This is a genomic window from Bacillus sp. EB106-04-04-XG123 (assembly GCF_058791855.1).
Map to the genome: position 1 here is coordinate 1 of NZ_JBYTDZ010000007.1, position 56,292 is coordinate 56,292.

The following is a 56,292-nucleotide window of genomic DNA, read 5'->3' on the forward strand; positions in this document are numbered from 1 at the left end:
GAACACGGAAGTTAAGCTCTTCAGCGCCGATGGTAGTTGGGGGTTTCCCCCTGTGAGAGTAGGACGCCGCCAAGCTTCTATCAGGATCAGTTCCATTTGGAACTGGTCTTTTTTGTGTTTTTTGGAGGTTTGGCACCATATAAATGTGGAAATAATATTGTTAGTTGAGCGATTATCTTGAAAAATCGACCGAAAAAATTTATAGTAAGATTAAAGTCAAATATAGTCAAAGTCAATGGAGGAGGAGGCGGAGTGGCACAAAATATTTCTGATATCATCGAGCAGTATTTGAAGGAAGTCTTGGATCAGAACGGTCGAGAAATATTAGAAATTAAACGCAATGAAATTGCAGATAAATTTCAATGCGTACCTTCACAAATTAACTATGTTATCAATACACGCTTTACGAGCGAGAGAGGCTATATCGTTGAAAGTAAGCGTGGCGGCGGTGGCTATATCCGCATCATTAAAGTCAAAATGAATGATGAAGTGGACTTATTGAACAACATTATTTCCCAAATATATCATCGTTTATCACAGGCTGCATCTGATCACATCATCATGCGTCTTGTTGAAAATAACATTTTATCTGAAAGAGAAGCTAAGATGATGATTAGTGTCATGGACCGTTCTGTATTGCATATTGATTTACCTGAACGTGATGAACTGCGAGCTCGGATGATGAAAGCGATGTTAAATGCTCTGAAATTAAAGTAAAGCGGGTGAAAAGATTGATTTGTCAAGAATGTAATGAGAGACCAGCCACTTTTCACTTTACGAAAGTTATAAATGGAGAAAAACAAGAAATGCACATATGTGAACAATGTGCAAAAGAAAACAGTGACTCATATGCTATGAGTGGAAACCAAGGTTTCTCGATTCACAACTTATTATCAGGCTTATTAAATATTGATCCTAGCTTCACCACAAGTGCTAACAAGGGCTCATCTATTTTTCAAGAAGCGAAAGAAGTGGATCAATGTCCTAAGTGTGGCTTAACCTTTCAGCAGTTCAGAAAAACAGGCCGATTTGGCTGTGCAGAATGCTATCGCACATTTGATCAGTATCTGAACCCTGTTTTACGGAAAGTCCATAGTGGAAATACAGTCCATAATGGGAAAGTCCCAAAACGAATTGCCGGCAGCCTGCATGTCCGCCGGAAACTTGAGTTAATGCAGCAAGAGCTGAAGCAGCTGATTGAACAGGAAGAGTTCGAAAAAGCAGCGGAAGTTCGAGATCAAATTCGTGCATTAGAGCATGAGCAATCTCAGCAGAGGGAGGGAGATTAACGACATGTCGCTCCAGCATTTTATTCAAGACGCTCTAAGTCAGTGGATGAAACAAAAAGGACCAGAAAGTGACATTGTTCTAAGCAGTCGAATCCGGCTAGCGCGCAATCTAGAGCATGTTCGTTTCCCAACTCAGTTTTCTCAAGAAGAAGCTGAAGCTGTTCTCCAGCAATTCGAGCAAAAGTTTGCTAGCCAGGAAGTGAAGGACATTGGAAACTTTGTTCTGATTCGAATGAATGAAACGCAGCCTTTAGCAAAGAGGGTACTTGTTGAAAAGCACTTGATCAGCCCAAATTTAGCTGAATCAAGATTTGGCGGCTGTTTGCTTTCTGAGAATGAAGAAATTAGTGTGATGTTGAATGAAGAAGACCATATTCGAATCCAATGCTTATTCCCAGGTTTTCAGCTAGCCAATGCACTAAAAGCGGCTAATCAGGTAGATGACTGGATTGAAGATCAAGTGGATTATGCATTTTCTGAAAAGCGAGGATACTTAACAAGCTGTCCGACTAATGTAGGTACAGGTATTAGGGCTTCGGTCATGATGCATTTACCGGCATTAGCGCTCACGAGACAAATGAATCGTATTATTCCCGCCATTAATCAATTAGGACTTGTGGTCAGAGGAATTTATGGTGAGGGCAGCGAAGCAATAGGGAACATCTTTCAAATTTCAAATCAAATGACACTTGGTCAATCAGAAGAAGACATTGTAGATGACTTGAATAGTGTGACCGCTCAGCTCATTGAACAAGAGCGATCTGCACGAAAAGCTTTATATCAAACATCTAAAATTGAACTTGAGGACAGAGTGTACCGGTCCTTGGGAATTTTGGCCAATTGTCGTATGATTGAATCAAAAGAAACAGCAAAGTGTTTGTCAGATGTGCGGCTTGGAATTGATTTAGGTATCATTAAGGGGCTTTCAAGTAATATACTGAATGAACTCATGATTTTGACCCAGCCTGGCTTCCTTCAACAATATTCAGGAGGAGCCTTGGAGCCAAATGAACGAGATATAAAACGAGCAGCGATTATTAGAGAAAGGCTGCGCTTAGAAATGCATAGGAATGGACAGGAGGATGAAACGATATGATGTTTGGAAGATTCACTGAAAGAGCTCAAAAGGTATTAGCACTTGCACAAGAAGAAGCCATTCGCCTAGGCCATAAGAATATTGGTACTGAGCACATTTTACTTGGCCTTGTACGTGAAGGGGAGGGCATCGCTGCCAAAGCGTTAGAAGCACTGGGCCTTGTTTCAGATAAAATCCAAAAAGAAGTCGAAAGCTTGATTGGAAGAGGGCAAGAGGTGTCTCAAGCTATTCCTCATTATACGCCTAGAGCGAAGAAGGTCACTGAGCTTTCAATGGATGAAGCAAGAAAGCTAGGTCATTCCTATGTAGGGACAGAACATATTCTATTAGGTCTTATTCGTGAGGGAGAGGGTGTCGCTGCCCGTGTCTTAAATAACCTCGGAGTGAGCTTAAATAAAGCACGTCAGCAAGTCCTGCAGCTGCTTGGAAGCAATGAAACAGGTGCATCTGCGGCAGGCTCTAATAGCAATGCAAATACACCAACACTTGATAGCTTGGCAAGAGATTTGACTGCTATCGCAAAAGAGGACAGCTTGGACCCAGTCATTGGCCGAAGCAAAGAAATTCAACGTGTCATTGAGGTCCTAAGTAGAAGAACAAAAAATAACCCTGTGCTGATTGGTGAGCCTGGTGTTGGTAAAACAGCCATCGCAGAAGGTCTTGCACAGCAAATTATTCATAACGAAGTGCCTGAAATCCTACGTGATAAACGAGTAATGACACTGGATATGGGAACTGTTGTAGCTGGAACGAAATATCGTGGTGAATTCGAGGATCGTTTGAAAAAAGTCATGGACGAAATTCGTCAGGCAGGAAATATCATTCTCTTTATCGATGAGCTTCATACACTCATTGGTGCTGGTGGAGCAGAGGGTGCGATTGATGCGTCTAATATTCTAAAACCATCTTTAGCACGTGGTGAGCTTCAATGTATTGGGGCGACAACGTTAGATGAGTACCGTAAATACATTGAAAAGGATGCTGCGCTTGAACGACGTTTCCAGCCAATTCAAGTAGATCAGCCTTCTGTTGATGAGAGTATTCAAATCTTAAGAGGACTTAGAGACCGGTATGAAGCACATCACCGTGTGTCTATTACAGATGAAGCGATTGAGGCGGCAGTGAAGCTGTCCGACCGTTATATTTCTGACCGATTCCTTCCAGATAAGGCGATTGATTTAATTGATGAGGCAGGTTCGAAAGTCCGTTTACGTTCGTTCACAACACCGCCTAACCTAAAAGAACTAGAGCAAAATCTGGATGAAGTACGCAAGGAAAAGGATGCGGCAGTTCAAAGTCAAGAATTTGAAAAAGCAGCTTCTCTTCGCGATACAGAGCAGCGTTTGCGTGAAAAAGTAGAAGTCACAAAGAAATCATGGAAAGAAAAGCAGGGACAAGAGAATTCAGAGGTATCTGTAGATGATATCGCAATGGTCGTTTCCAGCTGGACGGGAGTGCCTGTTTCGAAAATTGCTCAAACGGAGACAGATAAGCTTCTGAATATGGAACAATTGCTCCACTCTCGTGTGATCGGGCAGGATGAAGCCGTTGTTGCTGTAGCGAAAGCTGTGAGACGTGCGCGTGCAGGCCTAAAAGATCCAAAACGTCCAATCGGTTCCTTTATCTTCTTAGGACCAACAGGGGTTGGTAAAACAGAGCTTGCAAGAGCACTCGCCGAGTCTATTTTCGGTGATGAAGAAGCAATGATCCGTATTGATATGTCTGAATACATGGAGAAACACTCTACATCCAGACTTGTAGGGTCACCTCCAGGATATGTCGGTTATGATGAAGGTGGACAGCTGACTGAAAAAGTGAGAAGAAAACCTTATTCTGTCGTTCTATTAGACGAGATTGAAAAGGCGCATCCAGATGTATTTAATATCTTACTGCAAGTATTAGAAGATGGTCGTCTGACGGATTCTAAAGGGCGTACCGTTGACTTTAGAAATACGATTTTGATCATGACATCAAACGTTGGAGCTAGTGAGTTGAAGCGCAATAAATACGTTGGCTTTAACGTGCAGGATGAAAGTCAAAATTACAAGGATATGAAAGGCAAAGTGATGGGCGAGTTGAAACGTGCGTTTAGACCTGAGTTTATCAACCGTATTGATGAAATCATTGTCTTCCACTCGCTAGAGAAGAAACATCTCAAAGAGATCGTGTCTCTCATGTCTGATCAACTGACAAAACGATTAAAAGAACAAGACCTATCAATTGAATTGACGGAAGCAGCAAAAGCGAAGATTGCCGACGAAGGAGTAGATCTTGAGTACGGTGCGCGTCCGTTAAGAAGAGCGATTCAAAAGCATGTAGAAGATCGACTTTCTGAGGAGCTTCTGAAGGGCAATATTGAAAAAGGTCAACATATCGTATTAGATGTGGAAGATGGAGAAATTGTCGTAAAAGCGACGGCTGCTACGAACTAATATAGTAAGAAAAAAGTGTGAGGCATACCAGCAAGGTGTATGCCTCCCTTTACTTATTTTCTGACCAGTATAAGGAGTTGTATTCTTCAATCTATGGCTAAGACAAAATCAAAATTTATATGCCAATCGTGCGGTTATGAGTCAGCCAAATGGATGGGGAAATGTCCAGGCTGCGGCACGTGGAACAGTATGACAGAAGAGGTCGTTCGCAAAGAGCCGGCAAACCGTCGTAGTGCTTTTAATCATTCTGTTCAAACCATTCAAAAACCTTCACCTATATCTGCAATTGAAACATCCGAAGAACCCCGAATTAAAACGAATTTAGAAGAATTTAACCGAGTATTAGGAAGTGGAATTGTCAAAGGCTCTCTTGTTCTCATTGGCGGAGACCCTGGGATTGGGAAGTCCACATTATTATTACAAGTATCAGCACAGCTTTCAGATAAAAATCAGAATGTGTTGTACATATCTGGTGAGGAGTCCATTAAACAAACGAAGCTAAGAGCGGACCGCCTTGGCATTGAAAGCGCCTCTTTACATGTTTTGGCTGAAACCGATATGGAGTATATAACGTCTGCTATACAGGAGATGAAACCGGCTTTTGTTGTGGTGGATTCGATTCAAACCGTTTATCAAAGCGATATCACGTCAGCTCCCGGCTCTGTATCTCAAGTAAGAGAATGTACAGCACAGCTGATGAAAATTGCCAAGACAAATGGGATTCCTATTTTTATCGTTGGTCACGTGACCAAAGAAGGCTCGATCGCAGGTCCGCGACTTTTAGAGCATATGGTGGACACGGTTCTTTATTTTGAAGGCGAGCGTCATCATACATTTCGTATCTTACGGGCGGTCAAAAACCGATTTGGTTCAACGAATGAATTGGGGATTTTTGAAATGAGAGAGGAAGGACTCACGGAAGTATTGAACCCATCAGAAATCTTTTTAGAAGAGCGGTCGGCAGGTGTATCTGGTTCGTGTGTTGTTGCCTCAATGGAAGGAACAAGACCCGTACTTGTCGAGATACAGGCATTAATTTCCCCGACAAGCTTTGGGAATCCGCGAAGAATGGCCACTGGCCTTGATCATAATCGAGTATCGCTGCTCATGGCAGTTTTAGAAAAACGCGTGGGGCTGCTCTTGCAAAACCAAGATGCGTATTTAAAGGTCGCAGGCGGTGTGAAGCTTGACGAACCGGCGATTGACTTAGCTATTGCCGTCAGTATTGCATCAAGCTTTAAAGACGCAGCGCCGCATCAAGCGGATTGCTTTATAGGAGAGGTCGGTCTGACGGGAGAAGTCAGAAGAGTATCAAGAATTGAACAGCGAGTGCAGGAAGCTGCGAAACTAGGATTTAAGCGAATGTTTATTCCTCAGGCGAATATAGACGGATGGAAAAAGCCGAGAGGGATTGAGTTAGTTGGTGTAGAAAATGTAGCGGAGGCACTTCGAATTTCACTAGGGGGATCATAGAAATGGAAAAAGAGAAAAAAGGAGCGAGAGAACTCGATCTCTTAGATATTGTACAGTTTGTGGCACCAGGAACACCTCTGCGGGCAGGGATTGAAAACGTCTTGCGAGCCAATACTGGCGGGCTCATTGTTGTTGGTTATAATGACAAAGTAAAGAGTGTGGTAGATGGAGGATTTCACATTAATTCTGCCTTCTCCCCAGCACATTTATATGAATTGGCGAAGATGGACGGGGCTATTATTCTTAGCGATTCTGGTCAAAAAATCTTGTATGCGAATACACAGCTGATGCCAGATGCCACCATCCATTCATCGGAAACAGGCATGAGGCACCGGACGGCTGAGCGTGTAGCGAAGCAGACAGGCTGCTTAATCATCGCCATTTCTGAACGGAGGAACGTCATTACCTTATACCAAGGGAATCGTCGTTATACGCTGAAAGATATTGGTTTTATTTTAACAAAGGCGAATCAAGCCATTCAAACACTTGAGAAATATAAAACCATTTTAGATCACGCCATTTCTGCGTTAAGCGCCCTAGAATTTGAAGAGCTTGTGACCTTTGGTGATGTATTATCCGTGCTGCACCGCTACGAAATGGTACTCAGAATCAAAAATGAAATCAATATGTATATCAAAGAGCTCGGAACAGAAGGACACTTGATCCGTCTGCAGGTCAATGAGCTGATTACAGATATGGAGCAGGAAGCGGCTTTATTTATTAAAGATTACGTGAAAGAAAAGATCAAAGATCCGTATGTGCTGCTTAAACAACTTCAAGATATGTCGAGCTTTGAGCTTTTAGATGATTCCATTCTGTACAAGTTACTTGGATATCCAGCTTCTACAAATATTGACGAATATGTGTACACAAGAGGATACAGGTTGCTCCATAAAATCCCTAGACTGCCAATGCCGATCGTTGAAAATGTGGTTGAAGCATTCGGTGTGCTAGATCGAATTATGGAAGCGGATGTACAAGAATTGGATGAAGTAGAAGGAATTGGAGAAGTAAGAGCGAAAAAGATAAAAAAAGGATTAAAAAGGTTACAAGAAAAACATTATATCGACCGTCAGCTTTAAGAAGAGAAATTTTTCTCTATTACGGTTAAAAATGGATGAATATGGGTATATTAATGATGGTTTTGTTTTCTGTTGCTCATGATAGGAAACTTAAACATATATCAATGTCAGATGAAGGTGGATTGACAGATGAAAAATAAAGGAGGTGAAGGTATGTTAAAAAGAATCGTTCAGGCGTTTTTTATCATTTTTGGTGCAGTTGTGGGGATTTTTATCATTCCAGAGTTATTTCTGCTTTTAAATGTAAAGGACATACCTTTCATAACAAATGCTTACTCTTCAGCACTAATAGGAGCCGCTGTATTCTTGATCATCGGCAAATGGTGCACAGGTTATGTGGTAAATTGGGTGAAATGGATCGAGGATTCTCTATTGAAGGCGCCTCTTCCTGATCTTATATCTGGAAGTTTCGGATTAGTATTTGGACTTATTCTAGCATATCTTATTGTAAACGTGATCCCGCTAAACAATATCCCATATCATATTTTTGGTACCATTATTCCGATTTTCCTGGCTTTCTTTTTAGGATACCTTGGGTTTCAGGTAGGCTTTAAGAAGAAGGATGAAATGATGGGGCTGTTCTCCCGGTCTGCAAAGGTCAGCAAGAAAAAAGGAGCAGCTGATGATGAACCTGAAATAGAAGATAAAAAGCTGAAAATTTTAGACACAAGTGTTATCATTGATGGAAGAATCGCAGATATTTGCCAAACTGGATTCTTAGAAGGCGTCATGGTCATTCCTCAATTTGTACTCGAGGAATTACAGCATATTGCAGACTCCTCAGATGTGTTAAAGAGAAATAGAGGCCGAAGAGGTCTTGATATTTTAAATCGTATTCAAAAAGAGTTGGATATTAAAGTTGAAATTTACGAAGGTGACTTCGAAGACATTCAAGAGGTTGATAGCAAGCTTGTGAAGCTCGCGAAATTAACTTCAGGTGTTGTTGTGACCAATGATTTTAATTTAAATAAAGTATGCGAACTTCAAAAAGTAGCAGTGTTAAACATCAATGATCTAGCCAATGCGGTTAAACCGGTTGTACTGCCTGGGGAAGAAATGAAGGTACAGGTCATCAAAGATGGGAAAGAGCATAACCAAGGTGTTGCTTACTTAGATGACGGTACGATGATTGTGGTCGAAGAAGGACGCAATTACATTGGAAAAGACATCGATGTACTCGTCACAAGTGTGCTGCAGACTGCTGCTGGAAGAATGATTTTTGCGAAGCCAAAACTTCTGGAGAAGGCGCTCTAAAGGGAGAACGAACATGTATTATGAAGTAGTTATTCCGGCTGCGGGGCAGGGGAAACGAATGAAGGCCGGCCGCAATAAGCTTTTTATCGAGCTGAAAAGAATGCCGGTCATCATTCATACATTAAAGGTGTTTGACGCTCATTCACAATGCAAACGCATGATCCTAGCGATCAATGAGGAGGAGCGTCAAGACTTTGAAAGGCTACTCAAGGTACACGCTTTTCAAACGCCTGTTTCACTTGTCACTGGCGGTGAAGAACGTCAGCAAAGTGTATACGAAGGATTAAAGGCTGTGAAAGATGCGGACATCGTGCTTGTTCATGATGGGGCAAGGCCTTTTATTAAGCATACACAGATTGACTTGCTCGTTAAAGCAGCGATTGAAAAAGGCTCCGCAGTTGTAGCGGTACCAGTGAAAGACACAATCAAACGCGTTCAAGAAGGCAAAGTGGAACAAACCATTGAACGTCAGAGCTTGTGGGCGGTCCAGACCCCACAAGCTTTTCGTCATTCTATTTTAAAAGAGGCGCATGAACATGCGGAGCGGACAGGCTTCCTTGGAACAGATGACGCCAGTCTTGTTGAACAATTACATGGCGAGAATGTGTATATTGTCCAAGGAGACTATACCAATATTAAGCTGACAACACCGGATGATTTATTAGTTGCCAAGGCAATTATGGATGCGGAAAGAGGGTAATAGATCATGTTGAGAATAGGACAAGGCTTTGATGTACATCAATTAACAGAGGGGAGACCTCTGATTATCGGCGGGGTCACCATCCCTTATGAACAGGGACTGCTAGGGCATTCAGACGCTGACGTACTGCTTCACACAGTGGCAGATGCCTGCCTGGGTGCGATTGCTGAAGGAGATATCGGCAGACATTTCCCAGACACAGATCCTGAGTTTAAGGATGCAGATTCTTTTAAATTATTGCAGCATGTGTGGGCACTTGTGAAAGAAAAAGGTTACACACTTGTGAATATTGACTGCACCATCATGGCGCAAAAACCAAAAATGGCACCTTACATTCAACCAATGTGTGAGAAAATCGCAGAAGCACTTGAGGCAGATGTCACACAGGTGAACGTCAAAGCAACAACGACAGAGAAACTCGGATTTACAGGAAGAGGCGAAGGAATTGCCTCTCAGGCAACAGTGCTTCTTCAGAAAAAGTAAAATCCATTTTGATGAGAATGGGTTTTGATGATAAAATACGTTTATAAAAAATTGGTGTCAGACAACATGATGCAGATGAAAGGAAGTTAAACTCATGGGAAATGAAGTGCGTGTTCGTTATGCACCGAGTCCAACTGGTCATTTACATATTGGGAATGCTAGAACGGCTCTTTTCAACTATTTGTTCGCACGCAGCCAAGGCGGCAAATTTATTATTCGAATCGAGGATACGGATCAAAAGCGTAATGTAGAAGGCGGGGAGGAAAGCCAGCTTCGCCACCTGCAATGGCTAGGTATTGATTGGGATGAGAGCATTGATAAAGATGGCGGTTACGGTCCTTACAGACAATCAGAGCGAAATGATATTTACAAAAAATATTATGACGAGCTCTTAGAGAAGGACTTGGCGTATAAGTGCTATTGTACGGCTGAAGAGCTAGAGGCAGAGCGTGAAGCACAAATCGCCCGCAGTGAAATGCCTCGATATTCTGGTAAATGCAGTCATTTATCAAAAGAAGAAGAGGACAAGCTGGTTGCTGAAGGAAGAGAGCCAAGCATCCGCTTCCGAGTGCCAAAAGGAGAAATCATCAAATTTGACGACATGGTTAAAGGCGATATTTCGTTTGAAACAGACGGCATCGGTGATTTTGTTATTGTGAAGAAAGATGGCACGCCAACTTATAACTTTGCCGTAGCCGTGGATGATCATTTGATGAAAATGACTCACGTTCTTCGCGGAGAGGATCATATTTCAAATACGCCTAAACAAATTATGGTTTTTAATGCATTTGGCTGGGATGTTCCGCTATTTGGACATATGACGTTGATTGTGAACGAAAACCGCAAGAAATTAAGTAAACGTGATGAATCAATTATTCAATTCATCGAGCAATATAAGAATTTAGGATATTTACCTGAAGCTCTGTTTAACTTCATTGCATTACTTGGATGGTCTCCAGTGGGCGAAGAAGAACTGTTTACAAAAGAGCAATTCATCGACATTTTCGATGTGAATCGACTTTCTAAGTCACCAGCTCTATTTGATATGCATAAACTAAAATGGGTGAACAACCAATACGTGAAAGCACTTGATCTTGATCAGGTTGTGGCACTAACACTTCCGCATCTTCAAAAAGCAGGCAAGGTAAGTGAGCAGCTGACAGAAGAAGAAAACACATGGGTACGCAAGCTTATTTCTCTGTATCACGAACAATTAAGCTACGGAGCAGAAATTGTTGAGTTAACAGAGTTGTTCTTTAAGGAGCAAATTGAGTATAATCAAGAGGCAAAGGAAGTTCTAGCAGAGGAGCAAGTACCAGAAGTGATGGCATCTTTTGCAGGTCAGCTTGAACAGCTTGAGTCTTTCACACCTGATGAAATCAAGGCTGCCATTAAAGCGGTACAAAAAGAAACAGGGCATAAAGGCAAGAAACTATTCATGCCGATTCGTGTGGCTGTCACAGGACAAACGCATGGCCCAGAACTTCCGCAAAGTATTGAATTACTAGGTAAAGAAACGGTATTAAACCGCATTAAACAAATATAAGGAAATCGTTGCGAGGGAGAAGTACAATGTACTCGTCCATCACAGAAAGAGTCTCCACCGGCTGAAAGAGACTTATGGGCAGACGTTGGAAATGCACCCTCAAGACCCTTGAGGAACACGTACGTTAGTATGCAAGGGCGGTATCCTCCGTTATGGGATTAAGTTGAGAAGGCTGAAAAGTGGCTTTCTAAACAGAGTGGAACCGCGTTTTCAAAACGTCTCTGTCATTTGGCAGAGGCGTTTTTTATTTGTCCAAAAAAAGAGAGCAAGTCCTAAGAGAGATTGATGGGGAAGAACGGGGGGAGCATGTGTTTTTCAAAATGCTGAAAGAAGATATTGATACTGTGTTTGATCAAGATCCTGCTGCTAGAAGCTATATTGAAGTAGTGCTAACCTATTCAGGGCTTCATGCGATTTGGGCTCACCGTATTGCGCACGCATTTTATAAGCGGAAGCTGTATTTTATTGCGCGGATCATTTCTCAGGTCAGCCGTTTTTTCACAGGGGTGGAAATTCACCCAGCGGCAACCATTGGCAGGCGGTTCTTCATTGATCACGGCATGGGCGTTGTGATCGGGGAAACATGTGAAATTGGAGACAACGTCACTGTTTTCCAAGGCGTGACATTAGGGGGAACAGGGAAAGAAAAGGGAAAGCGGCATCCGACCATTTTAGACGATGCCCTTATTGCGACAGGTGCCAAGGTGCTTGGTTCCATTACAGTTGGAAAAGGAGCCAAGATTGGAGCGGGGTCGGTTGTGTTAAAGGACGTACCCGACCATTCCACCGTTGTCGGTATACCTGGGCGAGTCGTCGTTCAAAATGGAAAGAAAATCAATCGTGATCTCAATCATCAAGATTTGCCAGATCCAATTTCCGATCGTTTTAAAGAATTGGAACGAGAAATGGAAAAGCTAAAAGGTGAGCTGGCTTCATTGAGCAGAAAGGAAGAACAATCATGACAATCAATATTTATAATACATTGACACGTAAGAAAGAAGAATTTGTCCCGCTTGAGCCAGGAAAGGTCAAGATGTATGTGTGCGGACCAACCGTTTATAACTACATTCATATCGGGAATGCTAGACCTGCTATTGTTTATGACACTGTACGTAAGTATTTAGAATACAGCGGTTACGATGTGAACTTTGTATCAAACTTTACAGATGTGGATGATAAACTCATCAAAGCAGCCAATGAACTCGGAGAAGATGTGCCGACAATTGCTGACCGGTTTATCCAAGCTTACTTTGAAGACGTCAGTGCACTAGGCTGCAAAAAAGCAGACCTTCACCCGCGAGTAACGGAAAACATGGATGATATCATTGCGTTTATTGCGACATTGATTGAAAAAGGCTACGCCTATGAAGCAGATGGCGACGTGTATTACAGCACACGTTCATTTGAAGGGTATGGAAAGCTTTCTCACCAATCAATTGATGAGCTGAAGACAGGCGCCCGTATTCGTGTAGGTGAAAAGAAACGAGATGCACTGGACTTTGCTCTTTGGAAGGCTGCAAAGGATCAGGAAATCTCATGGGATAGCCCATGGGGCGAAGGACGCCCAGGCTGGCACATTGAATGCTCGGCAATGGTCAAAAAATATTTAGGTGATACGATCGACATTCATGCTGGAGGACAGGATCTAACATTCCCGCACCATGAGAATGAAATTGCCCAATCTGAGGCTTTGACAGGGAAGCCTTTTGCGAAGTATTGGATGCATAACGGGTATATTAATATTGATAATGAAAAAATGTCAAAATCACTTGGCAACTTTGTGCTGGTGCATGACATTGTGAAAGAACAAGATCCTGATGTCCTGCGCTTCTTTATGTTGTCGGTTCACTATCGTCACCCAATTAACTACTCAATGGATTTATTAGAAAGTACAAAGAGTGCGTTTAACCGACTCAAAACATCGTATGCGAATTTACATCACCGTCTCGAGAGCAGCACGAATATCACGGAAGACAATGCTGAATGGCTGGCAAAAATTGAAGAACAGCGTGCGACATTTATTTCTGAAATGAATGATGACTTCAATACAGCAAATGCGATCTCTGTTTTATTCGAATTAGCGAAACAGGCGAATTATTATATGGAAAATGATCATACTTCGGAGGAAGTGATCAAGGCATTTATCGGTTTGTTCCAAGAAATTACGTCTGTTCTTGGCTTCTCATTAGAAGAAAAGCACACGCTTGACGAAGAGGTAGAAGCGTTAATTGAAAAACGTAATGAAGCTAGAAGAAATCGTGATTTTGCCCTATCTGATCAAATTCGTGACCAATTAAAGAACATGAATATTGTGTTGGAGGACACTCCTCAAGGTACTCGCTGGAAAAGAGGAGAATAGGCAATGTTGAATTTTGAAAAGCTGAAAGACGGTAAACAGCTGAACGGACTTGCGCTAGCTTATATGGGTGATGCCATTTTTGAAGTATATGTGAGGCATCACCTCCTCCAAACGGGGGCGACAAAACCAAATGAGCTGCACAAACGAGCAAGCAAAATTGTTTCAGCTAAATCACAGGCTTCTATTTTATTTACGCTTCAGCAGCAAGGCTTTTTCACTGAAGCAGAAGAAGCGGTGCTGAAAAGAGGAAGAAACGCAAAATCAGGCACAGTGCCTAAAAACACGGACGTTCAAACGTATCGTTATAGTACAGCGTTTGAAGCGCTCATGGGTTATTTATTTATCGAAAAGCAGGACGAACGCTTAGAAGAGCTGATTGGTCAGGCGATTGAAATTGGAACGTCAGGGAGGAAGACAAATGAGTCAGCAACATGATTATGTCATTGGGAAAAATGCAGTGATTGAGACACTGAAGTCAGATCGGGAGTTATACAAGCTCTGGATGGCAGAAAACACTGTAAAAGGACAAGCCCAGCAGGTCATTGAACTCGCTAAAAAGCAAAATATCACCATTCAGTATGTTCCGAGGAAAAAGCTTGATCAAATGGTGACAGGTCAGCACCAGGGAATCGTTGCACAAGTAGCAGCATATGAATATGCAGAATTGGACGATCTGTATCAAATTGCTGAAAAGCGGAATGAGCAGCCATTCTTTCTGATTTTAGATGAAATTGAAGATCCGCATAATTTAGGATCGATTATGCGTACGGCAGATGCTGTAGGGGCACACGGGATTGTCATTCCAAAAAGGAGAGCGGTCGGTCTAACAACAACAGTTGCTAAGGCATCCACTGGAGCAATTGAGCATATTCCTGTTGCAAAAGTGACCAATCTTTCAAGAGCCCTTGATGAAATGAAAGAAAGAGGAATCTGGGTTGCGGGAACAGATGCGTCTGCTAAACAGGATTACAGACAATTTGATGGTACAATGCCGCTGGCTCTTGTGATTGGCAGTGAAGGAAAAGGTATTGGGCGATTGATTAAGGAAAAGTGTGATTTTCTGATTAAACTGCCTATGGCCGGGAAGGTTACTTCTTTAAATGCATCAGTTGCCGCTGGTCTATTGATGTATGAAGTGTATCGAAAACGTTATCCGTTAGGAGAATAGAGATGGATATCCTCTTAGTCGATGGATACAACATGATAGGTGCATGGCCTCAGCTGCAGCACTTAAAGGAAAACAGCTTTGAAGAAGCCAGAGACGTGCTGATTCAACATTTAGCAGAATATCAAGCATACACAGGGTATCGAGTCATTGTCGTATTCGATGCCCATATGGTCAAAGGAATTGAAAAGAAGCGGACCAATCACCGAGTAGAGGTCATCTTTACGAGAGAGAATGAAACGGCGGATGAGCGGATTGAAAAGCTGGCGCAGGATTTGAATAATATTCGGACGCAAATTCATGTGGCAACCTCTGATTTTACGGAACAATGGGCTATTTTTGGACAAGGAGCTCTTCGGAAGTCGGCTCGTGAGCTTTTAAGAGAGATTGAAGTGATAGAACGAAAGATTGAAACGAGAGTCAAAAAGATTACTTCTGATAAACCAGCATCTAAGATTGAATTGTCAGAAGATGTATTGAAAACGTTTGAAAAATGGCGGCGCGGGAATCTGGAATAGCTTGACGATATTTCAACCATTAATGTATAATATTTCTATCTAGGTGCGGTCGGGGGGATCGAAGTGAATCTAAACAACAGCAAGGGTAAGTCCATCAGAGAGCAATTTTGCCAGTTGGAAGATGAACAAGTCATTGAAAGGGTTCATGTCGGAGATAGTGATGCGCTAGATTATTTAATAACGAAATACCGCAATTTTGTACGTGCGAAAGCAAGATCTTATTTCTTGATAGGAGCGGATCGAGAGGACATTGTCCAAGAGGGAATGATCGGACTTTATAAGTCTATCCGCGATTTCAGAGAGGACAAGCTTACTTCATTTAAGGCTTTTGCAGAGTTATGTATTACCCGCCAAATTATCACCGCAATTAAAACAGCTACTCGCCAAAAACATATCCCGTTAAATTCCTATGTATCATTAGACAAGCCGATCTACGATGAAGAATCGGACAGAACATTATTGGATGTCATTTCCGGTGCTAAAGCGCTTAACCCAGAAGACTTAATCATTAGCAAAGAAGAATTTGATGATATCGAAATGAAGATGGGTGAACTGCTTAGCGAGCTGGAAAGAAAGGTACTTGTGCTTTATCTTGATGGCAGATCCTATCAAGAGATTTCTGAAGATTTAAACCGTCATGTGAAATCAATTGATAACGCACTCCAAAGAGTAAAGAGAAAATTAGAGAAATATTTAGAGCTTCGCGAGATTAGTCTCTAATCAAACCTATATTGACAGCTTTTTCGACACTGTGATAAGGTACTAATGAAATGATGTCGAGAAAATAGGTGTAAATATGAGGAAAAAGATTACTCTAGCCTGTAAAGACTGCGGAAGCCGCAATTATACGACAATGAAAAGTGTTGCTTCAGCAGCTGAAAGATTAGAAGTTAAGAAATATTGCAAGACTTGTAATTCACATAAAACACATTTAGAAACGAAGTAAGATTTGCGTTCTTTATTCTGTGGAGGTCTTTTACATGCGTATTATCAGTTTCTTAAAAAGTGTCGGAAAAGAAATGAAAAAGGTCAGCTGGCCAAAGAAGAACGAAATGGTCCGCTATACAATTACTGTTATTTTAACAGTCGTATTCTTTGCCATCTTTTTCTCTTTTCTTGATATAGGAATCTCACAATTAATCGAATTAATTCATTAATACTTGAATAATGGTCTGCTGAACGTGCTATAATAGATCATAATATGACTTGCCAAAAAACCCGTTTTACGGGTTTTTTCAATTGCTTGAAAATATTTACCGGTACTCGAGATTCGTCAAATAGACATTATGAAATGTGGGGAGGGAAGGACTAAATAGTCCTGAACGAAAATGGAAAAGAATTGGTATGTTGTGCATACGTACTCTGGCTATGAAAACAAAGTAAAAGCGAACTTGGAAAAGCGTGTTGAATCAATGGGCATGCAGGATAAAATCTTCCGCGTCGTCGTACCAGAAGAAGAAGAAACAGATATTAAAAATGGTAAGAAAAAAGTCGTCAAAAAGAAAGTATTCCCTGGCTATGTCCTAGTGGAAATCGTGATGACTGACGACTCTTGGTATGTTGTTCGTAATACACCGGGTGTCACTGGATTCGTTGGATCAGCTGGATCAGGCTCAAAGCCAACTGCGCTGCTGCCAGGCGAAGCTGAAACCATTCTGAAGAGAATGGGTCTTGAAGAACGCAAAACAGAAATCGACTTTGAGCTCAAAGAAACAGTTAAGGTTATCGATGGACCGTTTGCTAACTTCACTGGCTCTATTGAAGAAATTGATTACGATAAAAGCAAAGTCAAAGTATTCGTTAATATGTTTGGTAGAGAAACACCTGTTGAACTTGAGTTCACGCAGATCGATAAATTGTAATTCAAAAGAGCTTGAAATGAGTGTATAGAAGTGGTAATATAGCAAAGGTACGTCTTGAGTTCACTCAAGATCGCTAGCTAGTTATTTCGTCATTCATATAAAGAATGAAGTTGTTGAGTGGGAGGGGGATTCCCCTATTACCACATCACGGACTTTAAGGAGGTGTGTCTCGTGGCTAAAAAAGTAGTTAAAGTTGTTAAATTGCAAATTCCTGCTGGAAAAGCTAACCCAGCTCCACCAGTTGGACCTGCACTAGGTCAAGCCGGTGTTAATATCATGGGATTCTGTAAGGAGTTTAACGCTCGTACAGCTGACCAAGCTGGTCTTATCATTCCTGTTGAAATTTCGGTTTTTGAAGACCGTTCATTTACATTTATTACTAAAACTCCACCTGCTGCAGTTTTACTTAAAAAAGCAGCTGGTATTGAGTCTGGTTCTGGTGAACCTAACCGTAATAAAGTGGCAACTGTTAAGCGTGATAAAGTACGCGAAATCGCGGAAACAAAAATGCCTGACTTAAACGCTGCTAGCGTTGAATCAGCTATGCGCATGGTTGAAGGTACTGCACGCAGTATGGGTATTGTCATCGAAGATTAATTTTTTGTCTTGTTGGGTTGCGAGTTTGGTTTTGACAAGTTCGCAACCCTTATTCGTGGGAGGTTATTCCGCTAAAACCACATAAGGAGGATTTTTATAATGGCTAAAAAAGGTAAAAAGTATGTAGAAGCTGCTAAGCTGATCGAACGTACTAAAGCGTATGATGTAGCTGAAGCTGTTTCTCTTACAAAAAAAGCAAATACAGCGAAATTTGATGCGACTGTAGAAGTTGCTTTTCGTTTGGGCGTAGACCCTCGTAAAAACGATCAACAAATCCGCGGTGCAGTTGTACTTCCTAACGGAACTGGTAAAACTCAACGCGTTCTTGTGTTCGCTAAAGGCGAAAAAGCAAAAGAAGCAGAAGCTGCTGGAGCAGACTACGTTGGAGATTCTGATTACATCACTAAAATCCAACAAGGTTGGTTCGAATTCGATGTAATCGTTGCGACACCTGACATGATGGGTGAAGTTGGTAAGATCGGTCGTGTACTTGGACCAAAAGGTCTTATGCCAAACCCTAAAACAGGAACTGTAACGTTCGAAGTTGAAAAAGCAATCAATGAAATCAAAGCTGGTAAAGTAGAATACCGCGTTGATAAAGCTGGTAACATCCACGCGCCAATCGGAAAGGTTTCTTTCGAGGACGAAAAGCTTGTTGAGAACTTTGCAACAATCTATGACACAATCCTTAAAGCAAAACCTGCAGCGGCTAAAGGTGTATACGTGAAAAACGTTTCTGTTACATCTACTATGGGCCCTGGCGTGAAAGTGGATCCATCTTCTTTCTCTACAAAATAATTCTTGACTTATGACAAACATTTTGATAATATCAAAATGTTGTAAAATAGAATAATGTCCATTTATACCGTAGACAGCAGGGGCCTTATGGCTTAATTAACCCGCCGAGGTGTATATGTCACAGTCTTACGTTAACGTATGCTTGTATATACAGCCTCCATGTCTTAATGGAGGCTTTTTATATGGAGAACCGTTCGTTAGGAACGTGATGGCCTGATCGGTATAAGTGTTACACAAAGAATGTACAGGAGGTGTAACCATGAGCAATGCAATCGATACTAAAAAAGTTGTCGTTGATGAAATTACTTCTAAATTTAAAGATAGTATGTCTACTGTCATTGTAGATTACCGCGGTCTTTCAGTTTCTGAAGTGACTGAACTTCGTAAACAGCTTCGTGAAGCTGGCGTAGAATTCAAAGTTTACAAAAACACTTTGACTCGCCGTGCAGTTGAACAAGTTGAACTAACGGGTTTAAACGATTTCTTAACAGGTCCAAACGCTATCGCATTCAGTAACGAAGATGTTATCGCACCTGCGAAAATCATCAACGAATTTGCGAAAAGCCACGAAGCTTTAGAAATCAAAGCTGGTGTCATCGAAGGAAACGTAGCGACTGTAGAAGAAGTGAAGGCTCTTGCGGAACTTCCGTCTCGCGAAGGCTTACTTTCTATGTTGCTTAGCGTTCTTCAAGCTCCAGTTCGTAATCTTGCTCTTGCTACTAAAGCAGTTGCAGATCAAAAAGAAGAACAAGGCGCTTAATGCGTACTTTACGTTTACGTAAAAAAACTTAAAATGGAGGAATTACAAATGGCTTTAAATATCGAAGAAATCATTGCTTCAGTTAAAGAAGCAACTGTACTTGAGTTAAACGACTTAGTAAAAGCAATCGAAGAAGAATTTGGCGTAACTGCTGCTGCTCCTGTAGCTGTAGCTGCTGGTGGCGGTGCTGCTGCTGAAGAAAAAACTGATTTTGATCTAGTACTTGCTGGTGCTGGAGACCAAAAAATCAAAGTTATCAAAGTGGTTCGTGAAATCACTGGTCTTGGCTTGAAAGAAGCTAAAGAACTTGTTGACAACACTCCAAAACCACTTAAAGAAGGTATTGCTAAAGAAGAAGCTGAAGAACTTAAAGCTAAGCTTGAAGAAGTTGGCGCTTCTGTAGAAGTTAAGTAATCTTCGCCTAATCTTTTGGGAAAGCTCGCTTTTACTGGCGGGCTTTTTCTTTTCTAATCTCCTGAAACGATTGAATCCAGAGGAGGTCCATTCACCATGAGTGACCACTATTATACGGAAAAGCCATCAGTGAAAAGCAATAAACAGACATGGGACTTCACCTTGAGAAACCGTACCTTTACTTTTACAAGTGACAGTGGAGTGTTTTCTAAGAAAGAAGTCGACTTTGGTTCAAGGCTTTTAATTGAAGCTTTCGAAGAACCTGACTTGGATGGCGATGTCTTAGATGTCGGTTGCGGTTATGGACCGATCGGCTTATCGTTAGCAAACGAAATGACTAGCCGTACCATTCATATGATTGATGTGAACGAAAGAGCAGTCGAACTTTCAAAGGAAAACGCTAAACATAATCGCATTGATAATGTTCGCATCTATCAAAGTGATTTGTTCTCGAATGTTCATTCCTCAGCTGCTTTTGCCTCTATACTGACCAATCCCCCAATACGGGCAGGGAAGAAAGTTGTACATGCGATCTTTGAAAAAAGTGCTGATCATTTATTGCCGGAAGGTGAGTTGTGGGTGGTTATTCAGAAAAAGCAAGGTGGACCATCTGCGATTGAAAAATTAGAGCAGCTCTTTGGAGAAGTCGAGGTTGTATTGAAAAAAAAGGGCTACTATATAATCAAAGCTAAAAAAGTTTGACGCAGTTTCCTAGCTGTGTTAACATTATAAAATGCCAATGTGTATATTTTGCTTGATAGGCTTAAAAAACAACTATTTTGTATAAATTATGCATACTTGGGAAAACTAATAAAATCGGTATTTGTTTTTGGATGTGGTTTTCTTATTTTAGAAACCCTTTTTTCTTTTGTCTTGTAAAAGTATTTCTTTACTGACATTTGAAAGACAGAAATACTTTTTACACATATAATACGCATGATTTGAGGGGTGAATCAGTTGACAGGTCAACTAGTTCAGTATGGACGACACCGCCAGCGCAGAAGCTACGCACGCATAAGCGAAGTGTTAGAATTACCAAATCTCATTGAAATTCAAACCTCTTCTTATCAGTGGTTTCTTGATGAGGGTCTTAGAGAGATGTTTCAAGATATATCCCCAATTGAGGATTTTACTGGTAACCTTTCTCTTGAATTCATTGATTACAGCCTAGGGGATCCTAAGTATCCTGTAGCAGAATCAAAAGAACGTGATGTAACTTACTCTGCTCCACTAAGAGTAAAAGTTCGTTTAATTAACAAAGAAACTGGAGAAGTAAAAGACCAAGATGTGTTCATGGGTGATTTCCCAATCATGACAGACACAGGTACTTTTATCATTAATGGTGCGGAACGTGTAATCGTTTCTCAGTTAGTGCGTTCTCCAAGTGTATATTTCAGTGGTAAAGTAGACAAAAACGGTAAAAAAGGTTTTACTGCGACTGTCATTCCAAACCGTGGCGCATGGTTAGAATACGAAACTGATGCGAAGGATGTAGTCTATGTACGCATCGATCGCACACGTAAGTTGCCGGTTACGGTTCTTTTGCGTGCTCTCGGCTTCAGCTCTGATCAAGAGATTCTTGACCTCATTGGCGAGAATGAATACTTACGCAACACGCTGGAAAAAGACAATACAGAGAATGCCGATAAAGCACTTCTCGAAATCTACGAGCGCCTCCGCCCTGGAGAGCCGCCAACAGTTGAAAATGCGAAAAGCTTGCTAGACTCTCGCTTCTTCGATCCGAAGAGATATGACCTAGCAAATGTTGGACGCTACAAGATTAATAAGAAGCTTCATATTAAAAATAGACTGTTCAATCAAAAATTGGCTGAAACGTTAGTTGACCCTGAAACAGGTGAAATTCTAGCAGAAAAAGGTCAAATTTTAGACAGAAGAGTTCTTGATAAAGTTCTTCCATACTTAGAAAACGGCATCGGATTTAGAAAGCTATATCCTAATGGTGGCGTAGTAGAAGATGAAGTAGAACTTCAATCTATTAAGATTTATGCACCGTCTGATCAAGAAGGCGAGCAAGTGATCAACGTGATTGGAAATGCATATGTAGAGGAAGCTGTGAAAAACATCACGCCTTCTGACATCATTGCATCAATCAGTTACTTCTTCAACCTTCTTCATGGTGTAGGTGACACAGATGATATCGACCACCTTGGTAACCGTCGTCTGCGTTCTGTAGGTGAACTTCTGCAAAACCAATTCCGTATTGGTTTAAGCAGAATGGAGCGTGTTGTTCGTGAAAGAATGTCAATTCAAGACACAAACACAATCACACCTCAGCAGCTGATCAACATTCGTCCTGTGATCGCTTCTATCAAAGAGTTCTTTGGTAGTTCTCAGCTATCTCAGTTCATGGATCAAACAAACCCGCTTGCTGAATTGACGCACAAACGTCGTCTGTCAGCGCTTGGACCGGGTGGTTTGACACGTGAGCGTGCAGGAATGGAAGTTCGTGACGTTCACTACTCTCACTATGGACGTATGTGTCCGATTGAAACACCAGAGGGTCCAAACATTGGTTTGATCAACTCTCTATCTTCATTCGCAAAAGTGAATCGCTTCGGATTTATCGAAACACCTTACCGCCGGGTTGATCCTGAAACTGGTAAAGTGACACCGAGAATCGATTACTTAACTGCTGATGAAGAGGATAACTACGTAGTAGCACAAGCGAACGCTATATTAGGTGAAGATGGTTCGTTTATTGATGATAATATCATTGCTCGTTTCAGAGGGGAAAACACCGTTGTTCCTCGAAACCGCGTTGACTACATGGACGTTTCGCCAAAGCAGGTTGTTTCTGCAGCGACAGCATGTATCCCATTCTTAGAAAACGATGACTCTAACCGTGCTCTAATGGGAGCGAACATGCAGCGTCAGGCTGTGCCTTTGATGCAGCCAGAATCACCGATTGTTGGTACAGGTATGGAGTACGTATCAGGTAAAGACTCTGGTGCTGCTGTCATCTGCCGCTACCCAGGTGTTGTAGAACGCGTAGAAGCAAAAAATATTTGGGTTCGCCGTTATGAAGACGTTGACGGACAACAAGTCAAAGGAAACCTAGACAAATACAGCTTGCTGAAATTTGTCCGCTCTAACCAAGGGACTTGCTACAACCAGCGTCCTATCGTAAGTGTTGGAGATGAAGTCGTTAAAGGAGAAATCCTGGCAGACGGACCTTCTATGGAAAAAGGTGAATTGGCTCTAGGACGTAACGTCATGGTTGGCTTCATGACTTGGGACGGTTACAACTACGAGGATGCGATCATCATGAGTGAGCGCCTTGTAAAAGATGACGTCTACACGTCTATTCATATTGAAGAATATGAATCAGAAGCTCGTGATACAAAGCTTGGACCAGAAGAAATCACTCGTGATATTCCAAACGTTGGGGAAGATGCTTTACGCAACCTTGACGAGCGCGGAATCATCCGTATTGGTGCAGAAGTAAAAGACGGAGATCTTCTTGTAGGGAAAGTAACGCCTAAAGGTGTAACAGAACTAACAGCTGAAGAACGTCTATTACATGCAATCTTCGGTGAAAAGGCTCGTGAAGTGCGTGATACGTCTCTACGTGTTCCACACGGCGGCGGCGGAATTATCCACGATGTAAAAGTCTTTAACCGTGAAGATGGAGATGAATTACCTCCAGGTGTAAACCAGTTAGTCCGCGTATACATCGTTCAGAAGCGTAAGATTTCTGAAGGTGACAAAATGGCCGGACGACATGGTAACAAAGGGGTTATCTCTAAAATTCTTCCAGAAGAAGATATGCCGTATCTTCCAGACGGAACACCGATCGATATCATGTTGAACCCTCTAGGGGTACCATCTCGTATGAACATCGGTCAGGTACTTGAGCTTCATATGGGTATGGCTGCACGTTACCTTGGCATCCACATTGCGTCACCAGTATTTGATGGTGCGCGCGAGGAAGATGTTTGGGAAACGCTTGAAGAAGCAGGTATGTCTCGTGATGCGAAAACAGTCCTTTATGACGGTCGAACTGGTGAACCATTCGACAACCGTGTATCTGTCGGAATCATGTACATGATCAAACTGGCTCACATGGTTGACGATAAACTTCACGCTCGTTCAACTGGACCATACTCACTTGTTACGCAGCAGCCACTTGGCGGTAAAGCACAGTTTGGTGGTCAGCGTTTCGGAGAGATGGAAGTATGGGCACTTGAAGCTTACGGTGCAGCATATACACTTCAAGAGATCTTAACAGTTAAATCGGATGACGTTGTGGGTCGTGTGAAAACATACGAAGCCATCGTCAAAGGGGATAACGTACCTGAACCAGGTGTCCCTGAATCATTCAAAGTGTTAATCAAAGAACTTCAAAGTTTAGGTATGGATGTGAAAATCCTATCTGGCGATGAAGAAGAGATAGAAATGAGAGATTTAGAAGACGATGAGGAAACGAAGAAAGCAGACGGATTAGCGTTATCTAATGACGAAGATGCTGCAGACCTCGCACCTGTCGATCTTGAACGTGACGCAGTCACAAAAGAATAGCAGAAACGATTAGAGCAAGTGACTAGGGTATAACCCGAAGATTAAAAGGGAGGTAGGCCCCTTGCTAGATGTGAACAATTTTGAGTATATGAACATCGGTCTCGCATCACCTGATAAAATCCGTTCTTGGTCTTTTGGTGAAGTGAAAAAGCCTGAAACGATTAACTATCGTACACTGAAACCTGAAAAAGATGGTCTCTTTTGTGAACGTATCTTCGGACCACAAAAAGACTGGGAATGTCATTGTGGGAAGTATAAACGCGTTCGGTATAAGGGTGTTGTATGTGACCGTTGTGGTGTAGAAGTAACACGGGCAAAAGTCCGTCGTGAGAGAATGGGGCATATCGAACTGGCTGCCCCAGTTTCCCACATTTGGTATTTCAAAGGTATCCCAAGCCGTATGGGTCTTGTTCTTGATATGTCACCACGTGCGTTAGAAGAAGTGATCTACTTCGCTTCTTACGTCGTGACAGATCCGGGCAACACACCGCTTGAGAAGAAACAACTTCTTTCTGAGAAAGAATTCCGTGCTTATTTAGATAAATACGGTAATACATTCCAAGCAGCTATGGGTGCAGAAGCAATCAACAAACTTCTTCAAGATATCGATCTTGTAAAAGAAGTAGATACACTGAAAGAAGAGCTGAAAACTGCTCAAGGACAGCGTCGTACACGTGCGATCAAACGCCTTGAAGTGTTAGAAGCCTTCCGTAACTCAGGAAACAAACCATCTTGGATGATTCTTGATGTACTTCCGGTGATTCCGCCAGAATTACGTCCAATGGTTCAGCTTGATGGTGGACGTTTTGCTACTTCTGACTTGAACGACCTTTATCGTCGTGTCATCAACCGTAACAATCGTCTGAAGCGTTTATTAGATCTTGGCGCGCCAAGCATCATCGTTCAGAACGAGAAGCGTATGCTTCAAGAAGCTGTCGATGCCTTGATTGATAATGGACGTAGAGGCCGACCAGTAACAGGACCAGGAAATAGACCATTGAAATCTCTTTCTCACATGCTGAAAGGGAAACAAGGACGTTTCCGTCAAAACTTGCTTGGTAAACGTGTTGACTATTCTGGACGTTCCGTTATCGTCGTAGGACCACATTTGAAAATGTATCAGTGTGGACTTCCGAAAGAAATGGCTCTTGAATTATTCAAACCATTCGTGATGAAGGAGCTTGTTGAAAAAGGATTAGCTCACAACATCAAGAGTGCGAAGCGTAAAATTGAGCGCGTGCAGCCAGAAGTATGGGATGTTTTAGAATCAGTTATTCGTGAGCATCCAGTCTTACTAAACCGCGCACCGACTCTTCACAGACTTGGTATTCAAGCGTTTGAACCTACACTTGTGGAAGGACGCGCAATTCGTCTGCATCCACTTGTATGTACAGCCTACAACGCTGACTTTGACGGTGACCAAATGGCGGTTCACGTACCATTATCTGCTGAAGCTCAAGCTGAAGCTCGTATCTTAATGCTTGCTGCTCAAAACATTTTGAACCCGAAAGATGGAAAACCAGTTGTTACGCCATCTCAGGATATGGTGCTTGGTAACTACTACCTTACACTTGAGCGCAAAGGTGCTATCGGAGAAGGTATGGTCTTCAAAGATACTGACGAAGCCCTTCTTGCTTATCAAAATGGTTATGTGCATCTTCATACACGTGTAGCTGTTGCAGCTAGCTCGTTGAAGAATGTGACATTCACTGATGAACAGCGTTCTAAATTGTTGATTACAACAGTTGGAAAACTGATCTTTAACGAAATCTTACCGGAATCATTCCCATACATGAATGAGCCGACAAAGAGCAATATTGAAGAAAAAACGCCTGATCGTTTCTTCCTTGAAAAAGGTGAGGATGTAAAAGCTGCGATCGAGAAACAAGAAATCAATGCGCCGTTCAAAAAAGGTATTTTAGGTAAAATCATTGCAGAAATCTTTAAGAGATTCCATATCACTGAGACATCTAAAATGCTTGACCGCATGAAAAATCTTGGTTTCAGATACTCTACTAAAGCCGGTATTACGGTTGGTGTGTCTGATATCGTCGTATTAGATGATAAGCAGCAAATTCTTGAAGAAGCACAAGCAAAAGTAGATAACGTCATGAAGCAATTCAGACGTGGTTTGATTACTGAAGAAGAGCGTTATGAGAGAGTTATTTCAATCTGGAGTTCTTCTAAAGATGTCATCCAAGGTAAACTGATGAAGTCCCTTGATGAAGTCAACCCAATCTACATGATGAGTGACTCTGGAGCGCGTGGTAACGCATCTAACTTCACTCAGCTGGCTGGTATGCGTGGTCTGATGGCCAACCCGGCTGGACGTATCATTGAACTTCCGATTAAATCTAGTTTCCGTGAAGGTTTAACGGTATTGGAATACTTTATTTCCACTCACGGTGCGCGTAAAGGTCTTGCCGATACAGCCCTTAAAACAGCTGACTCAGGTTACCTCACGCGTCGTCTCGTTGACGTTGCGCAGGATGTCATCATCCGTGAAACAGATTGCGGTACAGACCGTGGAATCTTGGCGAAGTCCATTAAAGAAGGAAATGAAATTATTGAGAAGCTTGAAGAACGTCTAATCGGACGTTTTGCAAGAAAACCAATTGTTCATCCTGAAACAGGCGAAGTCATTGTAGCCGAAAACGAACTAATTGATGAAGATAAAGCACTTGAAGTAGTTGAAGCAGGAATTGAGGAAGTATGGATCCGTTCTGCATTTACATGTAACACGCCTCATGGTGTATGTAAACGATGCTACGGCCGTAACCTTGCAACTGGTACTGACGTTGAAGTCGGTGAAGCAGTTGGAATCATCGCTGCACAATCAATCGGTGAGCCAGGAACTCAGCTTACAATGCGTACGTTCCACACCGGTGGGGTAGCAGGAGACGATATCACTCAAGGTCTACCTCGTATCCAAGAGCTGTTTGAAGCGCGTAATCCGAAAGGGCAAGCGACAATTTCTGAAATTGACGGTGTCGTTGCTGAAATTAACGATGTTCGTGACAAGCAGCAGGAAATTGTGGTTCAAGGCGAAGTTGAAACTCGCTCTTACACAGCTCCTTACAATGCACGTCTAAAAGTTGTTGAAGGTGACAAAGTCACTCGTGGTCAAGTGCTTACAGAAGGTTCAATCGATCCGAAAGAACTTCTTAAAGTGACTGACATGACAGCTGTTCAAGAATATCTGCTTCATGAAGTACAAAAAGTATACCGTATGCAAGGGGTAGAAATCGGAGATAAGCACGTAGAGGTAATGGTTCGCCAAATGCTTCGCAAAGTGCGTGTCGCTGATGCAGGGGATACAGACGTATTACCAGGCACACTTCTTGATGTACATCAATTCACTGAAGCAAACAAAAAAGTACTATTCGAAGGCAAACGTCCTGCAACAGGCCGGCCAGTTCTTCTTGGTATTACAAAAGCTTCGCTTGAAACAGACTCATTCTTGTCTGCGGCATCCTTCCAAGAAACGACTCGTGTCCTAACAGATGCGGCGATCAAAGGAAAACGCGATGAACTGCTTGGCTTGAAAGAGAATGTTATCATTGGTAAACTTGTTCCTGCTGGAACGGGAATGCCAAACTACCGTAAAGTTAAGCCGGTTTCGCAAGTGCAGCCGTCTGACGACATGGTTCCTGTAGAGTAATCTTTCTCGTGAGATTCCTATAAAATCATCAAAAAATGGTGAAGGATGTCAAGATAATCTGTCATACCATATTGACATCCTTCTGCCATGATGATAATATAACCAAGGTGCTCAAAATAAAACCTGTTACTTTGGAGGATATTCGATGTCTTATGATAAAGTATCACAGGCTCAATCCATTATTATTGGTACGAAGCAAACAGTAAAAGCTCTGAAACGAGATTCAGTAAAGGAAGTCGTCGTAGCGAAAGATGCTGATCCTGCTTTAACTGCTAGTGTATTGAAACTAGCGCAAGAGAAGGGTGTAGACATTTTAGTGGTAGATTCCATGAAAAAGCTCGGCAAGGCCTGCGGAATTGAAGTTGGGGCAGCAGCTGTTGCCATTATGTTATAGCGTACTTGTTTTGTTTTTGCATGCTTGAAATGCAAAAGCATTGTTTTTTGCCTTTTGATGAACCACCTGGGTATGTGGGTTATAAAAAAAGTAATGAAGGGAGGAATAACAACATGCCTACAATTAATCAGCTAATACGCAAAGGACGCGTGAGTAAAGTTGAAAACTCAAAGTCTCCTGCACTTAACAAAGGATACAACAGTTTCAAAAAAGAGCACACTAACGTAACATCTCCACAGAAGCGCGGGGTTTGTACTCGTGTCGGTACAATGACACCGAAAAAACCAAACTCAGCACTACGTAAATATGCTCGTGTACGTTTGTCTAACCTGATTGAGGTAACAGCTTACATTCCTGGTATCGGACATAACCTACAAGAGCACAGTGTAGTACTTATCCGTGGCGGACGTGTAAAAGACTTACCGGGTGTACGTTACCACATCGTTCGTGGTGCGCTTGATACTGCCGGAGTTGACGGTCGTATGCAAGGACGTTCTAAATACGGAACAAAACGCCCTAAACAAAGCAAATAATATAAACAAACATAAGGGTTTTTAGAAGTTGATAACAGATCAGTGGAGTCAGGAAGCTGACAATGATATTGAGATGAGAGACAGATAGAAATCCTTTTAAAAGAGAAGGGAGGCTATTCAGATGCCACGTAAAGGTCCTGTAGCAAAAAGAGACGTATTGCCAGATCCAATTTACAATTCTAAACTTGTATCTCGTTTGATCAACAAAATGATGATCGACGGTAAAAGAGGAAAGTCACAAACTATTCTCTACAAGTCATTTGATATCATCAAAGAACGTACTGGTAATGAAGCGATGGAGGTTTTCGAACAAGCCTTGAAAAACATCATGCCAGTTCTTGAAGTTAAAGCACGTCGTGTAGGTGGAGCTAACTACCAAGTTCCTGTAGAAGTTCGCCCAGACCGTCGTACTACTTTAGGTCTTCGCTGGTTAGTAAACTATGCTCGTCTTCGTGGAGAAAAAACGATGGAAGAGCGTCTTGCTAACGAAATCCTTGACGCAGCTAACAACACTGGTGCTGCTGTTAAGAAACGTGAAGACACACACAAAATGGCAGAAGCGAACAAAGCATTCGCTCACTACCGCTGGTAGGATTTATACCAAACTAAAAAAACTATTCCCTAATGAGGAAGGAGAAATTACCCAATGGCAAGAGAGTTCTCCTTAGACAAAACTCGTAATATTGGTATCATGGCTCACATCGATGCCGGTAAAACGACAACGACTGAGCGTATCTTGTACTACACTGGTCGTATCCATAAAATTGGTGAAACTCACGAAGGAGCTTCACAAATGGACTGGATGGAGCAGGAGCAAGAACGTGGTATTACAATCACTTCTGCTGCTACTACAGCACAATGGAAAGGTTACCGTGTAAACATCATCGATACACCAGGACACGTAGACTTCACTGTTGAAGTTGAACGTTCTTTACGTGTACTTGATGGTGCGGTTGCTGTCCTTGATGCACAATCAGGTGTAGAGCCACAAACTGAAACAGTTTGGCGCCAAGCAACAACTTACGGAGTACCTCGTATCGTATTCGTTAACAAAATGGATAAAACCGGTGCGGACTTCCTTTACTCTGTAAGCACATTAAGAGATCGTCTTCAAGCGAACGCTCATGCAATTCAATTGCCGATCGGCGCTGAAGATCAATTCGAAGGAATCATCGACCTTGTAGAAAACGTAGCATACTTCTACGAAGATGACCTTGGAACTCGCTCTGATGCTAAAGAAATCCCTGCTGAGTATAAAGACAAAGCTGAAGAGCTTCGCAGCAGCCTAATTGAAGCTGTCGCTGAGCTTGATGAAGAGCTTATGGAAAAATACCTTGAGGGTGAAGAAATCACAATTCCTGAATTGAAAGCTGCAATCCGTAAAGGAACATTGAATGTTGAATTCTACCCAGTTCTTGTTGGATCTGCTTTCAAAAACAAAGGTGTTCAGCTTGTACTTGACGCTGTGCTTGACTACCTTCCTGCACCAACTGATGTTGCTGCAATCAAAGGTATCCTGCCAGATTCAAATGAAGAGGTTGTTCGTGAGTCTACTGATGACGCACCATTCGCAGCTCTTGCATTTAAAGTTATGACTGACCCTTATGTTGGGAAACTAACTTTCTTCCGCGTATACTCTGGAACACTTGATTCTGGTTCATACGTGAAGAACTCTTCTAAGAACAAGCGTGAACGTGTTGGACGTATCCTTCAAATGCACGCAAACAGCCGTGAAGAAATCTCTACTGTATACGCAGGGGATATCGCAGCAGCTGTAGGTCTTAAAGATACATCTACTGGTGACACTCTTTGTGACGAGAAAGATCTTGTTATCCTTGAGTCTATGGAATTCCCAGAGCCAGTTATCGATGTAGCTATCGAGCCTAAATCAAAGGCTGACCAAGATAAAATGGGTATCGCTTTAGCTAAACTAGCTGAAGAGGATCCAACATTCCGTACACAAACAAACCCTGAAACTGGTCAAACGATCATCTCTGGTATGGGTGAGCTTCACCTTGATATCATTGTTGACCGTATGAAGCGTGAGTTCAAGGTTGAAGCTAACGTAGGTGCTCCTCAAGTTGCGTACCGTGAAACATTCCGTTCTGGTGCAAAAGTTGAAGGTAAATTCGTACGTCAGTCTGGTGGACGCGGTCAGTTCGGACACGTTTGGATCGAATTCGAACCAAACGAAGAAGGCGCAGGCTTTGAATTTGAAAATGCAATCGTCGGTGGGGTTGTTCCACGTGAATACATCCCAGCAATTCAAGCAGGTCTTGAAGATTCACTTGAAAATGGTGTATTAGCTGGATTCCCATTAATCGACATCAAAGCAAAATTATTTGATGGATCTTACCACGATGTTGACTCGAACGAAATGGCGTTCAAAATTGCTGCATCTATGGCATTGAAAAATGCTGTCAGCAAATGTAACCCAGTTCTACTTGAGCCAATGATGAAAGTGGAAGTTGTTATCCCTGAAGAATACATGGGAGACATCATGGGTGATATCACATCTCGTCGTGGACGTGTAGAAGGTATGGAAGCTCGCGGTAACGCTCAAGTTGTTCGCGCTATGGTTCCACTTTCTGAAATGTTCGGATATGCAACTGCACTCCGTTCTAACACACAAGGACGCGGTACATTCACTATGCACATGGATCACTACGAAGAAGTGCCTAAGAGCATCAGTGAAGAAATCATCAAAAAAAATAAAGGTGAATAATTGATTTTGCCTTTAAACTAAAGTATAACTACTATTGAAGATCAGAAAGTGAGAGGTAACTCTTCACTTTCTATCACTCTATACCAAATACAATGAACCTTTAAGGAGGATTTTTAGAATGGCTAAAGAAAAATTCGACCGTTCCAAATCGCATGCTAACATTGGTACAATTGGACACGTTGACCATGGTAAAACAACTCTAACTGCTGCTATCTCAACAGTTCTTCATAAGAAATCTGGTAAAGGTACAGCTATGGCTTATGACCAAATCGATGGTGCTCCAGAAGAGCGCGAGCGTGGAATCACAATCTCAACTGCACACGTTGAGTATGAAACTGAAACTCGTCACTATGCTCACGTAGACTGCCCAGGACACGCTGACTATGTTAAAAACATGATCACTGGTGCTGCTCAAATGGACGGCGCGATCTTAGTAGTATCTGCTGCTGACGGTCCAATGCCACAAACACGTGAGCACATCCTACTTTCTCGTAACGTAGGTGTACCTTACATCGTAGTATTCCTTAACAAATGTGACATGGTTGACGATGAAGAGTTACTTGAACTTGTTGAAATGGAAGTTCGTGACCTTCTTTCTGACTATGACTTCCCTGGTGACGATGTACCAGTTATCAAAGGTTCTGCTCTTAAAGCTCTTGAAGGAGATGCTGATTACGAAGCAAAAATCTTTGAACTTATGGATGCGGTTGATGAGTACATCCCAACTCCAGAGCGTGACACTGAGAAGCCATTCATGATGCCAGTTGAGGACGTATTCTCAATCACTGGTCGTGGAACAGTTGCTACTGGTCGTGTTGAGCGTGGACAAGTTAAAGTCGGTGACGAAGTTGAAATCATCGGTCTTCAAGAAGAAAACGGTAAAACAACTGTTACAGGTGTTGAAATGTTCCGTAAACTTCTTGACTATGCTGAAGCTGGTGACAACATCGGTGCACTACTTCGTGGTGTATCTCGTGAAGATATCCAACGTGGTCAAGTACTTGCTAAACCAGGTACAATCACTCCACATAGCCGTTTCAAAGCTGAAGTTTATGTACTTTCTAAAGAAGAGGGTGGACGTCATACTCCATTCTTCGCTAACTACCGTCCGCAGTTCTACTTCCGTACAACTGACGTAACTGGTATCGTACATCTTCCAGAAGGTACTGAAATGGTAATGCCTGGCGATAACACTGAGATGGAAGTTGAACTTATCTCTACTATCGCTATCGAAGAAGGAACTCGTTTCTCTATCCGTGAGGGTGGACGTACTGTAGGTTCTGGCGTCGTTTCAACTATCATTAAGTAATTAAACATACAAAAGAGACTCCTTGCAAAAGGGTCTCTTTTTTTGCTTTTCCAGATGAGAACGGCTACTATAAGCTATAGAATCTAAATGGAACCGAGAGGATCGCTGGAATGGCAAAGACATATTTAAAAAAATGGTTGATCGGCGGGATTGACCAATGGATTATGATGAAAGAAGATGAGACGAGTGAAACAAAGCCTATACTCTTATTTTTACACGGCGGGCCCGGCTCAGCTCAAATCAGTTATATTGATTCCTTTCACGAGGAACTTGATCAGGACTTTACAGTTGTCCATTGGGATCAGCGAGGCGCAGGACTTTCCTATCAAGAGAATCTTCCCGATGCATCGATGACCATTCAGCAATTTATAGAAGACACGATTGAACTGACTGAGAAGCTCCTATCACATCTAGGTCACTCAAAATTGTATATCGCAGGATACTCGTGGGGATCGTTAATTGCCATACAAGCAGTACATAAGCGTCCAGATCTTTATCATGCTTATTACGGGATTAGTCAGGTAGTAGATGTGTTAAAGGAAGATATTGTTTCGTACGAGCTTCTTATGAAGAAATACCATCGCAATTGGCTGTTTACTGGGTGTCTGCGATTACTGACGCCGCCTCCTTGGAAACGGACATCAGCTCATGCCTTGTTCTCTCTATATAAAGAGTTTGCAAGCGTAGGTCTCACGCATAGATGGAAGCCGGTTTTTGAAATGCTAAAAGGGTTTCTTTTTAGTAAGCAATATCAGCTGAAAGATAAATGGAAGTTCATGAAAGGACAGAAGTTTAGTCAAGACAAGCTATGGAATCAGCTCATGAATGAGAGTATTCAATACCGAGTTTCTACTATATTAATACCGTGCTACTTTCTCATTGGCGATCACGACATGATTACCCCAGCTGCTGTATCAAAACCATATGTTGATCAATTAAAAGCACCCATCAAAGAATGGTTTACCTTTAAAGACTCTGCCCATTCCCCGCATATCGAGGAGCCAGATGAATTTATACGTATCATCAGAAAGACTGCTATACATCATCTTCAGGGAAAGCTTGATTTATAGGCTGAATCCCTGTATAATATGAAAAGTGTGCAAATCATAAATTTATCCGATTTATTATTGCAACACGCAGGCCAATTTGGTACAATAGTGCATGTTGGTCTTTGACTGCGATGAAGTGAGAGGTTGCTGACACACCCGGCCGCTTTGCCATGGCGAGGTGATCAGGTTTTTCTCACGGAGAACTGTCTAACGTAAGTAGGCGAAAAGGAGGGAAAATAATGGCAAAACAAAAAATTCGTATTCGTTTAAAAGCATATGATCATAGAATTCTTGATCAATCTGCTGAGAAGATTGTTGAAACGGCTAAGCGTTCTGGTGCTAGTGTATCTGGTCCAATCCCGCTTCCAACTGAAAAATCAGTTTACACAATCCTTCGTGCGGTGCATAAGTACAAAGATTCTCGTGAGCAATTCGAGATGCGTACTCACAAACGTCTAATCGACATCGTGAATCCAACTCCACAAACAGTTGATGCACTTATGCGTTTAGACTTACCATCTGGTGTAGATATCGAAATCAAACTTTAATTCAAATAGAAAACACATATTATAGGAGGTGTGACTAATGACCAAAGGAATCTTAGGTAGAAAAATTGGTATGACGCAAGTATTTGCAGAAAACGGTGATCTTATCCCTGTAACTGTTGTTGAGGCTGCTGCTAACGTTGTTCTTCAAAAGAAGACTGTTGACACGGATGGCTATGAAGCAATCCAAATCGGTTTTGATGACAAACGTGAAAAGCTTTCTAACAAACCAGAGAAAGGCCACGTTGCTAAAGCGGAAACTGCTCCTAAGCGCTTCGTAAAAGAATTACGCGGTGCGGAGTTAGATGCGTATGAAGTTGGTCAGGAAGTCAAAGTTGATATTTTCGCAAATGGAGATATCGTAGATGTAACAGGAACATCAAAAGGTAAAGGATTCCAAGGGGCTATCAAACGCCACGGACAATCACGCGGACCAATGACTCACGGTTCACGTTACCACCGTCGTCCTGGTTCAATGGGACCTGTTGATCCAAACCGTGTATTCAAAGGTAAACTTCTTCCAGGTCGTATGGGCGGAGAGCAAATCACTGTCCAAAACCTTGAGATCGTTAAAGTTGATGCAGAACGCAATCTTCTATTGATCAAAGGAAACGTACCAGGAGCTAAAAAATCTCTAGTAACTGTAAAGAGTGCAGTTAAATCTAAATAACTCTCTTAGGAAAGGAGGAAACAAGTCATGCCAAAAGTAGCATTATTTAACCAAAACGGTTCTACTAACGGTGAAATCGAATTAAACGCTTCTGTGTTTGGAATTGAGCCAAACGAAAGCGTAGTATTCGATGCTATTCTTATGCAAAGAGCTTCCTTACGTCAAGGAACTCACAAAGTAAAAACTCGTTCTGAAGTACGTGGCGGAGGTCGTAAGCCTTGGAGACAGAAGGGTACAGGTCGTGCTCGTCAAGGTTCTATCCGTTCACCACAATGGCGCGGAGGCGGTATCGTATTCGGTCCAACACCACGCAGCTATTCTTATAAATTACCTAAAAAAGTTCGCCGCTTGGCTATCAAGTCAGTATTGTCTTCTAAAGTAATCGACAACAACATCATCGTTCTTGAAGATCTGACTCTTGATGCAGTGAAAACGAAAGAATTCGCAGGCATCCTTAAAGGATTATCTGTTGAGAAGAAAGCGTTGATCGTCACTGCGGATGCAAACGAAACAGTTGCTTTATCTGCTCGTAACATCCCTGGAGTAACAGTTGTTGAAGCTAACGGTATCAACGTTCTTGACGTTGTCAACCACGACAAACTTCTGATCACTAAAGCAGCGGTTGAAAAAGTAGAGGAGGGACTTGCATAATGAAAGATCCTCGTGATGTTCTAAAGCGCCCTATCATTACTGAACGTTCTGCTGATCTAATGACAGAGAAGAAGTACACGTTCGAAGTTGATGTCAGAGCTAACAAAACAGAAGTGAAAGACGCTGTTGAAGAAATCTTTGGAGTGAAAGTTGAGAAAGTCAACGTTCAAAACTACAAAGGAAAATCAAAACGCGTTGGACGCTACACTGGTATGACTAGCCGTCGCAGAAAAGCGATCGTGAAATTAACTGCTGACAGCAAAGAAATCGAAATTTTTGAAGCGTAAATCTTAAAAAGAAGGAGGGAAATTCAAAATGGCGATTAAAAAGTATAAACCAACCAGTAATGGTCGTCGTGGCATGACTACTTCAGATTTTGCTGAAATCACGACTGACAAACCAGAAAAATCGTTGCTTGCACCGCTACACAAAAAAGGCGGACGTAACAACCAAGGTAGATTGACTGTTCGTCATCAAGGTGGCGGTCACAAACGTCAATACCGTATCATCGACTTTAAGCGTGATAAAGACGGTATACCTGGACGCGTTGCTACAATCGAGTATGATCCAAACCGTTCAGCGAACATCGCTCTTGTAAACTATGCAGATGGTGAGAAACGTTACATTCTTGCTCCGAAAGGAATCCAAGTTGGTACTGAAGTTACTTCTGGACCAGAAGCTGACATCAAACCAGGTAATGCTCTTCCACTTATCAACATCCCAGTTGGTACAGTTGTGCATAACATTGAATTAAAACCAGGTAAAGGTGGACAATTAGTTCGTTCTGCTGGTACTTCTGCTCAAGTTCTAGGTAAAGAAGGTAAATACGTTCTTGTACGTTTGAACTCAGGAGAAGTTCGCATGATTCTTTCTGCTTGCCGTGCGACTATCGGTCAAGTTGGAAACGAGCAACACGAATTAATTAACATCGGTAAAGCTGGACGTTCTCGCTGGAAAGGCGTACGCCCAACAGTTCGTGGTTCTGTAATGAACCCTAACGATCACCCACACGGTGGTGGTGAAGGACGCGCTCCAATCGGACGTAAATCACCAATGTCTCCATGGGGTAAACCGACTCTTGGATTCAAGACTCGTAAGAAAACCAACAAGTCTGATAAATTCATTGTACGTCGTCGTAAAAACAAGTAACGGGGTTGTCTACGGTTCATTTAGGACCGTAGTTCAATCACGAAGGGAGGTTCCACAATGGCTCGCAGCTTAAAAAAAGGACCATTTGTTGATGATCATTTGATGGCTAAAGTCGAGAAATTGAATGAAACTGACAAAAAGCAAGTCGTAAAAACTTGGTCTCGTCGTTCTACAATTTTCCCACAATTCATCGGTCACACAATCGCTGTCTATGACGGACGCAAACATGTACCTGTTTTCATTTCTGAAGATATGGTAGGTCACAAATTGGGCGAATTCGCACCAAGCCGTACTTACAAAGGTCATGCTAGTGACGATAAAAAAACAAGACGCTAATGAGAGGAGGCTTTTAAATGCAAGCTAAAGCTGTCGCAAGAACAGTCCGTATTGCTCCTCGTAAAGCACGTCTAGTAATGGACCTGATCCGAGGTAAGCAAGTAGGAGAAGCAGTTTCTATCTTAAACCTTACACCTAAGGCTGCTTCACCAATTATTGAAAAAGTATTAAAATCTGCTATCGCAAACGCTGAGCACAACTACGAGTTGGACGCTAACAGCCTAGTGATTACTCAAGCATTCGTTGACGAAGGTCCAACACTTAAGAGATTCCGTCCACGTGCTATGGGTCGTGCGAGCGCAATTAACAAACGTACTAGCCACATTACAATCGTTGTATCAGAAAAGAAGGAGGGATAATCCGTGGGTCAAAAGGTAAATCCAGTAGGTCTTCGTATTGGCGTCATTCGTGATTGGGAATCTAAATGGTTCGCAGGAAAAGATTACGCTGACTTCTTACATGAAGACTTGAAAATCCGTGAATTCATCAGCAAGCGTTTGTCTGACGCGTCTGTTTCTAAAGTAGAAATCGAACGTGCTGCAAACCGCGTAAATATCACAATCCACACGGCTAAACCAGGTATGGTAATTGGTAAAGGCGGATCTGAAGTTGAAGCACTTCGTAAAGCTCTTAACAGCCTAACTGGCAAACGTGTACACATCAACATTCTTGAAATCAAGAGAGCAGATCTTGATGCTCAGCTAGTTGCTGAAAACATCGCTCGTCAACTTGAAAACCGTATTTCATTCCGTCGTGCACAAAAACAAACAATCCAACGCACAATGCGTGCTGGAGCACAAGGAATCAAAACAATGGTTTCTGGTCGTCTTGGCGGTGCAGATATTGCTCGTTCTGAATATTACAGTGAAGGTACTGTTCCATTGCACACACTTCGTGCTGACATCGACTATGCTACTGCTGAAGCTGATACTACTTATGGTAAGCTTGGCGTAAAAGTATGGATCTATCGTGGAGAAGTCCTTCCAACTAAGAAGAATACTGCGGAAGGAGGAAAATAATATGTTATTGCCAAAACGCGTGAAGTATCGCAGAGAACATCGTGGAAAAATGCGTGGTCGTGCAAAAGGCGGTACTGAAGTACATTTCGGTGAGTACGGTATCCAAGCTCTTGAAGCTTCTTGGATCACAAACCGTCAAATCGAAGCTGCTCGTATTGCTATGACTCGTTACATGAAACGTGGCGGTAAAGTTTGGATTAAAATTTTCCCTTCTAAGCCATACACAGCTAAACCTCTAGAGGTCCGCATGGGTTCCGGTAAAGGTGCTCCAGAAGGATGGGTAGCTGTAGTAAAACCGGGCAAAGTTTTATTTGAAATTTCTGGTGTGTCCGAAGAAGTGGCTCGTGAAGCTCTTCGTCTTGCATCTCACAAATTGCCAATTAAAACGAAGTTCGTAAAACGTGAAGAAATTGGTGGTGAATCAAATGAAAGCTAATGAAATTCGTGACCTTACCACTGCTGAAATTGAACAAAAAGTAAAGTCTCTTAAAGAAGAACTTTTCAATCTTCGTTTCCAATTAGCGACTGGGCAGCTTGAAAATACTGCTCGCATTCGTGAAGTGCGTAAATCAATCGCACGCATGAAAACTGTGATTCGTCAAAGAGAAATCGCTGCTAATAAATAATAATTAGAGGGGAGGCCCCGCAAACATGAGCGAACGTAACCAACGTAAAGTGTATCAAGGTCGTGTTGTTTCTGACAAAATGGATAAAACCATCACTGTTGTAGTTGAAACATACAAAAAGCATTCACTTTATGGCAAACGTGTAAGATACTCTAAAAAGTTCAAAGCACATGATGAAAACAACCAAGCAAAAATCGGAGACATCGTAAAGGTCATGGAAACTCGTCCTTTATCTGCGACTAAACGCTTTCGTCTAGTTGAAGTTGTCGAAGAAGCCGTTATTATCTAATAAAGTTCGGATTTCTTTTTCCGAAAGGAGGTAACATTAATGATTCAACAGGAGACTCGTTTAAAAGTAGCTGACAACTCTGGCGCACGCGAAGTACTAACGATTAAAGTTCTTGGTGGCTCTGGACGTAAAACGGCTAACATCGGTGATGTCATTGTTTGTACGGTTAAACAAGCAACACCTGGAGGCGTTGTCAAAAAAGGTGAAGTTGTGAAAGCAGTTATCGTTCGTACTAAGAGCGGAGCTCGCAGAAACGATGGATCTTACATCAGTTTCGACGAAAATGCTTGTGTCATCATCCGTGACGACAAGAGCCCACGTGGAACTCGTATCTTCGGACCAGTAGCACGTGAACTTCGTGAAAACAACTATATGAAAATTGTTTCTCTAGCACCAGAAGTACTTTAATGAATACAATCCGCGACTCAAGGAGGTGCGATTAAATGCATGTTAAAAAGGGCGATAAAGTAGTGGTTATCTCTGGTAAAGATAAAGGTAAACAAGGTGTCATCCTTGCTGCTTTCCCTAAAAAGGAACGTGTTTTAGTAGAAGGTATTAACCTTGTGAAAAAACACTCTAAACCAACCCAAGCTAACCCTCAAGGCGGGATTTCTGAACAAGAAGCGCCGATCCACGTATCAAACGTAATGCCGCTTGATCCTAAAACGGGTGAAGTGACACGTGTTGGGTATAAAGTTGAGGACGGAAAGAAAGTCCGTGTAGCGAAAAAATCTGGGCAAGTTCTAGATAAATAGTAAATAAGGAAGGGAGGTCTTTCTCATGAACCGCCTTAAAGAAAAGTATGTAAAAGAAATTACACCTGCATTAGTTTCTAAGTTTGAATACACTTCAGTAATGCAAGTGCCAAAAATCGAAAAAATCGTGATCAACATGGGTGTTGGTGACGCCGTTCAAAACGCTAAAGCAATCGATACTGCTGTTGAAGAATTAACGTTTATCGCTGGTCAAAAACCTGTCGTTACTCGTGCGAAGAAGTCTATTGCTGGATTCCGTCTACGTGAAGGAATGCCAATCGGTGCGAAAGTAACACTTCGCGGAGAGCGCATGTATGATTTCCTTGATAAACTTATTTCTGTGTCTTTACCACGTGTACGTGACTTCCGCGGGATTTCTAAGAAATCTTTCGACGGTCGTGGAAACTACACGCTTGGTATTAAAGAACAGTTAATCTTCCCAGAAATTGATTACGATAAAGTAACAAAGGTCCGCGGTATGGATATCGTTATCGTTACTACTGCCAATACGGACGAAGAAGCACGTGAGTTATTAACTCAAGTAGGTATGCCGTTCCAGAAATAATCAATGAAAGGGAGGCGAAATCGTGGCTAAAAAGTCTATGATTGCGAAACAACAACGCAAACAAAAGTTTAAAGTTCAAGAGTATACGCGCTGCGAACGTTGTGGACGTCCACATTCAGTTATTCGTAAGTTTAAACTTTGCCGTATTTGTTTCCGCGAACTTGCATATAAAGGACAAATTCCTGGCGTTAAAAAAGCCAGCTGGTAATCCCCATAAATGGGAAGGAGGTTATTAAATAATGGTTATGACAGATCCGATTGCAGATTTGCTGACTCGTATTCGCAATGCGAACATGGTACGTCATGAGAAGCTAGAAGTACCGGCTTCAAAAATCAAAAGAGAAATTGCTGAAATCTTAAAGCGTGAAGGTTTTATCCGTGACGTTGAGTACGTCGAAGACAGCAAACAAGGAATTATCCGTTTGTTCCTTAAATACGGCCAAAACAACGAACGTGTTATCACTGGTCTTAAAAGAATCAGTAAACCTGGTTTACGCGTATATGCGAAATCAAATGAAGTACCACGTGTACTTAACGGACTTGGAATCGCAATTATTTCAACATCACAAGGTGTTTTATCGGACAAAGAAGCCCGTGCTAAACAAGCTGGTGGAGAAGTACTTGCTTACGTATGGTAAAAAAAGTTTAAGATGAATGGAGGTGCTTGGTATGTCTCGTATAGGTAAAAAACTAATCGAGATCCCTTCAGGAGTAACTGTGACAAACAACGATAACACAGTGACAGTAAAGGGACCAAAAGGTGAACTAACTCGTGCATTTCACCCTGATATGGAAATTAAAATTGAGGACAACGTCTTAACTGTAAGCCGTCCGTCTGAAAATAAAGAACACCGTGCATTACATGGTACAACACGTAGCTTGATTGCTAACATGGTTGAAGGTGTATCTAAAGGTTTCGAAAGAGGTTTAGAACTTATCGGTGTCGGTTACCGTGCAGCTAAATCTGGAAACAAACTTGTTCTTAACGTTGGATACTCTCACCCAGTTGAAATCGTTCCTGAGGCTGGAGTTGAAGTAGAAGTTCCATCTCAAACGAAAGTAATCGTTAAAGGTATCGATAAAGAGCGTGTAGGAGCTCTAGCTTCTAACATCCGCGCTGTCCGTGCTCCAGAGCCTTACAAAGGTAAAGGAATTCGTTACGAAGGTGAATTCGTTCGCCGTAAAGAAGGAAAAACTGGTAAGTAAGATCGCTTAAAGTGAAGAAAGGAGTGACTCGGATGATTACGAAAACTAGCAAAAACGCTACTCGTCTTAAAAGACATGCTCGTGTTCGTGCGAAACTTTCAGGTACTGCTGAAAGACCTCGCCTTAACGTTTTCCGTTCTAACAAGAATATCTACGCTCAAGTAATTGATGATGTTAACGGTGTAACACTTGTAAGTGCTTCTACTCTTGATAAAGAGTTAAAGATCGAGAATAGTTCTGACACTGCAGCTGCTACGAAAGTTGGCGAACTTGTTGCAAAACGTGCTGTTGAAAAAGGAATCTCTAACGTGGTATTTGACCGCGGAGGATACCTATATCATGGACGTGTAAAAGCTCTAGCTGAAGCTGCTCGTGAGGCTGGACTTAAATTTTAATAAAAGAAGGAGGGACACATCCGAATGAGTCGTATTGACCCAAGCAAATTAGAGTTAGAAGAACGCTTAGTTACGGTTAACCGCGTAGCGAAAGTTGTTAAAGGTGGACGTCGTTTCCGTTTTGCAGCTTTAGTTGTTGTCGGTGACAAAAACGGTCATGTAGGTTTCGGTACTGGTAAAGCACAAGAAGTACCAGAAGCGATCCGCAAAGCTGTTGAAGATGCGAAAAAGAATTTAATTGAAGTACCAATGGTTGGAACTACAATTCCACATGAAATCATCGGTCGATTCGGTGCAGGAAACGTTCTATTGAAGCCTGCTTCAGAAGGTACAGGAGTTATCGCTGGAGGCCCAGTGCGTGCGGTACTTGAGCTTGCTGGTCTAGCTGATATCCTTTCTAAATCTCTAGGTTCTAATACACCGATCAACATGATCCGCGCAACACTTCAAGGTTTAAGTGAGCTTAAACGTGCTGAAGATGTAGCGAAGCTTCGTGGAAAATCTGTAGAAGACCTGTTAGGATAAGGAGGGAACAATAATGGCAAATAAATTAGAAATTACCCTCAAACGCAGTGTAATCGGTCGCCCAGAAGATCAGCGTGTCACTGTTCGTACTCTTGGTCTTAAGAAAACAAACCAAACAGTCGTACATGAAGACAATGCAGCGATCCGCGGCATGATTAACAAGGTGTCTCATTTAGTTTCTGTTAAAGAACAATAAAACATTTTTAATCGATAAGGAGGTGCCCAAATGAAACTTCATGAATTGAAGCCTTCAGAAGGTTCACGTAAAGTACGCAACCGTGTTGGTCGTGGTATTGGATCAGGTAACGGTAAAACTTCTGGTAAAGGTCATAAAGGTCAAAACGCTCGTTCTGGCGGCGGTGTACGCCCTGGTTTCGAAGGTGGTCAGATGCCTTTATTCCAACGCCTTCCAAAACGTGGTTTTACAAACATCAACCGTAAAGATTACGCGGTAATCAACTTAGACAGATTAAACAGTTTTGACGAAGGAACGGAAGTAACTCCTGAACTTCTTCTAGAGACTGGTGCAATAAGCAAGTTAAAAGCAGGAGTAAAAATTCTTGGCAACGGTAAATTAGAAAAAAAATTAACTGTAAAAGCCAATAAATTCTCTGCTTCTGCGAAAGAAGCGATTGAAGCTGCTGGCGGTACAGCCGAGGTGATCTAACTTGTTTAAGACAATCTCCAATTTTATGCGCGTGAAAGATATACGGAATAAGATTATATTCACACTTTTAATGTTAGTCGTCTTTCGTATAGGTGCTTTCATCCCTGTGCCTAATGTGAACGCCGAAGTTCTCCAGGCACAGGATCAAATGAGTGTTTTCGGAATCCTCAACACGTTTGGGGGCGGGGCACTTTTCCAATTCTCCATTCTTGCAATGGGGATTATGCCGTATATCACTGCTTCGATCATTATTCAGCTCTTGCAGATGGATGTTGTTCCGAAGTTTACTGAGTGGTCAAAGCAAGGAGAGGTTGGCCGCCGAAAATTAGCACAATTCACAAGGTATTTTACAATTGTTCTAGGATTTATCCAGGCGTTAGGAATGTCATATGGATTCAACAATATGGCAGGAGGCATGCTGATTGAAAACCCTGGTGTATCAACGTATCTCTTAATTGCGGTCGTACTCACTGCGGGAACAGCATTTTTAATGTGGCTGGGCGAGCAGATTACTGCTCACGGTGTTGGTAACGGTATTTCGATTATTATCTTTGCCGGTATCATCGCTGGTATCCCTCAAACATTAAAACAAGTGTACGCTCAACAATTTGTAGGTGGAGATGGACAGCTGTTCATGCAAATCCTTAAAATTGCCCTTATTGTAATTGCCATTCTTGTCATTGTTATCGGTGTTATTTACATTCAAATGGCAGTGAGAAAGATTGCAATTCAATATTCAAAAGGTACTGGTCGTGCACAAATGTCTGCTAGTCAAGCAACGCACCTTCCATTGAAAGTGAATCCAGCAGGGGTGATTCCAGTCATCTTTGCCGTTTCTTTCATTATTACTCCGCAGACGATCGCATCGTTCTTCGGAACCAATAATGTGACAACTTGGATAACCAACAACTTTGACTATACTAAGCCAATCGGTATGACGATTTATGTAGCACTGATTGTTGCTTTCACATATTTTTATGCCTTTGTCCAAGTCAATCCTGAACAAATGGCTGAAAATCTGCAAAAGCAGGGTGGCTATATCCCGGGAGTTCGTCCAGGGAAAATGACTCAAGATAGAATTACGAGCATTTTGTACCGACTCACGTTTGTGGGCGCCATTTTCTTAGCCGTGATTTCAATACTTCCTATCTTTTTCATTCAATTCGCTGGATTACCTTCCGCTGCACAAATTGGCGGCACAAGTCTTCTCATTGTTGTAGGTGTTGCACTTGAAACAATGAAACAGCTTGAAAGCCAATTAGTGAAACGAAATTACCGTGGATTTATGAAATAAAACAGAGGGCTGGGCAGCTGCCCAACCTCTCTAAGTAAGGAAGGGGAAATCCGAAATGAACTTAGTCTTAATGGGGCTTCCGGGTGCTGGTAAAGGCACTCAGGCAGAACGAATTGTTGATGATTATGGGATCCCTCATATCTCAACAGGAGATATGTTCCGCGCTGCTATGAAAGAGGAGACACAACTTGGGCTCGAAGCAAAATCCTTTATCGATAAAGGAGAGCTTGTTCCTGATGAGGTCACAATCGGTATTGTTAGAGAAAGACTTGGCAAAAATGATTGTGAACAAGGTTTTCTTCTGGACGGATTTCCGCGAACAGTCGCTCAGGCTGAAGCTTTAGAAGAAATTCTAAAGGACCTTGGCAGAACGATTGATTATGTCATTAATATTAAAGTCGATAAAGATGCTTTGATGGAGCGTCTGACTGGCCGAAGAATTTGCAAAAATTGCGGAGCAACATATCATTTAGTATTTAATCCACCTGCGAAAGAAAATGTTTGCGACAAGTGTGGAGGCGAGCTTTATCAACGTGCAGATGATAATGCAGAAACCGTTTCGACTAGACTTGAAGTGAACTTAAAGCAGACTGAACCTTTACTGAACTTCTATTCAGAAAAAGGATATCTTGCAAACATTGATGGTGCGAAGCACATTAACGATGTATATGCAGATATCAAGGACCTGCTTGGAGGATTAAATAAATGATTATCTGTAAAACTCCTCGCGAGCTTGAGATTATGAGAGAAGCTGGACGTATTGTCGCACTGACTCATGAAGAGCTGAAGAAACACATAAAACCAGGTATTTCGACAAAAGAATTGGATCAAATTGCCGAACGTTTTATTACAAAGCAGGGTGCAATCCCATCTTTTAAAGGGTATAATGGTTTTCGCGGGAGCATTTGCGTTTCGGTGAATGAAGAACTCGTTCACGGTATTCCTGGTAAACGGGTTTTACGTGATGGTGACATCATTAGTATCGATATTGGCGCAAAGTTAAATGGCTATCATGGTGACTCTGCTTGGACTTATCCAGTTGGGGTAATCAGTGATGAAGACCGCAAACTACTGGAAGTCACAGAGGAATCTCTATATAAAGGCTTACAGGAAGCAAAGCCAGGCGAACGTCTGTCGAACATTTCCCATGCCATACAAACGTATGTTGAAAATGAGAATTTTTCAGTTGTTAGAGAATATGTTGGACATGGGGTCGGACAGGATCTTCATGAGGACCCTCAAATTCCTCATTATGGTCCGCCCAACAAAGGCCCACGGCTAAAACCAGGGATGGTGTTGGCCATCGAACCGATGGTGAACGCAGGCAGCCGATATGTGAAAACATTGGCTGATAACTGGACGGTTGTAACGGTTGATGGGAAAAAGTGTGCTCACTTTGAGCATACGATTGCGATTACAGATACAGGTTTTGATATACTGACTAAGATTTAGGTCTTCACTGAAGCCTTTCAGGCCCAAATCGGGCAGGTTGTCTGTATAGTCCAAAGAAAGAACAAGATCAGTATACAGGTGTCATCGGCATGTTCGTTGGCTGCCATGTACTAATCGCAGACGGAGAAAAGCGTAAATTTCATTCTCCTAAGAAAAAATATCAATCATATAACCTTTTATGATTGCGTATCTCCGGAAGTTCAGAACAGTATATTCAAAACAGGTCGGGTGATAGATGAACAATTGAGAGATTCTCATTTGGACATTTGTCAGAGAGCAAGTTACTGATTTGAAGAAGGGAGAACACTTGAATGGCGAAAGACGATGTAATTGAAGTGGAAGGTACTGTAGCAGAAACTTTGCCAAACGCAATGTTCAAAGTTGAACTAGAGAATGGTCATACAGTTTTGGCTCATGTATCAGGAAAAATCCGTATGCACTTCATTCGCATTTTACCTGGAGACAAAGTTACGGTAGAATTATCTCCATATGACTTAACTCGTGGTAGAATTACGTACCGTTACAAATAAAGCAACTCCGGAAGAAGGAGGTTGGAAACACATGAAAGTGAGACCATCTGTTAAACCTATCTGTGAAAAATGTAAAGTGATTCGCAGAAAAGGAAAAGTAATGGTGATCTGTGAAAACCCAAAACATAAACAAAAACAAGGCTAATAACAAGGAGGTGCCCAAATCATGGCTCGTATTGCTGGTGTAGATATTCCACGTGATAAGCGTGTTGTCATTTCTTTAACATATGTTTTTGGAATTGGTCGTACGACTGCGCAACAAGTCCTTAAAGAAGCAGGTGTTTCTGAAGACACTCGCGTTCGCGATCTAACTGAAGACGAACTTGGTAAAATCCGTGATATCATTGACAAACTTAAAGTAGAAGGTGACCTTCGTCGTGAAGTTTCACTTAACATTAAGCGTCTAATTGAAATCGGAAGCTACCGCGGAATCCGTCATCGTAGAGGACTTCCTGTTCGTGGACAAAACACAAAAAACAACGCGCGTACTCGTAAAGGTCCGCGTCGTACTGTAGCTAACAAGAAAAAATAAGTAAAGGAGGTAGTTAAAGAATGGCTGCTGCTCGTAAACAAAATACGCGTAAACGTCGCGTGAAAAAGAATATTGAAGCTGGAATCGCTCATATTCGTTCCACTTTCAACAACACGATTGTAACGATTACTGATGTTCATGGAAACGCAATTTCTTGGTCAAGTGCTGGTGCATTAGGATTCAGAGGTTCTCGTAAATCTACTCCTTTCGCTGCACAAATGGCTGCTGAAACTGCTGCTAAAGGTTCTATCGAACATGGTCTTAAAACACTTGAAGTAACTGTTAAAGGTCCTGGTTCTGGTCGTGAAGCTGCAATTCGTGCGCTTCAAGCTGCTGGTCTTGAAGTTACTGCAATTAGAGACGTAACTCCAGTTCCTCATAACGGATGCCGTCCACCAAAACGTCGCCGCGTGTAATTTGTTTGTATAGATTTTGTGTCCCTGTCAATAATGGGTTATGATACAGTTATTTATGAGACGAATACACGACTCGTTGCCTGAGCACATACGGGACTAAACAATGAGGAATTTCGGATGGAATCTCATATGATTCTATTCGAGGTTTCGACGTTTTGAAGGAGGGTTTTATTAGATGATCGAAATTGAAAAACCAAAAATCGAAACGGTTGAAATCAGCGACGATGCCAAGTATGGCAAGTTTGTCGTAGAGCCACTTGAGCGTGGATATGGTACCACTTTAGGGAACTCCCTTCGTCGTATCCTTTTATCCTCACTTCCTGGTGCAGCTGTAACATCGATCCAGATAGATGGTGTCTTACACGAATTCTCAACGATCGAAGGCGTGGTTGAAGATGTTACAACGATTATCTTAAACATTAAAAAGCTTGCACTCAAAATCTACTCTGAAGAAGAGAAGACGCTTGAAATTGATGTACAAGATGAAGGTACTGTAACAGCTGCTGATATTACACACGACAGCGATATTGAAATCTTAAATCCAGATCTTCACATCGCAACTCTTGGCAAGAATGCGAGCTTCCGTGTTCGCTTAACTGCACAAAGAGGTCGCGGGTATAATCCTGCTGATGCAAACAAAAGAGACGATCAGCCAATCGGTGTGATTCCGATCGACTCAATCTATACACCTGTATCTCGTGTGACTTATCAAGTGGAGAACACCCGTGTTGGGCAAATCACAAACTATGATAAATTAACACTAGATGTATGGACTGATGGAAGCACAGGACCGAAAGAAGCGATCGCTCTAGGTTCTAAGATTTTAACTGAACACCTGAATATTTTCGTTGGGTTAACTGACGAAGCTCAGCATGCTGAAATCATGGTTGAGAAAGAAGAAGACCAAAAAGAAAAAGTGCTTGAAATGACAATTGAAGAGCTTGATCTTTCTGTTCGTTCTTACAACTGTTTGAAGCGTGCGGGTATTAACACTGTTCAAGAGCTTGCTAACAAGACAGAAGAGGATATGATGAAAGTTCGTAACCTTGGACGTAAATCTCTTGAAGAAGTGAAAGCGAAACTAGAAGAACTTGGACTGGGTCTTCGTAAAGACGATTGACTAGTTTCATTGTGAACTAGGATTTTCGTGTGTTTTTTATTCATACAGCATCTCTAATTAAGGAGGGGACATCACATGGCATACAGAAAGCTAGGACGCACTAGTGCACAACGTAAAGCAATGCTTCGTGACCTAACGACTGATTTGATCATCAACGAACGCATCGAAACAACTGAAACACGTGCGAAAGAACTTCGCTCTGTAGTTGAAAAAATGATCACTCTTGGCAAACGCGGAGATCTTCATGCTCGCCGTCAAGCTGCAGCTTACATTCGTAATGAAGTAGCTAACGCTGAAACAAACCAAGATGCACTTCAAAAATTATTCGCTGACGTTGCAACTCGCTACGAAGATCGCCAAGGTGGATACACTCGTATCATGAAGCTTGGACCTCGTCGCGGCGATGGCGCACCAATGGCTGTCATTGAATTAGTTTAATCACATATCGTGTATCTAAGAAAGGGCGGGACAGTTCATAACTGGATCTATGCCCTTTTTTAGGTACTACGGCTTTTTTTAGGAATAAGCAAAGAAGAGGTTGAGCTGAGAGGAGGTCCGGTAGAGATGGGGAAGACATTAATTGACGTAAAGGACATTGTATTTCGTTATCACAAGGATGCGGACAAGCCCGCTTTAGATCAAGTGTCACTGCATGTGAATCAAAATGAATGGCTCGCCATTGTTGGTCATAACGGTTCAGGTAAATCCACACTTGCCCGTGTGCTGAATGGGCTCATTTTACCGGATGCTGGTACGGTCAAGGTTGGAGAGATTGAGCTCAAAGAAGAAAGTGTCTGGGATATTCGCAAAAAGGTCGGAATGGTCTTTCAAAACCCAGATAACCAATTTGTGGGCTCAACGGTTCGTGATGATGTGGCTTTTGGTTTAGAAAATAACGGGGTTGAGCGGGAATTGATGATAGAACGTGTAGATTGGGCTGTCAAACAGGTCAATATGCAGGAGTTTCTTGATCAAGAGCCGCACCATCTATCAGGCGGGCAGAAGCAGAGAGTCGCTATTGCAGGTGTGCTTGCCGCAAGCCCTGACATCATGATCTTGGATGAAGCAACATCAATGCTTGATCCGATTGGCCGTGAAGAAGTGTTAGAGACTGTTAGACTACTGAAGGAACAAGGAACAGTCACAGTCATTTCCATCACACATGATTTAGACGAGGCTGCCAAGGCAGACCGCGTCATTGTGATGAATGGCGGGAAGAAATTTGCCGAGGGAACGCCAGAGGAAGTATTTGAACTAGATGAACAGCTGGTTCAGATTGGACTTGATCTGCCATTCTCCTATCGATTGAGCAAGCAATTGAAGCAGCAAGGTGTGCCGCTTGCAAATGCCCATTTGACACAAGAAGGATTGGTGAAAGAGCTATGGACATTACGATCAAAGAATTAGAGCATCGTTATCAAATGAAAACGCCGTTTGAGCGTCTCGCTTTGTATGATGTCAATGCTTCCATCAAAGAGGGCAGCTATGTCGCTGTCATTGGTCATACGGGCTCTGGCAAGTCTACATTGCTGCAGCATTTAAATGGATTGCTCAAACCAACGAAGGGGAGCATTGCGCTTGGAGAGACAGTTTTACAAGCCAATAAAAAGCAGAAGGATATGAAACCCCTCCGGAAAAAGGTAGGCATCGTGTTTCAGTTTCCTGAGCATCAGCTCTTTGAGGAAACCATCCTCAAGGATATCTGCTTCGGCCCGATGAACTTCGGTGTTCCTCAAGAGAAAGCAGAAGCGAAGGCGAAGGAGATGCTGAAACTGGTGGGTCTTCCTGAATCCCTATTATCTCGATCTCCCTTTGAACTAAGCGGTGGTCAAATGAGACGTGTGGCGATTGCTGGCGTTTTAGCGATGGAGCCAGAAGTGCTTGTGCTTGATGAGCCGACTGCTGGACTGGATCCACGCGGGCGGAAGGAAATTATGGACATGTTCTATGACCTTCATCAAAAGGCAAACCTCACCACGATCCTAGTCACACACAGTATGGAGGACGCCGCTCATTATGCGGATCAAATGATTGTGATGCATAAAGGGACAGTGAAGGCGACAGGCACACCGAGAGAGTTGTTTGCCAATCGTACAGACATGTCTTCGTTTGGTCTCGACCTCCCGGAAACGATTAAATTCCAGCAGACTGTAGAAGAAAAGCTAGGTATTACGTTTCCTAGGCCGCTTCTGACCATGGATGAAATGGCAGAAGCCTTAACAGCTCTTTATCAGGAGGACACGACATCATGATGGATAGTATGATTATCGGCAAATATGTGCCAGGTTCATCCTTTGTCCATCGTCTTGATCCAAGGACAAAGCTGTTATCAATTTTCTTTTTTGTCTTTATTGTCTTTTTTGCTAATAATTACATCACTTACGGGCTGTTAGGTGTCTTTACCATTCTTGTGGTGATGGTTTCTCAGGTGCCGCTATACTTTATTCTCAAGGGAATGAAGCCGATCCTATGGATTGTCCTGTTTACCTTTATTCTGCATATTTTCATGACAAAGGATGGCGCCTTGCTATTCCACTTTGGTTTTCTGAATATTTATGAAGAAGGTTTAAAGCAGGGGATCTTCATTTCACTCCGTTTTGTCTATCTCATTATGATGACGACACTTCTTACGTTAACCACAACGCCTATAGAAGTGACAGACGGAATGGAGAAGCTGCTGCACCCATTCCGTAAAATCAAACTGCCCGTTCATGAGCTTGCTCTCATGATGTCCATCTCACTTCGGTTTATTCCGACTTTACTAGAAGAGACGGACAAAATCATGAAGGCACAAATGGCTCGAGGCGTTGATTTTACAAGCGGACCTTTAAAGGATCGCATGAAAGCCATCGTTCCTTTGCTTGTTCCCCTTTTCGTCAGTGCGTTTAAGCGTGCAGAGGAACTGGCGACAGCGATGGAAGCGAGAGGCTACCGCGGGGGAGAAGGACGGACGAAATACCGTCAGCTTGTCTGGGGTATGAAGGACACGTTCACGCTGCTTCTATTCATCCTGTTAACAGCGCTCCTTGTGCTGCTTAGAAATTAGGTGATTCCTAGATGAAGGTCAAATGTACTGTATCCTACGATGGGACACATTTTAAAGGCTATCAGGTGCAGCCAGGGCAGCGAACCGTACAGACGGAGATCGAGTCTGCCCTTGCAAGAATGCACAAACAGGATGAACTGATTCCGATTGTGGCTTCCGGCCGGACAGACAGCGGTGTTCATGCAAAGGGACAGGTCATCCATTTTGACACCCCGCTCTCGATTCCGATGGAGAGATGGCCTTTTGCTCTCAACAGCCTGCTGCCGGATGATATCCGTGTTTTAAAGGCTGAGGAGGTCGATGACTCGTTTCATGCCAGATTTGGTGTTGTTTCGAAGGAGTACCGTTATAAGGTCTCAACAGAAACACACCAAAATGTGTTCACGAGACAGTATGCCTGCCACTATCCTTACCGGCTGGATATCGATAAAATGAGAGAAGCCGCTGAGCACTTAATTGGGACACATGATTTTACAAGCTTTTGTGCGGCCAATACAGAGGTTCAGGACAAGGTGAGGGATATTTATGCCCTTGAGTGGAAAAACGTCTCAGACGGGCTTGAAATGCGTGTGAGAGGGAATGGTTTTTTATACAACATGGTAAGGATTATCGCTGGAACGTTGCTTGAAATCGGTTCTGGTAAATTTCACCCTGAGGAGATAAAAGCCATGCTTGCCGCCCGAAATCGCGAAGCGGCAGGCAAGACTGCGCCTAGTCACGGACTGTATTTATGGGAAGTTTTCTATGACAACTAAACCAGGTGTAACATGTTCTTGACACAGGAAGCAGAAAGTTATAAGATATCATATGGTATGTATTTCAACCCCACAAATAAGCCCCGGAAGACTTATCTGTGTTTTGAAATAGAACGTAGCATTTGATTCAAGGAAAATTCATTGATTTATTTAGGAGGGAAACTCATGCGTACAACACCAATGGCGAACGCAAGCACAATTGAGCGCAAATGGCTAGTTGTTGATGCGGCAGGCAAGACTCTAGGTCGTCTTTCTACTGAAGTAGCATCACTTTTGCGCGGTAAGCACAAACCAACTTATACACCACACGTTGATACAGGTGATCATGTCATCATCATCAATGCTGAGAAAATCGAATTAACTGGTAAGAAATTGACGGACAAAATTTACTACCGTCACACGATGCACCCAGGTGGTTTGAAACAAAGAACTGCTCTTGAGATGCGTACAAACTACCCTGAAAAAATGTTGGAGCTTGCTATCAAAGGTATGCTTCCAAAGGGTCCACTAGGTCGTCAAATGTTCAAAAAATTAAATGTGTACCGTGGTTCTGAGCATCCACATCAAGCACAACAACCTGAAGTTTACGAACTTCGCGGTTAATTATAAGGGAGGTTAACAATTTGGCACAGGTTCAATATTACGGTACAGGTCGTCGTAAAAGTTCTGTAGCGCGCGTTCGCTTAGTTCCAGGTGAAGGCCGTATCGTCGTTAATAATCGTGAAATTACTGAATACATTCCATTCGCTGCTTTAATCGAAGACGTGAAACAGCCTTTGAACATCACAGAAACAGCTAACAGCTACGATGTTCTTGTAAATGTTCACGGTGGTGGATTCTCTGGTCAAGCTGGAGCAATTCGTCACGGTATCTCTCGTGCTCTTCTAGAAGTAGATCCTGAGTACCGTACATCACTTAAACGTGCTGGACTTCTTACTCGTGACCCACGTATGAAAGAGCGTAAGAAATACGGTCTTAAAGGCGCACGTCGCGCACCTCAGTTCTCAAAACGTTAATTTGGTTCAAAATGCAAACCCCACAATCACTATGGTTGTGGGGTTTATTCATTATTAAAGACTTGTGAAAACCCATCGAATTTTCTTGGTAATAGACAAGTAATAGACAGGTAATAGACAAATAATCAGAGAAAATAAAAGGGTCATTTACCCTTTTATTTAAGTAGATCAACAGCGGCTATTAATTGTTCAATATCTGTGTGCGTGTAAACTTTGTCTGTAATGTCTCTAGAGGCGTGTCCCATAATTCTTTTGATATAAAGTTTATCTGCTCCGTATAAATGCATTCTCGAAGCAAATGTATGTCTACAATCATGTGGTTTATGTTCCATCTCTAATTGTCCCATGATTTTTTTCCATTTTTTATAATGTCAGGGTCTTGTATTTGAAAACGAAAAATAATTTGTTTTAAAATCACGTTATTAGTTATATAATTTTAAAAAATGGGCATAATTTAAAATAAGGGAGGTTGGAATTGTGGAATATGAAAAATTAACAAAGCTTTTTTATAAGAAAGGTGAACAATTTGCCGAAGAAGAATATAAAAAGCGTATAAATAGTTATGGTTCCTATCTAACCCCATTATCTGTGCAAGGATTTAGAAAAGGTAAACTGACTCAGTGTCATAACTCCTTATTTTACGTTAACATACCATATTTGATGCAATTAAATAATAAGGTGTTAAAAAATAGTTCAAGAATCTCATCATTAATTGCGAAACTGCCGCAATATATATTAGAACCATATTTTCATAAAATGATTGTTAATGAAGCGCAGAGTAACAATGAAATTGAAGGGATAAGAAGTACAAAAAAAGAACTGGAAAGTGTATTAGAAGGAGTAAATAAATCGGAAAATCTTAACAAACGTTTTACGGGTCTTATGAAAACATATTTGTTTATTGATGATATTGAACCGTTTAAAACTGTGCGGGATTTTAGAGAATTGTATGATGATTTAGTTTCGAAGGAAATTGATAGTAGTAATGAGCCCGACGGTAGGTTATTCCGAAAAGGTTATGTTGAGGTAAACAATGGTTTATCGATCACACATATAGGAGTTAGTTCCGAGGACAAAATAATAGAGTGTTTAAATACACTTATAACATACTTGGATGATGATGAACACCCTGAATTATATCGTTATATGGTTGCTCACTATTTTTATGAGTATGTACATCCATTTTATGATGGAAACGGAAGAACAGGGCGATTATTGGTTTGCAGTTATTTATCTAGATATCTTGAGAGATACTCCGCTATAACATTTTCATATGCTGTTAATAAGAATAAAAATAAGTATTATAAGGCACTTGAAGGAGTACCCAATCCATTGAATAAAGGAGAACTTACATTTTATTTAATGGATATGCTTGAATTATTATCCATGGGCCAAGAAGAGATTATAGAGGATTTAGAAATAAGTTTGGGGAAACGTGAGAGAATAGCAAAATTCTTTAATGAAGATTTTGTAGAGAGTAGCCGAGACAAGTGGCTAATATTAAAATTTATGGTTGATATTTCTGTGTTTGTAAATAATGATGCTAATATTTCAATAACGAAACTAATGGATGCTGTTAATATAACGAGATATAAAGTGGATAAAATAGTGAGCGAATTAGAGTCTGAAGGTTATATAGAACAAGTTAGCCTAAGACCTAAAGCATTTAAAGTAAATGAGGGTTTTCTGGAGAACACACTTAGAGTTTAAAATATAAAGTTTCTAATTCCGCAGAAGGTATAACTAGGTGGTATTATTAAGGTAAACTCAATGGGGTAACCGTTTATGAAAAAAAGTACAGAATTCAGATGTAATCTTGATATCAGTATCGTTGAGCGGGTCAATAAACGATTGTTAGAAAACGGCTATTCTGAAAATGCTAAAGGGATTAAGTATAAAACAGGGAAAATCGAACAGGAACAATACAAATGGAATTTTTTAATGGCTTGTTTAACTCGAGTAAAAGAAATTGGCATGTATTTGAATAGCAGCGAAATGAAAATTGGTTTTGAAAAAGATTATGTTGAATTTAAATTCATCGAATTACTCAATTATGCAAGCCAAATAGAAACGATAACCAATCAAATAATTGCAAATTTATCGAAGAAAGAATTTAAAAAACCTCAGGTTAATAATTTCTTTGTTTTGGATGATTTTAAAAGAAAATATGGTGGGAATACTTCAGGAGATTCGCAATTTATTGAATATATCCGTTCTCTTTGTGCAATTCACCCAACAGAAACAAATAGACATACAAAGAGGGGGTTTCAATCAGGTCTTGAATTTTCTCCGTACGTTAGTAAGCTTGGAAAGTCTATTGATCTTATGAGATTTCCTCTAGTGATTAATACTTCCTCAACTACAGAGGAATTAATTAATTGTTGTCTAAGCATTACAGTGTATCCTGGAGAAAAAAATATAAGTGAAGATCACACCTCAAAAAAGAGTGAGATAAATAAATTGTTTGCACTAGGTGTAATAGATGAAGAAGAGTATGAAAATTTGTTCGATCGGATTGAATTTGGTGGAGATTTTTACATTATTGTCAATGTGAAAGATTTAATATGTTTTATTGAGGATAGTTATTCTAGATTAGAAGTATTGATATAAGAGTTGGTGATGAGTGTGGAAACTCATCATCTTTGTAGTTGTACGACAGCTTTTGAGTAATATACCGGTAATAGACAAATACTTG

Annotated in this window: 70 protein-coding genes, 1 rRNA gene, 2 pseudogenes and 2 other annotated features; of the genes and pseudogenes, 72 read left to right on the top strand and 1 reads right to left on the bottom strand. The window is 41.8% G+C overall.

Translation table 11 applies throughout. The annotated features are described in order from the left end of the window. The 70 genes and pseudogenes from rrf to rpsI form a co-directional block, all read left to right on the top strand. A 5S ribosomal RNA gene (gene rrf, locus AC3WTB_RS18315) occupies positions 1–75 on the top strand; the annotation flags it as partial. Positions 76–252: 177 nt separating this feature from the next. Then, positions 253–717: a CtsR family transcriptional regulator gene (locus AC3WTB_RS18320; RefSeq protein ID WP_003217184.1), complete on the top strand. Its 465-nt coding sequence runs from the start codon at positions 253–255 to the stop codon at positions 715–717. A 14-nt stretch (positions 718–731) separates the two neighbouring features. Further along, on the top strand, positions 732–1,289 hold the full coding sequence (gene mcsA, locus AC3WTB_RS18325; RefSeq protein ID WP_024425862.1) for a protein-arginine kinase activator protein McsA: 558 nt from the start codon (positions 732–734) through the stop codon (positions 1,287–1,289). Between the two features lie 4 nt (positions 1,290–1,293). After that, positions 1,294–2,385, top strand: a complete 1,092-nt coding sequence (gene mcsB, locus AC3WTB_RS18330; RefSeq protein ID WP_492334082.1) for a protein-arginine kinase McsB — start codon at positions 1,294–1,296, stop codon at positions 2,383–2,385. Beyond that, positions 2,382–4,817 (top strand): ATP-dependent protease ATP-binding subunit ClpC, encoded by a 2,436-nt coding sequence (clpC, locus tag AC3WTB_RS18335; RefSeq protein ID WP_492334083.1) that lies wholly within the window; start codon positions 2,382–2,384, stop codon positions 4,815–4,817. The genes mcsB and clpC overlap by 4 nt, the downstream gene beginning before the upstream one ends. 93 nt (positions 4,818–4,910) lie before the next feature. Further along, a complete protein-coding gene (gene radA, locus AC3WTB_RS18340) occupies positions 4,911–6,290 on the top strand; it encodes a DNA repair protein RadA (RefSeq protein WP_025092231.1) in 1,380 nt (459 codons plus the stop codon). Between the two features lie 2 nt (positions 6,291–6,292). Continuing rightward, positions 6,293–7,372, top strand: coding sequence for a DNA integrity scanning diadenylate cyclase DisA (disA, locus tag AC3WTB_RS18345; RefSeq protein ID WP_024425581.1), 1,080 nt, complete (start codon positions 6,293–6,295; stop codon positions 7,370–7,372). Between the two features lie 153 nt (positions 7,373–7,525). Next, on the top strand, positions 7,526–8,626 hold the full coding sequence (locus AC3WTB_RS18350) for a PIN/TRAM domain-containing protein (RefSeq protein WP_047203808.1): 1,101 nt from the start codon (positions 7,526–7,528) through the stop codon (positions 8,624–8,626). 13 nt (positions 8,627–8,639) lie between these two features. Then, on the top strand, positions 8,640–9,326 hold the full coding sequence (ispD, locus tag AC3WTB_RS18355; protein WP_041084742.1) for a 2-C-methyl-D-erythritol 4-phosphate cytidylyltransferase: 687 nt from the start codon (positions 8,640–8,642) through the stop codon (positions 9,324–9,326). Between the two features lie 6 nt (positions 9,327–9,332). After that, positions 9,333–9,809: a 2-C-methyl-D-erythritol 2,4-cyclodiphosphate synthase gene (gene ispF / locus AC3WTB_RS18360; RefSeq protein ID WP_492334084.1), complete on the top strand. Its 477-nt coding sequence runs from the start codon at positions 9,333–9,335 to the stop codon at positions 9,807–9,809. A 94-nt stretch (positions 9,810–9,903) separates the two neighbouring features. After that, positions 9,904–11,355, top strand: a complete 1,452-nt coding sequence (gene gltX, locus AC3WTB_RS18365; RefSeq protein ID WP_492334085.1) for a glutamate--tRNA ligase — start codon at positions 9,904–9,906, stop codon at positions 11,353–11,355. After that, positions 11,355–11,581 (top strand) — a binding site (T-box leader). It overlaps the preceding gene by 1 nt. 82 nt (positions 11,582–11,663) lie before the next feature. Further along, a complete protein-coding gene (gene cysE, locus AC3WTB_RS18370; protein WP_034283914.1) occupies positions 11,664–12,317 on the top strand; it encodes a serine O-acetyltransferase in 654 nt (217 codons plus the stop codon). Further along, on the top strand, positions 12,314–13,714 hold the full coding sequence (gene cysS, locus AC3WTB_RS18375; RefSeq protein WP_034283904.1) for a cysteine--tRNA ligase: 1,401 nt from the start codon (positions 12,314–12,316) through the stop codon (positions 13,712–13,714). Before cysE ends, cysS begins: the two co-directional genes overlap by 4 nt. 3 nt (positions 13,715–13,717) lie before the next feature. Continuing rightward, positions 13,718–14,149 (top strand): Mini-ribonuclease 3, encoded by a 432-nt coding sequence (locus AC3WTB_RS18380; RefSeq protein WP_247544715.1) that lies wholly within the window; start codon positions 13,718–13,720, stop codon positions 14,147–14,149. Continuing rightward, positions 14,133–14,882: a 23S rRNA (guanosine(2251)-2'-O)-methyltransferase RlmB gene (rlmB, locus tag AC3WTB_RS18385; protein WP_024425588.1), complete on the top strand. Its 750-nt coding sequence runs from the start codon at positions 14,133–14,135 to the stop codon at positions 14,880–14,882. Before AC3WTB_RS18380 ends, rlmB begins: the two co-directional genes overlap by 17 nt. A 2-nt stretch (positions 14,883–14,884) precedes the next feature. Then, positions 14,885–15,397, top strand: a complete 513-nt coding sequence (gene rae1, locus AC3WTB_RS18390) for a ribosome-dependent mRNA decay endonuclease Rae1/YacP (protein ID WP_024425589.1) — start codon at positions 14,885–14,887, stop codon at positions 15,395–15,397. A gap of 63 nt (positions 15,398–15,460) precedes the next feature. After that, a complete protein-coding gene (sigH, locus tag AC3WTB_RS18395) occupies positions 15,461–16,117 on the top strand; it encodes an RNA polymerase sporulation sigma factor SigH (protein WP_008345424.1) in 657 nt (218 codons plus the stop codon). Positions 16,118–16,193: 76 nt separating this feature from the next. Further along, positions 16,194–16,343, top strand: coding sequence for a 50S ribosomal protein L33 (gene rpmG, locus AC3WTB_RS18400; protein ID WP_008356502.1), 150 nt, complete (start codon positions 16,194–16,196; stop codon positions 16,341–16,343). 34 nt (positions 16,344–16,377) lie between these two features. Continuing rightward, entirely contained in the window at positions 16,378–16,554 is a 177-nt protein-coding gene (gene secE, locus AC3WTB_RS18405; RefSeq protein WP_008345422.1) for a preprotein translocase subunit SecE, read from the top strand. Between the two features lie 171 nt (positions 16,555–16,725). Further along, positions 16,726–17,259, top strand: a complete 534-nt coding sequence (gene nusG / locus AC3WTB_RS18410) for a transcription termination/antitermination protein NusG (RefSeq protein WP_003217197.1) — start codon at positions 16,726–16,728, stop codon at positions 17,257–17,259. A 171-nt stretch (positions 17,260–17,430) separates the two neighbouring features. Beyond that, positions 17,431–17,856: a 50S ribosomal protein L11 gene (rplK, locus tag AC3WTB_RS18415; protein WP_003216956.1), complete on the top strand. Its 426-nt coding sequence runs from the start codon at positions 17,431–17,433 to the stop codon at positions 17,854–17,856. A 99-nt stretch (positions 17,857–17,955) separates the two neighbouring features. Beyond that, positions 17,956–18,654, top strand: a complete 699-nt coding sequence (rplA, locus tag AC3WTB_RS18420; RefSeq protein WP_492334086.1) for a 50S ribosomal protein L1 — start codon at positions 17,956–17,958, stop codon at positions 18,652–18,654. A gap of 49 nt (positions 18,655–18,703) precedes the next feature. Further along, positions 18,704–18,844: a sequence feature (ribosomal protein L10 leader region), on the top strand. A gap of 69 nt (positions 18,845–18,913) precedes the next feature. Beyond that, positions 18,914–19,414: a 50S ribosomal protein L10 gene (gene rplJ / locus AC3WTB_RS18425; RefSeq protein WP_024425590.1), complete on the top strand. Its 501-nt coding sequence runs from the start codon at positions 18,914–18,916 to the stop codon at positions 19,412–19,414. A 48-nt stretch (positions 19,415–19,462) separates the two neighbouring features. Then, positions 19,463–19,828 (top strand): 50S ribosomal protein L7/L12, encoded by a 366-nt coding sequence (gene rplL / locus AC3WTB_RS18430; protein WP_008345418.1) that lies wholly within the window; start codon positions 19,463–19,465, stop codon positions 19,826–19,828. Positions 19,829–19,924: 96 nt separating this feature from the next. Continuing rightward, positions 19,925–20,530, top strand: a complete 606-nt coding sequence (locus tag AC3WTB_RS18435) for a class I SAM-dependent methyltransferase (RefSeq protein WP_024425591.1) — start codon at positions 19,925–19,927, stop codon at positions 20,528–20,530. A 255-nt stretch (positions 20,531–20,785) separates the two neighbouring features. Then, a complete protein-coding gene (gene rpoB / locus AC3WTB_RS18440; RefSeq protein WP_003217223.1) occupies positions 20,786–24,367 on the top strand; it encodes a DNA-directed RNA polymerase subunit beta in 3,582 nt (1,193 codons plus the stop codon). 61 nt (positions 24,368–24,428) lie between these two features. Continuing rightward, on the top strand, positions 24,429–28,028 hold the full coding sequence (rpoC, locus tag AC3WTB_RS18445) for a DNA-directed RNA polymerase subunit beta' (protein ID WP_039175975.1): 3,600 nt from the start codon (positions 24,429–24,431) through the stop codon (positions 28,026–28,028). A gap of 145 nt (positions 28,029–28,173) precedes the next feature. Further along, positions 28,174–28,422: a 50S ribosomal protein L7ae-like protein gene (locus AC3WTB_RS18450; protein ID WP_024425593.1), complete on the top strand. Its 249-nt coding sequence runs from the start codon at positions 28,174–28,176 to the stop codon at positions 28,420–28,422. Positions 28,423–28,535: 113 nt separating this feature from the next. After that, the gene (gene rpsL, locus AC3WTB_RS18455; protein ID WP_003216962.1) at positions 28,536–28,955 is read left to right on the top strand and encodes a 30S ribosomal protein S12; all 420 of its coding nucleotides are present in this window, start codon (positions 28,536–28,538) and stop codon (positions 28,953–28,955) included. 121 nt (positions 28,956–29,076) lie between these two features. Beyond that, positions 29,077–29,547, top strand: a complete 471-nt coding sequence (gene rpsG / locus AC3WTB_RS18460; RefSeq protein ID WP_003216884.1) for a 30S ribosomal protein S7 — start codon at positions 29,077–29,079, stop codon at positions 29,545–29,547. Between the two features lie 54 nt (positions 29,548–29,601). Next, positions 29,602–31,680, top strand: a complete 2,079-nt coding sequence (gene fusA / locus AC3WTB_RS18465; RefSeq protein WP_039175978.1) for an elongation factor G — start codon at positions 29,602–29,604, stop codon at positions 31,678–31,680. Positions 31,681–31,798: 118 nt separating this feature from the next. Continuing rightward, the gene (gene tuf / locus AC3WTB_RS18470) at positions 31,799–32,989 is read left to right on the top strand and encodes an elongation factor Tu (RefSeq protein WP_034283892.1); all 1,191 of its coding nucleotides are present in this window, start codon (positions 31,799–31,801) and stop codon (positions 32,987–32,989) included. Positions 32,990–33,099: 110 nt separating this feature from the next. Continuing rightward, a complete protein-coding gene (locus tag AC3WTB_RS18475) occupies positions 33,100–34,059 on the top strand; it encodes an alpha/beta fold hydrolase (RefSeq protein WP_268474987.1) in 960 nt (319 codons plus the stop codon). A 218-nt stretch (positions 34,060–34,277) separates the two neighbouring features. After that, positions 34,278–34,586 (top strand): 30S ribosomal protein S10, encoded by a 309-nt coding sequence (gene rpsJ, locus AC3WTB_RS18480; protein WP_003156464.1) that lies wholly within the window; start codon positions 34,278–34,280, stop codon positions 34,584–34,586. 37 nt (positions 34,587–34,623) lie between these two features. Continuing rightward, positions 34,624–35,253: a 50S ribosomal protein L3 gene (gene rplC / locus AC3WTB_RS18485; RefSeq protein WP_024425597.1), complete on the top strand. Its 630-nt coding sequence runs from the start codon at positions 34,624–34,626 to the stop codon at positions 35,251–35,253. Between the two features lie 27 nt (positions 35,254–35,280). Continuing rightward, entirely contained in the window at positions 35,281–35,904 is a 624-nt protein-coding gene (gene rplD / locus AC3WTB_RS18490) for a 50S ribosomal protein L4 (protein WP_007496312.1), read from the top strand. Then, positions 35,904–36,191 carry a 50S ribosomal protein L23 gene (gene rplW / locus AC3WTB_RS18495; RefSeq protein ID WP_003217016.1) on the top strand — a complete coding sequence of 96 codons (288 nt, stop codon included), beginning with the start codon at positions 35,904–35,906 and terminating at the stop codon, positions 36,189–36,191. Before rplD ends, rplW begins: the two co-directional genes overlap by 1 nt. A gap of 28 nt (positions 36,192–36,219) precedes the next feature. Further along, on the top strand, positions 36,220–37,053 hold the full coding sequence (gene rplB, locus AC3WTB_RS18500) for a 50S ribosomal protein L2 (RefSeq protein ID WP_024425599.1): 834 nt from the start codon (positions 36,220–36,222) through the stop codon (positions 37,051–37,053). A gap of 57 nt (positions 37,054–37,110) precedes the next feature. Then, entirely contained in the window at positions 37,111–37,389 is a 279-nt protein-coding gene (gene rpsS / locus AC3WTB_RS18505; RefSeq protein WP_003216920.1) for a 30S ribosomal protein S19, read from the top strand. A gap of 17 nt (positions 37,390–37,406) precedes the next feature. After that, positions 37,407–37,748 carry a 50S ribosomal protein L22 gene (rplV, locus tag AC3WTB_RS18510; protein ID WP_007496316.1) on the top strand — a complete coding sequence of 114 codons (342 nt, stop codon included), beginning with the start codon at positions 37,407–37,409 and terminating at the stop codon, positions 37,746–37,748. A 3-nt stretch (positions 37,749–37,751) separates the two neighbouring features. Continuing rightward, the gene (gene rpsC, locus AC3WTB_RS18515; RefSeq protein ID WP_003217241.1) at positions 37,752–38,408 is read left to right on the top strand and encodes a 30S ribosomal protein S3; all 657 of its coding nucleotides are present in this window, start codon (positions 37,752–37,754) and stop codon (positions 38,406–38,408) included. Between the two features lies 1 nt (position 38,409). Next, positions 38,410–38,844: a 50S ribosomal protein L16 gene (gene rplP / locus AC3WTB_RS18520; RefSeq protein WP_003156478.1), complete on the top strand. Its 435-nt coding sequence runs from the start codon at positions 38,410–38,412 to the stop codon at positions 38,842–38,844. After that, positions 38,834–39,034, top strand: a complete 201-nt coding sequence (rpmC, locus tag AC3WTB_RS18525; protein ID WP_003217155.1) for a 50S ribosomal protein L29 — start codon at positions 38,834–38,836, stop codon at positions 39,032–39,034. Before rplP ends, rpmC begins: the two co-directional genes overlap by 11 nt. Positions 39,035–39,059: 25 nt before the next feature. After that, positions 39,060–39,323 (top strand): 30S ribosomal protein S17, encoded by a 264-nt coding sequence (gene rpsQ / locus AC3WTB_RS18530; protein WP_003216906.1) that lies wholly within the window; start codon positions 39,060–39,062, stop codon positions 39,321–39,323. Positions 39,324–39,362: 39 nt separating this feature from the next. Next, a complete protein-coding gene (gene rplN / locus AC3WTB_RS18535; protein WP_003216882.1) occupies positions 39,363–39,731 on the top strand; it encodes a 50S ribosomal protein L14 in 369 nt (122 codons plus the stop codon). A 35-nt stretch (positions 39,732–39,766) separates the two neighbouring features. Next, a complete protein-coding gene (gene rplX, locus AC3WTB_RS18540) occupies positions 39,767–40,078 on the top strand; it encodes a 50S ribosomal protein L24 (protein WP_008356538.1) in 312 nt (103 codons plus the stop codon). A 25-nt stretch (positions 40,079–40,103) separates the two neighbouring features. Further along, the gene (gene rplE / locus AC3WTB_RS18545) at positions 40,104–40,643 is read left to right on the top strand and encodes a 50S ribosomal protein L5 (RefSeq protein ID WP_024425600.1); all 540 of its coding nucleotides are present in this window, start codon (positions 40,104–40,106) and stop codon (positions 40,641–40,643) included. Positions 40,644–40,665: 22 nt separating this feature from the next. After that, complete coding sequence (gene rpsN / locus AC3WTB_RS18550) at positions 40,666–40,851, top strand: 30S ribosomal protein S14 (RefSeq protein ID WP_008356542.1); 186 nt, start codon at positions 40,666–40,668, stop codon at positions 40,849–40,851. 31 nt (positions 40,852–40,882) lie between these two features. Beyond that, positions 40,883–41,281 (top strand): 30S ribosomal protein S8, encoded by a 399-nt coding sequence (rpsH, locus tag AC3WTB_RS18555; protein ID WP_007496327.1) that lies wholly within the window; start codon positions 40,883–40,885, stop codon positions 41,279–41,281. Positions 41,282–41,312: 31 nt separating this feature from the next. Continuing rightward, a complete protein-coding gene (gene rplF, locus AC3WTB_RS18560) occupies positions 41,313–41,849 on the top strand; it encodes a 50S ribosomal protein L6 (RefSeq protein ID WP_008345395.1) in 537 nt (178 codons plus the stop codon). 32 nt (positions 41,850–41,881) lie between these two features. Then, positions 41,882–42,244: a 50S ribosomal protein L18 gene (gene rplR / locus AC3WTB_RS18565; protein WP_008356544.1), complete on the top strand. Its 363-nt coding sequence runs from the start codon at positions 41,882–41,884 to the stop codon at positions 42,242–42,244. 24 nt (positions 42,245–42,268) lie between these two features. Then, on the top strand, positions 42,269–42,769 hold the full coding sequence (gene rpsE / locus AC3WTB_RS18570) for a 30S ribosomal protein S5 (RefSeq protein WP_007496332.1): 501 nt from the start codon (positions 42,269–42,271) through the stop codon (positions 42,767–42,769). Between the two features lie 13 nt (positions 42,770–42,782). After that, on the top strand, positions 42,783–42,965 hold the full coding sequence (gene rpmD, locus AC3WTB_RS18575) for a 50S ribosomal protein L30 (protein WP_003217067.1): 183 nt from the start codon (positions 42,783–42,785) through the stop codon (positions 42,963–42,965). Positions 42,966–42,995: 30 nt separating this feature from the next. Further along, entirely contained in the window at positions 42,996–43,436 is a 441-nt protein-coding gene (gene rplO / locus AC3WTB_RS18580) for a 50S ribosomal protein L15 (RefSeq protein WP_003216888.1), read from the top strand. Between the two features lies 1 nt (position 43,437). Continuing rightward, positions 43,438–44,730, top strand: coding sequence for a preprotein translocase subunit SecY (secY, locus tag AC3WTB_RS18585; protein ID WP_007496334.1), 1,293 nt, complete (start codon positions 43,438–43,440; stop codon positions 44,728–44,730). Between the two features lie 55 nt (positions 44,731–44,785). Next, a complete protein-coding gene (locus AC3WTB_RS18590) occupies positions 44,786–45,439 on the top strand; it encodes an adenylate kinase (RefSeq protein ID WP_024425604.1) in 654 nt (217 codons plus the stop codon). After that, a complete protein-coding gene (gene map / locus AC3WTB_RS18595) occupies positions 45,436–46,182 on the top strand; it encodes a type I methionyl aminopeptidase (RefSeq protein ID WP_003217210.1) in 747 nt (248 codons plus the stop codon). The genes AC3WTB_RS18590 and map overlap by 4 nt, the downstream gene beginning before the upstream one ends. A 27-nt stretch (positions 46,183–46,209) precedes the next feature. Continuing rightward, positions 46,210–46,516: pseudogene (locus AC3WTB_RS18600) on the top strand (KOW domain-containing RNA-binding protein). Next, complete coding sequence (gene infA, locus AC3WTB_RS18605) at positions 46,494–46,712, top strand: translation initiation factor IF-1 (RefSeq protein ID WP_003217190.1); 219 nt, start codon at positions 46,494–46,496, stop codon at positions 46,710–46,712. Before AC3WTB_RS18600 ends, infA begins: the two are co-directional and overlap by 23 nt. A gap of 31 nt (positions 46,713–46,743) precedes the next feature. Then, positions 46,744–46,857: a 50S ribosomal protein L36 gene (gene rpmJ / locus AC3WTB_RS18610; protein ID WP_003156543.1), complete on the top strand. Its 114-nt coding sequence runs from the start codon at positions 46,744–46,746 to the stop codon at positions 46,855–46,857. A 21-nt stretch (positions 46,858–46,878) separates the two neighbouring features. Continuing rightward, entirely contained in the window at positions 46,879–47,244 is a 366-nt protein-coding gene (gene rpsM / locus AC3WTB_RS18615; RefSeq protein WP_003217023.1) for a 30S ribosomal protein S13, read from the top strand. 20 nt (positions 47,245–47,264) lie between these two features. Beyond that, positions 47,265–47,660, top strand: a complete 396-nt coding sequence (rpsK, locus tag AC3WTB_RS18620; protein WP_003217231.1) for a 30S ribosomal protein S11 — start codon at positions 47,265–47,267, stop codon at positions 47,658–47,660. A gap of 175 nt (positions 47,661–47,835) precedes the next feature. Beyond that, positions 47,836–48,780: a DNA-directed RNA polymerase subunit alpha gene (locus AC3WTB_RS18625; protein ID WP_003217009.1), complete on the top strand. Its 945-nt coding sequence runs from the start codon at positions 47,836–47,838 to the stop codon at positions 48,778–48,780. A gap of 75 nt (positions 48,781–48,855) precedes the next feature. Beyond that, the gene (gene rplQ, locus AC3WTB_RS18630; protein ID WP_003216944.1) at positions 48,856–49,218 is read left to right on the top strand and encodes a 50S ribosomal protein L17; all 363 of its coding nucleotides are present in this window, start codon (positions 48,856–48,858) and stop codon (positions 49,216–49,218) included. A 126-nt stretch (positions 49,219–49,344) separates the two neighbouring features. Then, positions 49,345–50,187, top strand: a complete 843-nt coding sequence (locus AC3WTB_RS18635; RefSeq protein WP_008356549.1) for an energy-coupling factor ABC transporter ATP-binding protein — start codon at positions 49,345–49,347, stop codon at positions 50,185–50,187. Beyond that, positions 50,163–51,032, top strand: a complete 870-nt coding sequence (locus AC3WTB_RS18640) for an energy-coupling factor ABC transporter ATP-binding protein (protein WP_039175989.1) — start codon at positions 50,163–50,165, stop codon at positions 51,030–51,032. Before AC3WTB_RS18635 ends, AC3WTB_RS18640 begins: the two co-directional genes overlap by 25 nt. Next, complete coding sequence (locus tag AC3WTB_RS18645; protein ID WP_034283880.1) at positions 51,029–51,826, top strand: energy-coupling factor transporter transmembrane component T family protein; 798 nt, start codon at positions 51,029–51,031, stop codon at positions 51,824–51,826. The genes AC3WTB_RS18640 and AC3WTB_RS18645 overlap by 4 nt, the downstream gene beginning before the upstream one ends. An 11-nt stretch (positions 51,827–51,837) precedes the next feature. Beyond that, a complete protein-coding gene (gene truA / locus AC3WTB_RS18650) occupies positions 51,838–52,581 on the top strand; it encodes a tRNA pseudouridine(38-40) synthase TruA (RefSeq protein ID WP_047203795.1) in 744 nt (247 codons plus the stop codon). 165 nt (positions 52,582–52,746) lie between these two features. Further along, a complete protein-coding gene (gene rplM / locus AC3WTB_RS18655) occupies positions 52,747–53,184 on the top strand; it encodes a 50S ribosomal protein L13 (RefSeq protein WP_003217042.1) in 438 nt (145 codons plus the stop codon). A gap of 20 nt (positions 53,185–53,204) precedes the next feature. Beyond that, positions 53,205–53,597 (top strand): 30S ribosomal protein S9, encoded by a 393-nt coding sequence (gene rpsI, locus AC3WTB_RS18660; RefSeq protein ID WP_039175996.1) that lies wholly within the window; start codon positions 53,205–53,207, stop codon positions 53,595–53,597. Between the two features lie 155 nt (positions 53,598–53,752). Here rpsI and AC3WTB_RS18665 read toward each other — a convergent pair. Next, a pseudogene (locus AC3WTB_RS18665) lies at positions 53,753–53,950 on the bottom strand (tyrosine-type recombinase/integrase); the annotation flags it as partial. A 124-nt stretch (positions 53,951–54,074) separates the two neighbouring features. Between AC3WTB_RS18665 and AC3WTB_RS18670 the strand changes: the two are divergent. Both AC3WTB_RS18670 and AC3WTB_RS18675 read left to right on the top strand, forming a co-directional pair. Next, a complete protein-coding gene (locus AC3WTB_RS18670) occupies positions 54,075–55,307 on the top strand; it encodes a Fic family protein (RefSeq protein ID WP_492334087.1) in 1,233 nt (410 codons plus the stop codon). 75 nt (positions 55,308–55,382) lie between these two features. Continuing rightward, a complete protein-coding gene (locus tag AC3WTB_RS18675) occupies positions 55,383–56,207 on the top strand; it encodes a hypothetical protein (protein WP_492334088.1) in 825 nt (274 codons plus the stop codon). Positions 56,208–56,292: the final 85 nt, after the last annotated feature.

Bases quoted from the DNA above. Each gene is read 5' to 3' on its own strand.
- AC3WTB_RS18640 (WP_039175989.1), top strand. From the start codon at position 50,163: ATGGACATTACGATCAAAGAATTAGAGCATCGTTATCAAATGAAAACG.
- AC3WTB_RS18675 (WP_492334088.1), top strand. From the start codon at position 55,383: ATGAAAAAAAGTACAGAATTCAGATGTAATCTTGATATCAGTATCGTT.
- rplM (WP_003217042.1), top strand. From the start codon at position 52,747: ATGCGTACAACACCAATGGCGAACGCAAGCACAATTGAGCGCAAATGG.
- rplQ (WP_003216944.1), top strand. From the start codon at position 48,856: ATGGCATACAGAAAGCTAGGACGCACTAGTGCACAACGTAAAGCAATG.
- rlmB (WP_024425588.1), top strand. From the start codon at position 14,133: ATGAGTCAGCAACATGATTATGTCATTGGGAAAAATGCAGTGATTGAG.
- AC3WTB_RS18625 (WP_003217009.1), top strand. From the start codon at position 47,836: ATGATCGAAATTGAAAAACCAAAAATCGAAACGGTTGAAATCAGCGAC.
- clpC (WP_492334083.1), top strand. From the start codon at position 2,382: ATGATGTTTGGAAGATTCACTGAAAGAGCTCAAAAGGTATTAGCACTT.
- gltX (WP_492334085.1), top strand. From the start codon at position 9,904: ATGGGAAATGAAGTGCGTGTTCGTTATGCACCGAGTCCAACTGGTCAT.
- ispD (WP_041084742.1), top strand. From the start codon at position 8,640: ATGTATTATGAAGTAGTTATTCCGGCTGCGGGGCAGGGGAAACGAATG.
- nusG (WP_003217197.1), top strand. From the start codon at position 16,726: ATGGAAAAGAATTGGTATGTTGTGCATACGTACTCTGGCTATGAAAAC.
- rpsQ (WP_003216906.1), top strand. From the start codon at position 39,060: ATGAGCGAACGTAACCAACGTAAAGTGTATCAAGGTCGTGTTGTTTCT.
- rpsM (WP_003217023.1), top strand. From the start codon at position 46,879: ATGGCTCGTATTGCTGGTGTAGATATTCCACGTGATAAGCGTGTTGTC.
- rplO (WP_003216888.1), top strand. From the start codon at position 42,996: ATGAAACTTCATGAATTGAAGCCTTCAGAAGGTTCACGTAAAGTACGC.
- secE (WP_008345422.1), top strand. From the start codon at position 16,378: ATGCGTATTATCAGTTTCTTAAAAAGTGTCGGAAAAGAAATGAAAAAG.
- rae1 (WP_024425589.1), top strand. From the start codon at position 14,885: ATGGATATCCTCTTAGTCGATGGATACAACATGATAGGTGCATGGCCT.
- rpsG (WP_003216884.1), top strand. From the start codon at position 29,077: ATGCCACGTAAAGGTCCTGTAGCAAAAAGAGACGTATTGCCAGATCCA.
- rpmJ (WP_003156543.1), top strand. From the start codon at position 46,744: ATGAAAGTGAGACCATCTGTTAAACCTATCTGTGAAAAATGTAAAGTG.
- rplP (WP_003156478.1), top strand. From the start codon at position 38,410: ATGTTATTGCCAAAACGCGTGAAGTATCGCAGAGAACATCGTGGAAAA.
- rplX (WP_008356538.1), top strand. From the start codon at position 39,767: ATGCATGTTAAAAAGGGCGATAAAGTAGTGGTTATCTCTGGTAAAGAT.
- rplF (WP_008345395.1), top strand. From the start codon at position 41,313: ATGTCTCGTATAGGTAAAAAACTAATCGAGATCCCTTCAGGAGTAACT.
- infA (WP_003217190.1), top strand. From the start codon at position 46,494: ATGGCGAAAGACGATGTAATTGAAGTGGAAGGTACTGTAGCAGAAACT.
- truA (WP_047203795.1), top strand. From the start codon at position 51,838: ATGAAGGTCAAATGTACTGTATCCTACGATGGGACACATTTTAAAGGC.
- map (WP_003217210.1), top strand. From the start codon at position 45,436: ATGATTATCTGTAAAACTCCTCGCGAGCTTGAGATTATGAGAGAAGCT.
- AC3WTB_RS18380 (WP_247544715.1), top strand. From the start codon at position 13,718: ATGTTGAATTTTGAAAAGCTGAAAGACGGTAAACAGCTGAACGGACTT.
- fusA (WP_039175978.1), top strand. From the start codon at position 29,602: ATGGCAAGAGAGTTCTCCTTAGACAAAACTCGTAATATTGGTATCATG.
- rpsL (WP_003216962.1), top strand. From the start codon at position 28,536: ATGCCTACAATTAATCAGCTAATACGCAAAGGACGCGTGAGTAAAGTT.
- rpsE (WP_007496332.1), top strand. From the start codon at position 42,269: ATGAGTCGTATTGACCCAAGCAAATTAGAGTTAGAAGAACGCTTAGTT.
- AC3WTB_RS18435 (WP_024425591.1), top strand. From the start codon at position 19,925: ATGAGTGACCACTATTATACGGAAAAGCCATCAGTGAAAAGCAATAAA.
- rpmG (WP_008356502.1), top strand. From the start codon at position 16,194: ATGAGGAAAAAGATTACTCTAGCCTGTAAAGACTGCGGAAGCCGCAAT.
- tuf (WP_034283892.1), top strand. From the start codon at position 31,799: ATGGCTAAAGAAAAATTCGACCGTTCCAAATCGCATGCTAACATTGGT.
- AC3WTB_RS18475 (WP_268474987.1), top strand. From the start codon at position 33,100: ATGGCAAAGACATATTTAAAAAAATGGTTGATCGGCGGGATTGACCAA.
- rplJ (WP_024425590.1), top strand. From the start codon at position 18,914: ATGAGCAATGCAATCGATACTAAAAAAGTTGTCGTTGATGAAATTACT.
- radA (WP_025092231.1), top strand. From the start codon at position 4,911: ATGGCTAAGACAAAATCAAAATTTATATGCCAATCGTGCGGTTATGAG.
- AC3WTB_RS18645 (WP_034283880.1), top strand. From the start codon at position 51,029: ATGATGGATAGTATGATTATCGGCAAATATGTGCCAGGTTCATCCTTT.
- rpmD (WP_003217067.1), top strand. From the start codon at position 42,783: ATGGCAAATAAATTAGAAATTACCCTCAAACGCAGTGTAATCGGTCGC.
- AC3WTB_RS18590 (WP_024425604.1), top strand. From the start codon at position 44,786: ATGAACTTAGTCTTAATGGGGCTTCCGGGTGCTGGTAAAGGCACTCAG.
- rplD (WP_007496312.1), top strand. From the start codon at position 35,281: ATGCCAAAAGTAGCATTATTTAACCAAAACGGTTCTACTAACGGTGAA.
- AC3WTB_RS18450 (WP_024425593.1), top strand. From the start codon at position 28,174: ATGTCTTATGATAAAGTATCACAGGCTCAATCCATTATTATTGGTACG.
- rplB (WP_024425599.1), top strand. From the start codon at position 36,220: ATGGCGATTAAAAAGTATAAACCAACCAGTAATGGTCGTCGTGGCATG.
- rplE (WP_024425600.1), top strand. From the start codon at position 40,104: ATGAACCGCCTTAAAGAAAAGTATGTAAAAGAAATTACACCTGCATTA.
- rplC (WP_024425597.1), top strand. From the start codon at position 34,624: ATGACCAAAGGAATCTTAGGTAGAAAAATTGGTATGACGCAAGTATTT.
- rplL (WP_008345418.1), top strand. From the start codon at position 19,463: ATGGCTTTAAATATCGAAGAAATCATTGCTTCAGTTAAAGAAGCAACT.
- ispF (WP_492334084.1), top strand. From the start codon at position 9,333: ATGTTGAGAATAGGACAAGGCTTTGATGTACATCAATTAACAGAGGGG.
- rplR (WP_008356544.1), top strand. From the start codon at position 41,882: ATGATTACGAAAACTAGCAAAAACGCTACTCGTCTTAAAAGACATGCT.
- rplN (WP_003216882.1), top strand. From the start codon at position 39,363: ATGATTCAACAGGAGACTCGTTTAAAAGTAGCTGACAACTCTGGCGCA.
- rpmC (WP_003217155.1), top strand. From the start codon at position 38,834: ATGAAAGCTAATGAAATTCGTGACCTTACCACTGCTGAAATTGAACAA.
- rplA (WP_492334086.1), top strand. From the start codon at position 17,956: ATGGCTAAAAAAGGTAAAAAGTATGTAGAAGCTGCTAAGCTGATCGAA.
- rplW (WP_003217016.1), top strand. From the start codon at position 35,904: ATGAAAGATCCTCGTGATGTTCTAAAGCGCCCTATCATTACTGAACGT.
- rpsS (WP_003216920.1), top strand. From the start codon at position 37,111: ATGGCTCGCAGCTTAAAAAAAGGACCATTTGTTGATGATCATTTGATG.
- AC3WTB_RS18350 (WP_047203808.1), top strand. From the start codon at position 7,526: ATGTTAAAAAGAATCGTTCAGGCGTTTTTTATCATTTTTGGTGCAGTT.
- rpsH (WP_007496327.1), top strand. From the start codon at position 40,883: ATGGTTATGACAGATCCGATTGCAGATTTGCTGACTCGTATTCGCAAT.
- AC3WTB_RS18635 (WP_008356549.1), top strand. From the start codon at position 49,345: ATGGGGAAGACATTAATTGACGTAAAGGACATTGTATTTCGTTATCAC.
- rpsK (WP_003217231.1), top strand. From the start codon at position 47,265: ATGGCTGCTGCTCGTAAACAAAATACGCGTAAACGTCGCGTGAAAAAG.
- cysS (WP_034283904.1), top strand. From the start codon at position 12,314: ATGACAATCAATATTTATAATACATTGACACGTAAGAAAGAAGAATTT.
- rplV (WP_007496316.1), top strand. From the start codon at position 37,407: ATGCAAGCTAAAGCTGTCGCAAGAACAGTCCGTATTGCTCCTCGTAAA.
- disA (WP_024425581.1), top strand. From the start codon at position 6,293: ATGGAAAAAGAGAAAAAAGGAGCGAGAGAACTCGATCTCTTAGATATT.
- mcsB (WP_492334082.1), top strand. From the start codon at position 1,294: ATGTCGCTCCAGCATTTTATTCAAGACGCTCTAAGTCAGTGGATGAAA.
- rpsJ (WP_003156464.1), top strand. From the start codon at position 34,278: ATGGCAAAACAAAAAATTCGTATTCGTTTAAAAGCATATGATCATAGA.